This is a genomic window from Pseudomonas sp. ZY71 (genome assembly GCF_036542145.1).
GTDB classification, from domain to species: Bacteria; Pseudomonadota; Gammaproteobacteria; order Pseudomonadales; family Pseudomonadaceae; genus Aquipseudomonas; species Aquipseudomonas koreensis_A.
The window spans coordinates 2,235,561-2,293,231 of sequence record NZ_CP144274.1 but is presented as its reverse complement, the minus strand read 5'-3'; the positions used below and the strand labels follow the sequence as shown (position 1 = coordinate 2,293,231).

The following is a 57,671-nucleotide window of genomic DNA, read 5'->3' as shown; positions in this document are numbered from 1 at the left end:
GTTTCTCGGGGAGTGGTGGGTGATGACGGGATCGAACCGCCGACATTCTGCTTGTAAGGCAGACGCTCTCCCAGCTGAGCTAATCACCCGTTTGCATCTCCGAGGCCGCGAAATTTACGCAGGTAGCGAACCTAAGTCAATAGCAGGATTGAAGTTTTTCTAAAAAGACGAAATTGTTTCCATCCTGCAAGACCGCCTTCGCGAGCAAGCTCGCTCCCACAAGGGGTATGCATTCCAAATGTGGGAGCGAGCCTGCTCGCGAAAGCGTCAGTTCATTCAACGCAAACTCACAGAAAAAGGCGATCTACTCGCTATAGATCATCTTTTTCGTCATACCGCCATCGACGACGAATTCCTGCCCGGTGACAAACCCGGCATTCCTCGACAGCAACCACGCAACCATGGCCGCCACATCTTCAACCGTCCCTACCCTGCCCGCCGGATGCTGAGCATGATCGGCATCGGCCAAAGGCTCGGCCCGACGCGCAGAGGGATCCCGCGCATCGATCCAGCCCGGGCTGACTGCATTGACGCGAATCTCCGGCCCCAGACTGATTGCCAGCGCATGCGTCAGCGCCAACAAGCCGCCCTTGCTCGCCGCATACGCCTCGGAGTCCGCCTCCGACTGCCGTGCACGGGTCGAGGCCAGATTGACGATCGACCCGTTATGCGCGCGCAGGTACGGCGCACAGTGCTTGGCCAACAGCATCGGCCCACTGAGGTTTACCGCCAGCACGCGATTCCAGTAAGCCAGATCGAGGCTTTCCAGAGTGATGTTGTGCGGATCGGCGACCGCCGCGTTGCACACCAGCGCATCGAGGCGACCAAACTGCCCCAGCACTTCAGCAACACCGAGCGCTACCTGGCCCTCATCGGCAACATCCATGGCGATGAACCAGGCGTTTTCGCCCAGTACCTTCGCCACTTTCGAACCGCGCGCACGATCCAGATCCGTCAGCACCACTTGCCAGCCTTCGCTGATCAGCCACGCCGCGATCCCCAGACCGATACCACGCGCGGCACCCGTGACCAGCGCAACGCGGCCATGGGTACCGGCTTTCGGAGTGGACAACTCGATCACAGCGCTGCCAGACCGCGCGCCAGGTCGGCTTGCAGGTCAGCAACGTCCTCCAGACCGACGGCGATGCGGATCAGGCTGTCGCGAATACCCGCTGCCTCACGCTCCTGCGGCGCCAGACGGCCATGGGAAGTGGTGCTCGGATGGGTGATCGTGGTTTTGCTGTCACCGAGGTTGGCGGTGATCGAAATCAGGCGAGTCGCATCGATGAAGCGCCACGCGCCCTCTTTGCCACCCTTGACCTCAAAACTCACGACCGCACCGAAGCCCTTCTGCTGACGCTGGGCCAGTTCGTGCTGCGGATGGCTCTTGAGACCGGCGTAATGCACCTTCTCGATACCATCCTGCTGCTCCAGCCATTCAGCCAGTTCCTGGGCATTCGCGCAGTGCGCCTTCATCCGCAGGTTCAGGGTTTCCAGACCCTTGAGGAAGATCCACGCATTGAACGGGCTCAGGGTCGGGCCGGCGGTGCGCAGGAAGCCGACGATTTCTTTCATCTGCTCGCTGCGACCGGCTACCACACCGCCCATGCAACGCCCCTGGCCGTCGATGAACTTGGTCGCCGAATGCACGACGATGTCGGCACCCATTTTCAGCGGCTGTTGCAACGCCGGGGTGCAGAAGCAGTTGTCGACTACCAGCATCGCGCCTTTGGCGTGAGCGATTTCCGCCAGTGCGGCGATATCGACCAGCTCAGCCAGAGGGTTGGATGGCGATTCGACGAAAAGCAGTTTGGTGTTCGGCTTGATCGCCGCATCCCAGGCTGACAGGTCAGCCAATGGCACGTAATCAACTTCAACGCCAAAACGCTTGAAGTACTTTTCGAACAGGCTGATGGTCGAGCCGAATACGCTACGCGAAACCAGTACGTGATCACCGGCACTGCACAGGCTCATCACCACTGCCATGATCGCCGCCATGCCGGTTGCGGTGGCAACAGCTTGCTCAGCACTTTCCAGCGCGGCAATGCGCTCTTCGAACGCGCGCACGGTCGGGTTGGTGTAACGCGAGTAAACGTTGCCCGGCACTTCGCCAGCAAACCGCGCGGCCGCGTCGGCAGCGGTGCGGAACACGTAGCTGGAGGTGAAGAACATCGGATCACCGTGTTCGCCTTCCGGCGTACGGTGCTGACCGGCACGTACGGCCAGGGTGTCGAACGCTACGCCTTCGAGGTCACTGTCCAGCCGACCGGCATCCCATTCCTGACTCATGCTGTCACTCCTTGCCCTGTTCGCGAAAATTGAAAGTCAGATACAAAACCGGCCCCTCAGGGCCGGTGATAACTCAGTTGTTGTACAGATCGATGATCGCACTGACCGCTTGGGTCTTGATCTTCGAGGAGTCGTTACGCGCCTGTTCGATCTTGTTCAGGTACGCCTCGTCGACGTCGCCGGTGACGTACTTGCCGTCGAACACCGCACAATCGAAGTTCTCGATCTTGATCTTGCCGCCACCGACCGCTTCGATCAAGTCAGGCAAGTCCTGATAGATCAGCCAGTCAGCGCCGATCAGATCCGCCACGTCCTGAGTCGAACGGTTGTGCGCGATCAGTTCGTGGGCGCTCGGCATGTCGATGCCATACACGTTCGGGAAGCGTACCGCCGGAGCAGCCGAGCAGAAGTAGACGTTCTTCGCGCCGGCTTCACGGGCCATCTGGATGATCTGCTTGCACGTGGTACCGCGCACGATCGAGTCATCGACCAGCATCACGTTCTTGCCGCGGAATTCCAGCTCGATAGCGTTGAGTTTCTGGCGAACCGACTTCTTGCGAGCCGCCTGGCCCGGCATGATGAAGGTACGACCGATGTAACGGTTCTTGACGAAACCTTCGCGGAATTTCACGCCCAAGTGGTTGGCCAGCTCCAGTGCCGCAGTGCGACTGGTGTCCGGAATCGGGATAACCACGTCGATATCGTGCTCTGGACGCTCGCGCAGGATCTTCTCGGCGAGCTTCTCGCCCATGCGCAGACGGGCCTTATAGACCGACACGCCGTCGATGATCGAATCCGGACGCGCCAGGTAGACGTGTTCGAAAATGCACGGGGTCAGAGAGGGGTTGGTCGCGCACTGACGGGTGTGCAGCTTGCCGTCTTCAGTGATGTAGACCGCTTCACCCGGGGCCAGGTCGCGAATCAGGGTGAAACCGAGCACGTCCAGCGAAACGCTTTCCGAGGCGATCATGTACTCGACGCCTTCGTCTGTGTGACGCTGGCCGAACACGATCGGACGGATGCCGTGCGGGTCACGGAAACCGACGATGCCGTAACCGGTCACCATGGCGACTACTGCGTAACCGCCGACGCAACGGTTGTGCACGTCGGTCACGGCGGCAAACACGTCTTCTTCGGTCGGCTGCAGCTTGCCGCGCTGGGCCAGCTCGTGGGCGAACACGTTGAGCAGCACTTCCGAATCGGAACTGGTGTTGACGTGACGCAGATCGGATTCGTAGATCTCTTTGGCCAACTGTTCAACGTTGGTCAGGTTACCGTTGTGCGCCAGGGTGATGCCGTAAGGCGAGTTGACGTAAAACGGCTGGGCTTCGGCCGAAGTCGAGCTGCCCGCGGTCGGATAACGGACGTGGCCGATACCCATGTGGCCGACCAGACGCTGCATGTGACGCTGCTGAAACACGTCACGCACCAGGCCATTGTCCTTGCGCAGGAACAACCGGCCATCATGGCTGGTCACGATACCGGCAGCGTCCTGGCCGCGGTGCTGGAGCACGGTTAGCGCGTCATACAGCGCCTGATTGACGTTCGACTTACCGACGATACCGACGATGCCACACATGCGACGCAACCCCTACTTAATGGATCTGAACTGAACAACACTCACTGAGGCGTTTTCGCCGACGGCAAGAGTTGCTCCTTGAACGGAATATCAGCGGGTACGCTGATTCCGCTGGCAAGCCACTGACTGCTCCACCCGAGAATCAGGTTTTTGGACCAATCAGCGACCAATAGAAATTTTGGTACGAGCTGTGATTCTTTCCACCACCCGTCCTGCTGTACCGGCCCCAGGCTCAACAGCCCGACCGCCACGACCACCAGCAACACGCCACGCGCAGCGCCGAAGGCCATGCCGAGGAATCGATCGGTCCCGGACAACCCGGTGACGCGAACCAACTCGCCGATAAGATAATTGATCATTGCGCCCACGATCAGTGTGGCGACAAACATGATGGCACAGCCCGCGATCACGCGAGCCGATGGGGTTTCGATGTATCCGGCGAGGTACTCGGACAATGAACCACCGAACATCCAGGCGACGACTCCTGCGATGATCCAGGTCACCAGCGATAATGCTTCCTTGACGAAGCCGCGGCTCAAACTGATCAAAGCGGAGATGGCGATGATTGCAACGATCGCCCAGTCAACCCAGGTAAATGGCACAGTGCAGCCTACAGACGGATAAGGCGGCGCATTTTAGCAGAGCGCATGCCTCTCGGTAAGCTGCGATTGTCAGTGCATTTCAATCGAGGTGATAGTTTTTAGCCGCGCTCAGGCTGGAAGCGCACGACAAACCCTTTGAGGTTCTGCTGACGACCCAACAGATCGCGCAGACGATCAGCCTCGGCACGCTCGATCAGCGGGCCGACAAACACCCGATTTTTGCCGTCGGCAGAGCGGATGTAGGCGTTATAACCTTGGCTGCGCAGGGTTTTCTGCAGGCTTTCGGCGCTGGCGCGGCTCGACAGACTGGCCAGTTGCACCGACCAGCTCACCGAAAGGCCATTGGCATCGACGCGGCTTTGTGTGGTGTCCGGCTTACTCGATGCAGAGGTAATCGGCTGGGCAGGCGCAGGAATCGGCTTGGCCACCGCGGGCGGCGCCACAGGCTTGGTGATCATAATGGGCGCTGCCGGTGCCGGTGCCGGCGCAACGGGTGCAGCAGGCGCCGTCTCTTCTGCGACTTCTTCATCCGTCGGCACAGGTTCTTGCGGCAAGGTTTGCGGCTCAGGCACGGCCACCGTTTCCATTTGCACTTGCGGCACGACAGGCGCTTGCGGAGCGGCCGGAGCTTCGACAGTTACCTGACGCTGCTCGTCCTGACGGGAAAACAGCATCGGCAGGAAGATCACCGCCAGCGCAACCAGCACCAGAGCGCCAACCATGCGCTGCTTGTACGCTTTATCCAGCAAAGCCATTTGCCGCTTCCTCCGTGGAGCGCCGGGCCAGCCATTCAAGGGCCTCGGCGACACAATAAAATGATCCGAACAACAGAATCTCGTCGTCGCTTGTAGCCACCGCGCACTGCCCTTCCAGGGCGGCGGCGACACTGTCGTAAGACGTGACCGCAGCGCCAAGGTTCTGCAAGGCAGCGTTTAATTCAGCCACTGGACGTGCGCGCGGCGAATCCAGCGGCGCCACCGCCCAATGCTCGACACTAGCATTCAATTCGCTGACAACACCATCCAGATCCTTGTCGGCCAGCAGACCAAATACCGCCAGACGCTTGCCGACCGGTGGTCGCGAGGCCAGACGGCGGGCCAGATACTCGGCGGCATGCGGGTTATGTCCCACATCCAGCAACAGATTCAGGCGCTTGCCGTTCCACTCGAAGGAGCGACGATCCAGTCGCCCGACCACGCGAGTGGCCTGCAACGCAGCGACGATCTGCTGGGCATTCCACGGCAAACCGAGCAGCAGATACGCCTGCAACGCCAGCGCGGCGTTTTCCATCGGCAGATCGAGCAGCGGCAAGTCACGCAGCTCAACAGCCTGACCGCGCGCATCGGTGCCGCGCCATTGCCAGTGCTGATCAGTGATGCCGAGATCGAAGTCACGCCCACGCAAGAAAAACGGACAGGCCAGTTCACGCGCCTTGTCCAGCAACGGTTGCGGAGGATTCAGATCGCCGCACAAGGCAGGTTTGCCCTGACGGAAAATTCCGGCTTTCTCGAAAGCCACGGATTCGCGAGTGTCGCCCAGATAATCGGCGTGATCGACGCCAATGCTGGTGACCAGTGCGATGTCGGCATCGACCACGTTGACCGTGTCCAGACGCCCGCCCAGCCCGACTTCCAGCACCACCGCATCAAGCCCGGCCTGTTGAAACAGCCAGAACGCCGCGAGGGTGCCCATTTCGAAGTAAGTCAGGGAAGTGTCGCCGCGCCCGGCCTCGACTGCTGCAAAGGCTTCGCACAGCTGTGCGTCAGTGGCTTCGACGCCATTGAGCTGCACCCGCTCGTTGTAACGCAGCAGGTGCGGAGAATTGTAGACACCAACGCTCAGGCCCTGCGCGCGCAGCAATGAAGCCACGAAAGCGCAGGTCGAACCCTTGCCGTTGGTGCCGGTGACCGTGATCACCCGAGGCGCCGGCTGGCCCAGCCCCATGCGGGACGCTACCTGTTGCGAACGCTCCAGACCCATGTCGATGGCCGACGGATGCAACTGCTCAAGGTAGGCGAGCCATTCGCCAAGGGTGCGCTCGGTCATAGGCCAGCAGGGACCGGTGGAACCACGATCGGCTCGATTGGCGCGGCGACGAATTTCGGCGTCGGCTTGCCAGTCATTTGTGCCAACAGGTTACCCAGACGTGGGCGCAGTTCCTGACGGTGGATGATCATGTCGATCGCGCCGTGTTCCAGCAGGAATTCACTGCGCTGGAAGCCTTCCGGCAGTTTTTCACGCACGGTTTGCTCGATAACGCGCGGCCCAGCGAAGCCGATCAGGGCTTTAGGCTCACCGACGATCACGTCGCCGAGCATCGCCAGACTCGCCGACACACCGCCGTAGACCGGGTCGGTCAGTACGGAGATGAATGGAATGCCTTCTTCACGCAGACGCGCCAGCACGGCCGAAGTCTTGGCCATCTGCATCAGCGAGATCAGCGCTTCCTGCATGCGCGCACCACCGGAGGCGGCGAAGCAGATCATCGGGCAGCGGTTTTCCAGCGCGTAGTTGGCGGCGCGCACGAAGCGTTCACCAACGATGGCGCCCATGGAACCGCCCATGAAAGCGAATTCAAAGGCCGAAACCACTACGGGCATGCCCAGCAAGGTGCCGCTGACGGAGATCAGCGCATCTTTTTCGCCGGTCTGCTTCTGTGCAGCGGTCAGGCGATCCTTGTACTTCTTGCCGTCGCGGAATTTCAGACGGTCAACCGGCTCCAGATCGGCGCCCAGTTCGTTGCGACCTTCGGCATCGAGGAAGATGTCGATGCGCGCACGTGCGCCGATGCGCATGTGGTGGTTGCATTTAGGGCAAACGTCCAGGGTCTTTTCCAGCTCTGGACGATACAACACCGCCTCGCAAGACGGGCATTTGTGCCACAGACCTTCAGGGACCGAGCTCTTCTTGACCTCGGAACGCATGATCGAAGGGATCAGTTTGTCTACTAACCAGTTGCTCATGCTTTCTTTCTCCAGTACCGGCGGCCCGAACGCTCTGGTTCGCAGCCCCGCGTATGCCCTTCAGCTAAATTCATGTGTGTGGCGATGGTTGATGGACAGCCACGGTCAGCGCGAAACATGACCTGCGTACATTCCATAAACCCTCAGCCGCGCCTGCTTTGTGCAAGTGCATTGATGGACGGCGGCAGACTGCCAGCCGTCACATCAATATGGCGCTTTGCGTACCGCGTTGATGAACGCGTGAATCTTTGCGTGATCCTTGATGCCCTTGCTCGCCTCTACCCCACCGCTGACGTCTACCGCGTACGGTTTCACCCGAGCCACGGCGTCTGCTACGTTCTCCGGGGTCAAACCACCGGCCAGAATCAACGGCTTGCTCAAACCTTGCGGAATCAATGACCAGTCAAACGCCTCACCGGTTCCACCGGGCACGCCCTCAACGTAGGTGTCGAGCAGCACGCCACTGGCGCTCGGATAGGCATCAACCGCCGCCGCTATGTCATCGCCGGCCTTGACCCGCAACGCCTTGATGTACGGACGATGCCAGCCCTCACAATCTTCAACAGCTTCATCGCCATGGAACTGCAACAGATCCAGCGGCACGGCATCGAGGATTTCCCCCAACTCGCAGCGGCTGGCGTTGACGAACAGGCCCACGGTGGTCACGAACGGCGGCAATGCCTGAATAATCGCCCGCGCCTGCTGTACGGTGACAGCGCGTGGACTCTTGGCGTAGAACACGAACCCGATCGCATCCGCTCCGGCCTCAACGGCGGCCAGCGCATCTTCTATGCGGGTAATCCCGCAGATCTTGCTGCGAACGGCTGGCATATCGAGAAAAACTCCGAGGTAAAATCCGGGAAAGTCCCGGATGGTAACAAAAGCGTTCGAGGCCGTCAGCCGTCAAGTTCGGAGAAACCCGTAAGGAAATGTGGCCCGATAAAACGCTCGGGCAACGGGAATTCGTCGTGGTACTCGACCTGCACCAGATACAGACCGTACGGATGCGCCGTAACGCCACCGGAACGGCGCTCGCGACTTTCCAGCACTTCCTTCATCCACTCCACCGGACGCTCGCCGGCACCAATGGTCATCAGCACGCCGGCGATATTGCGCACCATGTGATGCAGGAACGCATTGGCGCGGATGTCGAGTACGATCATCTTGCCGTGACGGGTCACGCGCAGGTGATGCATCTTCTTGATCGGTGACTTGGCCTGGCACTGGCCGGCGCGGAAGGCACTGAAATCGTGGGTGCCGATCAGGTATTGCGCGGCCTCGGCCATGCGCTCGACGTCCAGCGGACGGTGGTTCCAGGTGATTTCTTCGTTGAGATGCGCCGGGCGGATCTGATCGTTGTAGATCACATAGCGATAACGCCGCGCGATGGCTTTGAACCGCGCGTGAAAATGCGCCGGCATCACCCGCGCCCAACTGACGCTGATGTCATGGGGCAGATTGATATTGGCGCCCATGACCCAGGCTTTGAGCGAACGATCGACGGTGGTATCGAAATGCACCACTTGTCCGCAAGCATGCACGCCGGCGTCGGTGCGCCCGGCGCACTGTAGCGAAACCGGCGAGTTGGCGACTTTCGACAGGGCTTTTTCGAGCTCTTCCTGCACCGTCGCCACACCCGTCAACTGACGCTGCCAGCCGCTGTAGCGCGAGCCTTTGTACTCAACGCCCAGCGCGACGCGGTAAAAACCGTCGGGGGCCATTTCGGCGACCGGGTTATCTATGTTTGCCAAGGTGGGACAGCCTGCTGTTTGTGCAAAGGCGGGCATTATAAGGCTGTGGTTCAGGGATGCCAGAACTCTCTATTGGCAGTTCTGGCCCTATCGCGAGCAGGCTCACTCCTACAGGGGAACGCATTCCAAATGTAGGAGTGAGCCTGCTCGCGATAGCAATCCTTCAGACACCACTGAATCCGGCACAAACAAAAACGGCAGCCTCACCGGGCTGCCGTTTTTGATTTACCGATGTGAACTTACGCCAGGTTCGAGAGCATTTCCTTGGCTTCACCACGTTGCTTCTCGTCACCCTCGGTCAACACTTCGTTGAGGATGTCGCGTGCACCGTCGCTGTCGCCCATGTCGATGTAGGCCTGGGCCAGATCGAGCTTGGTCGCGGCTTCATCAGTGCCGGCGAGGAAGTCGAAATCGTCTTCACCCAGATCACCACCGCTTGCCGCGTCAGCTTCGGTGAAGGTCGGCTCGGCAATGCTCTGCGACAGACGATCCAGCTCGGCGTTGACGTCATCCAGTTCGGCAGCGAACGTATCAGGTTCGGCCGCTGGGTTGCTGTCCATTTCATCGGCCAGCGACAGATCGAAATCAGCCGGCAGCTCCAGATCGTCTTGCGGCACGTCAGCCACGACTGGCGGCTCGACCGGCGACAGATCCTTCACGCCATCGTCCAGATCCAGCAGGAAGTCGTCTTCAGCCAAGGTGGCTGGCGACGGTTCGGCACCGAGGTCCAGATCCAGATCGAAGTCCGACAGATCATCCAGGTTCTCTTTGATCTCGGTCTGCTGCTGCAACACCGATTCAAAGCTCAGGTCGTCGTCCGCTGGAAACTCGTCCAGCTCGACCGGTGCTTCAGGCTCAACCACCGGCGCAGGCTCGACCGGGGTGATGTTGTCGAGATCGTCCAGGCTCAGGTCAAACGCGCTGTCCAGATCGTCTTCCGCTGGCGCCGGCGCAGGTGCTTCCGGCTCATCCAGCAGCAGATCCTTGACGTATTGCGCGTCCAGTTCGGCGGCCACGGCAGCAGCGGCCAGACCCGAAGCAGCGACCACGGCCATGGCCGGGAAGCGGCTTTTCAGCTCTTCGACCTTGGCGAAGTTGTCGCCATTGGCGACCAACTGACGCTCCTGACCGACGAAAGCATCGCGGTCGCCCTGCTGACCGTAGACTTCCATCAGCTTCAGACGCAGATCACTGCGCTGCGGCTCGAGGCTGACGCCCTCTTCGAGCAGCGCGGCAGCCTGATTCAAACGACCGGCATTGATATGCGACTGCGCCTTGTCGAGCACGTCATCGGAACGTTCGGCGGCCGGTGCCACCAGCGGCGCAGCAATCGGTTCAGCCATCACGATCGGCGCGACTACCGGAGCCACTACGGCTGCCGGAGCAGGTGCCGGGGTGTTGAGCTTGACGCTGGCCGCCGGGGTTTCCAGACCTTCGAAGCTGCTTTCCGGCAGATCCTGCTCGGCGGAGAACTCTTGTTCTTCCGACAGAGCGCGGGCCATGCGCAGATGTTTCTCGGCTTCCTGCTGGGCCTTGCGGCGACGTGCCAGTAGCAACAGCAGGAGCGCCAGAACCACAGCACCGCCACCGATCAGCCCCAGCAGGATCGGATTGGTCAGCAGCTCATTGAAGGTTTTCTCTTCATCGACAGGCGGCTTTGGTGCGACCACTGGCTCGACGACTGGTGTTTCAGCCGGCGGCGCAATGGCGGATTCTGGCGTCGGCGCTGCTTCAGCCGGGGTGGCCGGCGGTGTGGCAGCCAGTTCAGCCGTGATCGCAGGCACCGCCGGTGCAGCAGCGTTGGCGGCCGGCGCAGCGCCCGCCCCTTCAGCCTGCAGTTTCGCCAGCTGATTGTTTTTCAGCTCGATGAGTTTTTGCAGCTTGTCCATCTGGCTTTGCAGATCGGACATGCGGCTTTTCAATTCCTCATTGTCACGACGGGTCGTGTCGAGGCTTTCCTGAGTGACCGCAAGCTTGTTGCTCAGCGCTTTTGCGTCACCCGCCGGGCCCTTGCCGCGCGCCTTGGCGCTTTCGGCGGAGACCAGACTCAGATTGTCCTGGGCGTTCTGTGCTGCACCGGTATTGCCGCGACCACGGTTGGTCGCATCGAGCTGCTGTTGGCCAGTGCCCGGTTTGGCCACATAACGACGGCCCGTGCGCCAGGCTTCGTTCTGCGCCGCGACCTCGGCAATCGCTTTCGACTGCGGCAATGCAGTACTTTGTACCGAATCCGGCAGACGCAGCACCTGACCGGTTTTCAGACGGTTGATGTTGCCGCCAATGAACGCATCCGGGTTCAGCGCTTGGATGGCCAGCATGGTCTGCTGCACCGAGCCGCCGGTACGCGCCTTCGCGGCGATTTCCCACAGGGTGTCGCGCGGCGTGGTGGTGTATTGGGTCGGATGCGTAGCGCCAGTGGTCGGCGCAGCAATGGTCTGCGACGGCGCCGGTTGTGCGGCGGCGTCAGCGGTCTGTGGCGAGAACTTCGACGGATCGAGCAGCACACTGTAGTCGCGCAGCAGACGGCCGTTCGGCCACATCACCTGCACGAGGAACTTGACCATCGGTTCCGACAGCGGCTTGCTCGAGGTTACGCGCAGCACGCTTTTGCCGCTGGCGTTGAGTACCGGGGTAAATGTCAGATCATTGAGGAAGGCCTGGCGATCGACGCCGGCCTTGGCAAAATCTTCGGGTGAAGCCAGGCTCGGCACCACTTCGGCAGCGGTGAGATCCTTGACGTCGAGCAGCTCGATTTCAGCCACCAGCGGCTGGTTCAGGGTCGACTTCAGGGTCAGCTCCCCGAGCCCGAGGGCATGCGCCATACCGGAGGACAGCGCCGAGGCGGCCGCTATTGCTAACACCAGTTTGCGAACTTGAACCATAGCCTCATCCTTTGTTTGAACGTTCCTCGGCCAGCGAGAAGATGTTGAATACCGCTGCCGTAAGGCATTGCGCGCGACGACGACAGATGTCGCGCGCGATCATTTCTTTGATGCCCCGGAATGTCCCGGAGGGTGACACGTTATCAAGCAATCTGGGCAAGCATAGCGCTCACCTAGAATCAGTCGACAAATTGTTGCCAAGTATCTTTTACAGCAGGTCTTTTATCAACAATTCAGCCACCTGCACAGCGTTAAGGGCCGCGCCTTTGCGTACGTTATCTGACGTCAGCCACAGATTTAGTTCCGCCGGGTCGTCGACACCGCTGCGCACGCGACCGACATAGACAACGTCCTGCCCTACCGCGTCACCGACTGCGGTCGGGTAATCACCGGCCTCGACCAGCTCGATACCGGCCGCGTCTTCGAGGGCAGCGTTGACTTTTACCAGGTCGACAGCCGACGTTGACTGCAAGGTCACGCTAAGGCTATCGCCAAAAAACACCGGGGCTTGAACGCAAGTTGCGGAAATCTTTAATAAAGGCTTGGCCAGCACCTGACGCAACTCGCGTACCAGGCGTTTTTCCAGCAGCGTATGGCCCTGCGCATCGGGCGTGCCGACCTGGGCCAGCAGGTTGAAGGCCATCTGCCGGTCGAAGAAAGTCGGCTCCAATGGGCGCATGTTCAACAGCTCGGCGGTCTGCCGCGCCAGCTCGGTCACGGCTTCACGGCCTTGGGCGGACACGGCCAGATTGGCGGTGACGTTGACGTATTGCAGATCGATCAGATCAAGCAGCGGCGCCAGTACCACCGCCAGCGAAGTAGCCGACGGGCTTGGGCTGCTGACCTGGAACGGTGCTTTCAAAGCGGCGAGCACTTTGGCATTGGCTTCCGGCACCACTTGCGGCGCTTGATCGGCCGGCAAGGCACCGGACAGGTCGATCAGCGAGCAACCGGCGGCGTGGGCACGGGCGGCGTAACTCAGGGTAATGGCCGGGCCGGCGGCGAAGAACACCAGTTTGACCTTGCTGAAATCGAACTCGTCGACTTCGCGAACGCGCACGTTCTTGTTGCGGAACAGCACCGAGCTGCCAGCGGATTCGCTGCTCGCCAACAGGTGCAGGTTAGCAACCGGGAAGCTGCGCTCTTCGAGAATCTGTACGAGGGTTTCGCCGACAGTACCGGTGGCGCCGATCACGGCAATATCTAGGGTCTGGGTCATGGTGCGAGCCTCTGGCGAAACGGGGGGAGCGGCACTTTACCGGGTGACTGGCGCACAGGCAATTTCTGCCCACCAGGATCGTTCCCACGCTCTGCGTGGGAATGCCGCATCGGACGCTCTGCGTTCGGCTTGTAAAGGGACGCGGAGCGTCCCGGGATGCATTCCCACGCAGAGCGTGGGAACGATCGGCATAAAAAAACCCGCACCTCTTTCAAGGCACGGGCTCTTTCATTACTTCAAGCAATCAACGCTCAAGCAAAATCCGCAGCATGCGACGCAGCGGTTCGGCCGCGCCCCACAGCAGTTGGTCGCCGACGGTAAAGGCACCGACGAATTGCGAACCCATGTTCAGCTTGCGCAGACGACCCACCGGAACATTCAGGGTGCCGGTGACCTTGGTCGGGCTCAGCTCCTGCATGCTGATTTCGCGCTGGTTCGGCACCAGTTTGACCCAAGGGTTGTGCTGGCTGATCAGCCCCTCGATATCGGCGATCGGCACGTCTTTGTTCAGCTTGATGGTCAGCGCCTGGCTGTGGCAACGCATCGCGCCAATGCGCACGCAGATGCCGTCGACCGGGATCGGGCTCTTGAAGCGGCCGAGGATCTTGTTGGTCTCGGCCTGAGCTTTCCACTCTTCGCGGCTCTGGCCGTTCGGCAGTTCCTTGTCGATCCACGGGATCAGGCTGCCGGCCAAAGGTACGCCGAAGTTTTCGGTCGGATACGCTTCGCTGCGCATGGCGTCGGCCACACGACGGTCGATGTCGAGGATCGCGCTGGCCGGATCAGCCAGTTGATCGGCGACCGCGGCGTGGGTTGCGCCCATTTGCTTGATCAGTTCACGCATGTTCTGCGCGCCGGCACCGGAGGCCGCCTGATAGGTCATGGCGCTCATCCACTCGACCAGACCGGCTTCGAACAGACCGCCCAGGCCCATCAGCATCAGGCTGACGGTGCAGTTGCCGCCGATGTAGTTCTTGGTGCCCGCGTCGAGTTGCTGGTCGATGACCTTGCGGTTGACCGGATCGAGAATGATCACCGCGTCATCGTTCATGCGCAGGCTCGAGGCCGCGTCGATCCAGTAACCCTGCCAGCCGGCTTCGCGCAGCTTGGGGAACACTTCGCTGGTGTAGTCGCCGCCCTGGCAGGTCAGAATCACGTCGAGGGTCTTCAGCTCATCAATGCTGTAAGCATCCTTGAGCGGAGCAATGTCCTTGCCCACGGACGGGCCTTGGCCACCGACGTTGGACGTGGTGAAAAACACCGGCTCGATTAGATCGAAATCCTGCTCTTCCAGCATCCGCTGCATGAGCACGGAACCGACCATCCCGCGCCAACCGATCAGACCTACACGTTTCATCGCAACTACACCTTCTTGAAAAGTGGGCCGCTGCTTTGTATTGAATTTCGCAGCGGGCCCGAGAGATTACAGATTCCGCAGCGCGGCGACTACTGCGTCGCCCATTTCCTGCGTACCGACTTTGCTGCAACCGGCCGAATAGATGTCACCGGTGCGCAGGCCTTGATCCAGCACCACGCTCACGGCTTTCTCGATGGCATCGGCCGCGTCGTGCAGATTGAAGCTGTAACGCAGCATCATCGACACCGACAGAATGGTCGCCAACGGGTTGGCAATGCCTTTACCGGCGATGTCCGGAGCGGAACCGTGGCAAGGCTCGTACATGCCCTTGTTGTTGGAATCCAGCGAGGCCGACGGCAGCATGCCGATGGAACCGGTGAGCATCGACGCTTCGTCGGACAGAATGTCGCCGAACATATTGTCGGTGACGATCACGTCGAACTGCTTCGGTGCGCGCACCAGTTGCATGGCGGCGTTATCGACGTACATGTGGCTCAGTTCGACTTCCGGGTAATCCTTGGCCACTTGCTCGACCACTTCACGCCACAGTTGGCTGGACGCCAGCACGTTGGCCTTGTCCACCGAGCAGAGCTTCTTGCCGCGAACCATGGCCATGTCGAAACCGACACGGGCGATGCGGCGGATTTCGCTTTCGCTGTACGGCAGTGTGTCGTAGGACTGACGCTCGCCGTTCTCCAAAGTGCGGGTGCCACGCGGCGCGCCGAAATAGATGCCGCCGGTCAGCTCACGAACGATGAGGATGTCCAGACCGGCAACGATTTCCGGCTTCAGGCTCGAAGCGTCAGCCAGTTGCGGGTACAGGATCGCCGGACGCAGGTTGCCGAACAGGCCCAGTTGCGCACGGATTTTCAGCAGGCCGCGCTCGGGACGGATGTCACGCTCGATGGTGTCCCATTTCGGGCCGCCAACGGCGCCCAGCAGCACAGCGTCGGCAGCGCGGGCACGGTCGAGGGTTTCATCGGCCAGCGGCACGCCGTGCTTGTCGATGGCGGCGCCACCGATCACGTCATGGCTCAGCTCGAAGCCCAGGCTGTATTTGTCGTTGGCCAGCTCCAGCACCTTGACCGCTTCGGCCATGATTTCCGGACCAATACCGTCACCTGGGAGAATCAGAATCTGCTTGCTCATGCTTTCCTCGTGTCTTCAGTCGGTGCGCCATCTTAGACGCGCCCGGAAAAATTCTTATCGCTCGGCCATCAGCACGATGACATCTGTACTGAACGAGCCGTCGGCATCAATCTCAAAATATTCGCGCACTTCGTGGCCCATCGACTGCTGCAACTGGCGGATCGCGGCGCGCATCACTTCCGGTGTGCGCATGCGTTCAACCCAGCTGGTGTATTCCAGAAGCAGGCGCTGACGCGTGGTGCTGCGCACATGCAAACCGGCCTCGCTGACCTGACGTAACCATTCGGCGGCGGAATAATCGCGCACATGGCTGGTGTCGCGCAGCACTTCGACGCTTTGCAGGTAAGTGTCGAACAATGGGCTGCCCGGTGACAACACGTCAACGAACGCCGCCACACCGCCGGGCTTCAGCACCCGACGCACTTCGCGCAGAGCCACACCGAGATCGCTCCAGTGATGCGCCGAATAACGGCTGAACACGAAGTCGAACTCGCCATCGGCAAACGGCAGACGCTCGGCGGCGCCGTTGACCGTGGCAATGTTGCTCATCCCCCGATTAACGGCAGCGGCGGCGACCACGTCGAGCATTTGCTGCGACAGGTCGTAGGCAACCACTTCCCTGACCAGCGGTGCGACGTGGAAACTGACGTGACCGGCGCCGCAACCCAAGTCCAGCACCCGGGCCTCGCCCTGCCCGGCCAGCTCAGCCTGTAGCAGAGCGAATTCGGTGCCTTGAGCGTGAACGGCGCTGCTCAGGTAGGCGGCGGCCTGTTCACCGAATTGCTTTTGTACGACCTGGGTGTGTTGGGCGGTGCTGGTCATTGGGGACTTCCTTTTTAGGGTGAGTCTTGTGGTGCTTTTGAGGGCCTCATCGCGAGCAGGCTCACTCCTACAGGGGAACGCATTTCAAATGTAGGAGTGAGCCTGCTCGCGATGGCGCCATTCGCCATACGCAAATCACGCGTCGCGGAACAACCACGGCTGACTAACCCGGTGCTTGGCCTCAAACGTCGCAATCGCATCGCCGTCCTGCAAGGTCAGGCCAATATCGTCCAGACCGTTCAACAGGCAGTGCTTGCGGAACGCATCGATCTCGAAGCCGTACACCTTGCCATCCGGGCGGGTCACGGTCTGCGCCTGCAGATCGACCTGCAATTGATAGCCCGGCTCGGTCTCAACTTGCTTAAACAATTCATCGACTTCAGCGTCGCTCAAGATGATCGGCAGCAAACCGTTTTTGAAGCTGTTGTTGAAGAAGATGTCGGCGTAGCTTGGCGCGATGATGCTGCGGAAACCGTATTCTTCCAGCGCCCACGGCGCGTGTTCACGGCTGGAGCCGCAACCGAAGTTCTCGCGAGCCAGCAAAACGCTGGCGCCTTGGTAACGCTCGGCGTTGAGGACGAAGTCCTTGTTCAGCGGACGCTTGGAGTTGTCCTGATACGGCTGGCCGACATCGAGGTAGCGCCACTCGTCGAACAGGTTCGGGCCGAAACCGGTGCGCTTGATCGACTTCAAGAATTGCTTCGGAATGATCTGGTCGGTATCGACGTTGGCACGATCCAAAGGCGCGACAAGACCAGTGTGCTGGGTAAAAGCTTTCATGCTGCGCTCCTTTAAATCAATTCACGAACGTCGATGAAACGACCATTCACCGCTGCCGCCGCCGCCATGGCCGGGCTGACGAGGTGGGTACGGCCACCGGCGCCCTGACGGCCTTCGAAGTTACGGTTGGAGGTCGAGGCGCAATGCTCGCCGGACTCCAAACGGTCCGGGTTCATCGCCAGGCACATCGAGCAACCCGGCTCACGCCATTCGAAACCGGCTTCGAGGAAAATCTTGTCGAGACCTTCGGCTTCTGCCTGCGCCTTGACCAGACCCGAGCCCGGCACCACGATCGCTTGCTTGATGGTCGAAGCGACCTTGCGGCCCTTGGCGATCACCGCCGCAGCGCGCAAGTCTTCGATCCGCGAGTTGGTGCAGGAACCGATAAACACGCGATCCAGCTGAATGTCGGTGATCGCCTGATTGGCGGTCAAACCCATGTACTTCAAGGCACGGACGATCGAGTCGCGTTTGACCAGATCCATCTCTTGGGCCGGGTCCGGCACGTTCTGATCAACGGCCAAAACCATTTCCGGCGAAGTGCCCCAGCTGACTTGCGGTTTGATCTGCGCAGCGTCGAGCTCAACCACAGTGTCGAACTTGGCGTCGTCATCGGACACCAGGTCTTTCCAGGCTTCGACGGCCATGTCCCATTCCGCGCCTTTCGGGGCGAATGGACGGCCCTTCACGTAGTCGACGGTTTTCTGATCCGCTGCCACCAGGCCAACGCGGGCGCCGGCTTCGATGGACATGTTGCAGATGGTCATGCGGCCTTCGACGGACAAGTCGCGGATCGCGCTGCCAGCGAATTCGATGGCGTGGCCGTTACCGCCGGCAGTGCCGATCTTGCCGATTACCGCGAGGACGATGTCCTTGGCGGTCACGCCGAACGGCAATTGCCCTTCAACGCGCACCAGCATGTTTTTCATTTTCTTCGCGACCAGGCACTGGGTGGCGAGCACGTGCTCGACCTCGGAAGTGCCGATACCGTGCGCCAGAGCGCCGAACGCGCCGTGAGTCGAGGTGTGCGAATCGCCGCAGACCACGGTCATGCCCGGCAAGGTCGCGCCCTGCTCCGGGCTGATCACGTGGACGATGCCTTGGCGGACGTCATTCATCTTGAACTCGACAATGCCGTATTCATCGCAGTTGTCATCAAGGGTCTGAACCTGCAAACGCGAGACCTGATCGGCAATGGCTTCGATGCCGCCCTTGCGCTCCGGCGTGGTCGGTACGTTGTGGTCCGGGGTCGCGATGTTGGCATCGATGCGCCAAGGCTTGCGCCCGGCCAGACGCAGGCCTTCAAAGGCTTGCGGCGAGGTCACTTCGTGGATGATGTGACGATCGATGTAGATCAGCGCCGAGCCATCGTCGCGCTGCTTGACCAAATGCGAATCCCAGAGCTTGTCGTAGAGCGTTTTGCCGGCCATCAGACGGTTCCTCATCAGCTTGTTTCTATGCCCTGGGCTTATCAATAACCCTTTGGCTTGTGAGGCCGATCCTATGGGGTTAGATTAAATAACTCAAATTCATATTTTTTATGCTTTGGATAACCAACTGGAATACGAACATGGATCTGGCCAACCTCAACGCTTTTATCGCGATTGCCGAGACCGGCAGTTTCTCCGGCGCCGGCGAACGTCTGCACCTGACGCAGCCGGCGATCAGCAAACGCATCGCCGGGCTGGAGCAGCAATTGAAGGTGCGCCTGTTCGATCGACTGGGCCGTGAAGTCGGCCTGACCGAGGCTGGCCGCGCCCTGCTGCCACGGGCGTATCAGATTCTCAACGTGCTGGATGACACCCGCCGCGCCCTGACCAACCTCACCGGCGAAGTCAGCGGTCGCCTGACGCTGGCCACCAGTCACCACATTGGCCTGCACCGTTTGCCGCCTCTATTAAGGGAATTCACCCGCCGTTACCCGCAGGTGGCGCTGGATATTCAGTTCCTCGATTCGGAAGTGGCCTACGAAGAAATTCTCCACGGCCGCGCAGAATTAGCGGTCATCACCCTCGCGCCTGAGCCACACACACTGGTCAAAGCCACGCCCGTCTGGGACGACCCGCTGGATTTCGTGGTCGCCCCGGAGCATTCGCTGATCAGCAATGGCCCGGTCAATCTGGCGGACATCGCCGGTCATCCGGCGGTTTTCCCCGGTGGCAACACCTTCACCCACCACATTGTCCAACGCTTGTTCGAGGCCCAAGGGCTGACGCCGAACATCGCGATGAGCACCAACTACCTGGAAACCATCAAAATGATGGTCTCGATCGGTCTGGCCTGGAGCGTTTTGCCACGGACCATGCTCGATGAGCAGGTGGCAAGCATCGTATTGCCGGGCATACAACTCAGTCGCCAGCTAGGCTATATCCTGCACACCGAACGGACGCTCTCGAATGCGGCAAAAGCCTTCATGGCCTTGCTGGATGCACAAATCGATCTGCCAGGGAGTTGAGGCCAACTTGTGCTACTCCTATAGAGCCGCTGCTCCTGTGCCTAACGCCACCATCAGCTCAAGGCCTGTCCACAATGCCGAAATCTGTTGACCGAATTCCGCCGATGCCGCGTATTCAGGCGATTGACCCGCGTCATTCCGAGCAGAGCTGGGAAAGCGCGCCGCAATTGCTGGCGGCGCTCAACGGCGCGCGGCTCGGCGCCTGGTATTGGGACATCGAGCGCGGGCAGATCAGTTGGTCCCGTGGCACCCAGGCATTGTTCGGCTTCGATCCTCGGCAACCGCTGCCCAAAGATCTGGAATACCTCGACCTGCTGCCGCCGGAAGACCGCGCCAAAACCGTTCGCGCCTTCCACGCGGTGATTGCCGGGGCGCCGCTGGAACAGGCGATGCACCACCGCATTCGCTGGCCCGACGGCAGCCTGCACTGGCTGGAGATCAGCGGCAGCCTGCTGCCGGATAAACACGGCCGTCCCCGAATGATCGGGGTGATTCGTGAAATCACCCACCAGCGCCAACGCGAACAGGCCCTGAGCAGCTCGGAGAAACGTTTCGCGACACTTTTCCACCTGTGCCCGAACATGGTCTTGCTGACCCGCCAGGAAGACGGCTTGATCAGCGAGGCCAATCAATATTTCGAAAGCCTGTTCGGCTGGCCGGTACAAAGCGCTATTGGCCGCACCACGCTGGAACTGGGCCTGTGGGTGCACCCCGAACAGCGCGGCGAACTGGTCAAGAAGACCAACACCAAGGGCGAATTGATCAGCATGGAGGTGCAGTTTCGCGCCAGTAACGGGCAGATTCACGACGGCATTCTCAGTGCGCAGAAAGTCGAACTTGAAGGTCAGCCGTATCTGCTCAGCACCTTCCTCGACACCACTGAACGCAAAGCTGCCGAACACGCCTTGAAGGACAGCCAGGAACGCCTCGATCTGGCACTGGACTCGGCACAGCTCGGCACCTGGGACTGGCACATCCCCAGCGGCATGCTCTACGGCTCGGCGCGGGCCGCGCAATTGCACGGGCTCGAACCGATACCGTTTCATGAATCGTTTGAAGAGTTTTTCGAGGGCGTGCCCGGCGAAGAGCGCGACAGCATGCGCGACGCCTACCGCAGCCTGCGCGAAGGCCCGGCAGGCAACTATCAACTGACCTATCGCGTGCAATTGCCGGACGGCAGTTCGCGTTATCTGGAAAGCCGCGCCCGCCTTTACCGTGACGACAACGGCGCGCCGCTGCGTATGGCCGGCACGTTGCTCGACATCACCGATCAGGTCGAGCGCGAGCAACGACTGGTGGCCTCGGAAGAGAAATTCGCCACGCTGTTCCAGGTCAGCCCGGACCCGATCTGCGTGACCCGCCAGGACAGTGGCGAGTTCATCGAAATCAATAACAGTTTTACCCAGACTTTCGGCTGGAGCGCCGCCGACGTGATTGGCCACACCGCTGAAGAAATCGGCTTGTGGGATGCCTCGGCGAAAAGCCTGCAACGCATCGAACGGGTCATCCGCGAACAGGGCTTGAGCAATGTCGCGATCATCGTTCAGCACAAGGACGGCCAGTCGCTGACCTGTGTGATTTCCAGTCGGCAGATCAGCGTCGGCGACCAGCCGTGCATCGTCACCACCCTGCGCGACATCACCCAGCAGCAGCGCTCGGAAGCGGCGCTGAAAGCCAGTGAGGAGAAATTCGCCAAGGCGTTCCACTCCAGCCCCGACGCGATCACCATCACCGAGCGCGACACCGGGCGTTATCTGGAGGTCAACGACGGTTTTTGCCGTCTCACTGGCTATCGTGCCGAAGAGGTCGTGGGCAAAACGGTTTATCAGGTGGGGATATGGGCTGAAGAGAAACAGCGTTCGGCGTTACTCGCCGAGTTGCAGATCAAGGGCCGCGTGCACCATCAGGAAATGCTCGGGCGCAACAAACGCGGGGAGATGCTGACGGTGGAAGTCTCGGTCGAGCCGATCACTCTCAATGAAACCGCGTGCCTGCTGCTGACCGCGCGGGACGTCAGCCTGCTGAAAAACGCCGAAGCGCAGATTCGTCACCTGGCCTATCACGACCCACTGACCAACCTGCCCAACCGCGCCTTGCTGATGGATCGCCTGAGCCAGCAGATCGCCCTGCTCAAACGCCACAATCTGCGTGGCGCCTTGTTATTTCTCGACCTCGATCACTTCAAGCACATCAATGATTCACTCGGTCACCCGGTCGGCGACACCGTGCTGAAGATCATTACCGCGCGGCTCGAAGCCAGCGTGCGCATGGAAGACACGGTCGCGCGCCTCGGTGGCGATGAGTTTGTCGTACTGCTCAGCGGCCTCGAAGGCTCGCGCAACGAAGTCAGCACACAAGTGCGCAATCTGGCCGACACCCTGCGTGAATTGCTCTCGGAACCGATGTTCCTCGACGGCCAGCGCCTGCAAGTGACGCCGAGCATCGGCGTGGCGCTGATCCCCGATCACGGCTCGACGCCGACCGACCTGCTCAAGCGCGCCGACATCGCGCTGTACCGAGCCAAGGATTCCGGGCGCAACACCACGCAGATGTACCACAACACCATGCAGAAAGCGGCCAGCGAACGGCTGCGCATGGAGACCGACTTGCGCCTGGCGCTGTCGCGCGGGGAATTCAATGTGCACTTTCAGCCGCAGGTGGATGCCCGCGACAACCGCATCATCGGTGCCGAAGCCCTGGTGCGCTGGAATCACCCGGAACTGGGCGCGCAGTCACCTACCGAGTTCATCAAGGTGCTGGAAGACAGCGGCCTGATTCTCGAAGTCGGCACCTGGATCCTCGACGAGGCCTGCAATGCCTTCAAACAATTGATCGCGCTGAAGCTGGTCGATCCGCTGAATTTCAGCCTGTGCGTGAACATCAGTCCACGGCAGTTCCGCCAGAACGACTTCGTCGAGCGCATCGAGCACAGCATGAGCAGCCACGGCCTGCCCTGTTCGCTGCTGAAACTGGAAATCACCGAAGGCATCGTCATCCAGAACCTCGAAGACACCATCAGCAAAATGCGCCGGCTGAAAAAGCTCGGTGTGAGCTTTGCGATGGATGACTTCGGCACCGGTTATTCGTCGCTGACTTACCTCAAGCGCCTGCCGGTGGACACGCTGAAAATCGATCAATCGTTTATCCGCGATGCGACGACCGATCCGAACGATGCCGAGATCATCCGCGCGATCGTCGCCATGGCGCGCAGCCTCGAGCTGGAGGTGATTGCCGAGGGCGTGGAAACCCCGGAACAACTGGCGTTCCTGCAAGGTTTGGGCTGCCATTTGTATCAGGGTTATCTGCACAGTCGACCGGTTGCGCTGGAGGATCTGAAAAAGCTCCTGCCATAACCGGCGCACGTTGCAACAGACGAGCAATTGCCACGGTTTGCGGCAACCTGTAGGGTCGCGGTTTTTGCGCCGTTTCGAGATCTGTCATGCAGGATGCAACCCTCCCCCGCCCGGCTCTGCTGGGCATCGACCTTGGCACCACCAACAGTCTGATCGCCGTCTGGCAGGACGGTCAGGCCCGGCTGATTCCCAACGCTCTGGGCGATGTGCTGACGCCCTCGGTGGTCAGCCTCGATGAAGACGACACGATTCTGGTCGGCAAAGCTGCCCGCGCCCGCCTGACCACGCACCCGGAGCGAACCGCTGCAGCATTCAAGCGCTTCATGGGCAGCGATAAACAAGTCCAGCTCGGCACACGTCAGTTCAGCCCCGAAGAGTTGTCAGCGCTGGTCCTCGGCTCACTCAAGCAGGACGCCGAAGCCTTTCTCGGCCACGCCGTTTCGGAAGCGGTGATTTCCGTACCGGCGTATTTCAGCGATGAACAACGCAAACGCACGCTGTTTGCCGCCGAACTGGCCGGGCTCTCGGTGACGCGTCTGATCAACGAACCGACCGCCGCCGCCATGGCTTACGGACTGCATGAACAGAAGTTCGAACGCACGCTGATCTTCGATCTGGGCGGCGGCACCTTCGACGTTACGGTGCTGGAATACGCTTTGCCGCTGATCGAAGTGCACGCCTCCACCGGCGACAACTTTCTCGGCGGCGAAGACTTCACGGCCGCGCTGTTGCAGGCCTGCCTGAAACACTGGCAACTGACCCCGGCCATGGTCGATGCGCAAAGCATGGCCAGCCTCGGTGATGCGCTTGAACAGCTCAAATGCAAACTCGGCGAAGGCACTCAACACCTGAGCTGGCGCCACGCCGACAAGACCTTCGAATGGTCACTGGACGAAGCGGCGGCGGTAAAAATCTGGGAACCGCTACTGGCGCGTTTGCGCGCGCCGATCGAGCAAGCCCTGCGCGATGCCCGACTCAAACCTCGCGACCTCGACAGCCTGGTACTGGTCGGCGGCGCCACGCGCATGCCGGCCGTGCAGCAAATGGTCGCCACGCTGTTCGGGCGCCTGCCTTATCGGCATCTTGATCCGGATACCATTGTTGCGCTCGGGGCGGCGACACAAGCGGCGTGCAAGGCGCGCGACGGGGCGGTTGAAGAGTTGATTCTGACGGATGTCTGCCCGTATACGCTGGGGATTGCGACCATGCGTGGCGAAGACATCAAAGGTGCCTTCTCGCCCATCATCGAACGTAACACCATCATTCCGACGTCAAGGGTGGAGCGCTATTACACCACCCAACCTAAGCAAACAGTGCTGCGCATCGCCGTCTATCAGGGTGAACGGCCGTGGGTGTGCGACAACATTCTGATTGATGCTTTCGAAGTCACGTTGACGCCTACTCAACACATCCAGGAACTGGACGTGCGCTTCAGCTACGACATCAACGGTTTGCTCGAAGTCGACGTCACCCTGCTCGAAACCGGCGAGCGTCACAGTCACAGCATCGACCGCAGCCCCACCGGTCTGGACGAGCAAGCGCGCCGCGACAGCCATAACCGGCTGTCGACGCTGAAGGTCCATCCACGCGATGCACTGCCCAACCGCACATTGCTGGCTCGTCTGGAACGGGCATGGATGCAGAGTCTGGGCACGCAACGCGAGCACATTGCCGAATGGCTGCACAACTTCACCACCGTGCTCGGCGGCCAGCAACCCTCGGAGATTGCCAGCCATCGCACAGAGCTGAACAAGGCGCTGGATCAACTGCGTCTCTAGCCGTTGAGCCGCCGCAAGGCAGCCTGCAGGCCACCGGACAGCATCTCGCTATCGCCGCTGTCCGGCGGCACACCATAGCGGTTGGGCAACTTGTCACCGGCAAGCCCGAACAACACCAACGGCAAAAATGGCAGAACCGGCGTCAGCGCCATGAAGATCAGCAGCGTCGGAATGCCTCGGCCCATGTCGTGCAAACGACGAAGAATGGCGCCGAACACCAGCAGCACGCCCAATAACAGGATAAGAATGCCAGCGCCCGTGGTGCCACTGATCAACCCTGCCACCGGCGCAATCACCAAACACCCCAAGACCTGAGCGATAAAAGCCTTGCGCCCCAACCGCGATCCCAAGCGCCAGATCGCTGTCGCCGGTACCGGCTGCACATCGCTTTTCGCCAGCAGCAAACGCTCCGACCAGGACAATAACGCGCACAGGGCCAGGCGCAGCCCGACGCTGTTCTGCACATCGTCCTTGCCCTGTTGCAGTTGGCGCAGGACGCGCGTTTTCGGCACGCCGGCAGCGCCATAACGAATCAAGCCCTTGAGCGCATCCAGCGCTTCATACGCCAGCAGTTTGTCGACGCCAAAATCGGTCAGCACTTTGCGCGGCGGCCACACCGGTTCGCCTTTGATCAAACCGTCGCGGAAGCCTTCGAACCAGGCGTCTTCACAACTGATCGCCGCGATCGATTGCAACAATGCGCGATGCTGTTCGGCACTCAGGCTCGGGTCGTGATAGAGCACGCCCCAGAACATCATCAAACCCAGCAAATCGTCGCCGCATGCCGCACGATCACTTTCAAGGCAGGTGTAAAGCAGGGTATTGGCCGGCAACCGGACACTGTCGAGTGCCTGCTGTACGCTGAACAATTGCTGCACCAACAAGCCGTGCACCGGGTCATTGCCTTGCAGCCATCCGAGCAAACCGGTGCAGTGGCCTTGCTCACGCTGCAAGCGCCGCAACAACGGTTGCAGGCGACTCAAGGGATGGGCCGGATTGAAAGGCAGACGCTCCACGCACTGCGCGTCAATCAGTTGCAACCAGCGCTCGGGTTGTTCCAGCAACGCCAGCAAAAACAAGGTCTGCGCGTGCCACTCCCAAGTGGCCTCACCCAGCCCGACCGGTGGCAACTGAATCCCGCGCCGGCCCAACTGCAGAATCAAGTCGAGTTCGGACAAGTCGCAATCATCTTTGACCGCGGCCAGCGTGAACGCGTCTGCCAGTCGTTCCAGCGCAGCGTCGCTGTAAGGCCGCAAGCGACGCAACCACAGACGACAGACCTTGTGCGGCTCGCCGTCGGTCAGCACCTGCGGCAATGGCCGCGAACCTGAGTCCGTATCGCTGAACGCGCTCATGGCCAGCGCAATCGGTGCCCGGCCCAACCAGCGCAAGTGTTGCTCGGCCTGATATTTGAATCCGCTCATCACCAGGCTTTCGAGGGCATCAATCGGCAGCGGTGCATCCACAATCTGCTGCAACAACGCTGCCTCACCTCGATGAAGCGCCCAGGCGTGGCGGTACAGATGCAGCAATCGGCTGTCGGCATTTTCGCCCAGCAATTGCGCGAGCAACGGCAGTTCATCACCGCTCATGCGCCAATCGACAAAACTGTGCGCAAGGCTCTCAAGTTTTAACCGCCCGACACCCAGCCAACGGTTCAGCGTCTCGGGATGTTGTGACGGACAGCCATACACTTGGGCGTCATCGCCAAGATCCTCTGACCAGTCAGAGATGCCCTGCAGGCGATCGAATGCCTGAATCAGCAGGGGCAGAAAAGTCGGCTGGCGCTTGGCGCACATTTCCAGCAGACGACTTTCAGCCATCGGATGGCGGTGCTCGTTCCACAGCCGGATCCAGCACGGCAATGCCTGATCGTCCCGGCCCAGCAGACTGCTCTGACAGGCCAACAGGTAAAGCCAGTCGACATCATCCGGGGCAGCAAGCTGCTGTTCGACACAGCACTGCAAAAACGTCGGCCCGCCAATACCTGCCTGAGTGAACTGCACCAACAGACGCTTGAGGAACGCGGCATCCTCCGGCAACGGCAGGCACGTGTGCTGACTGGCGAAGTCGGCGAACTCAGGCAGTGGACGCTGGTTGAAGATGAAGTCGAGGCTGCGAGCGTACCACAGCGATTCAGTCTGGGCTGCCTCTGACCAGGTGCACATCAGATCCGTGTCGAACGGGTCCGGCGTTTCGATTCGCTGGAGAAAGAATCCCACCTGATGGGCGTCGTCGAAGCCCAGATCCAGCAACTGTTGATCCCAGGCCATACGCTTGGCCAACAGATTCGCGCAGCGGTACGACAACGGACCGGCGTCGGCCATCCGGTGGTACAGCGGCCAGCTGAGTTCATCGAGCACGTCCAGCGACAGCTCATCCAGTCCTCGGACAAAGGCCTGCCACGCGGCGAAATTGAACCGGCGCGCGGGATCATCCAGCAGCTCGCAAAAATCCCCGAACACCGGAGGGACCTCAACGACAGTCTGTTCTGAGGCTTGGGACTCGTCCTCGTCCTCGGGCTCTTCTTCGTCGTCTTCACGCGCCAGACGCAGGGCGTTTTCGTAGGCCATGCGCAGCGCCTGGAAGCCTTGTGGGTCGGTCTCCGGGTGATGGGCCGGCAAGCGTGCGCGGTAGGCATTGCGAATCAGGGTTTCGTCGTTAGTAGGCTCGATGCCCAGGCGGATCCAGCAACTCATGACCAGTCGAACTCCTTGAGCGATGCCGGGCGTGGCGGCAAATCGATTTCCATATGCCACGGCAAATCAGCAAGGAACCGAGGGATGTTTTCGGCAAGCCCACGGGCAATCCGCAGGTTAAGGGCGTTGGCGCCTTGTCGATCGAGTTCGCGCGCCAGCTCATCGTCGCTGGCACTCAGGCAGGACCAAAACGTCCGGCCCACGACAAAGCCATCGAAGTAAGCCATCCAGCTACCGTAGTGAAATTGCGCTCTGAGGGCCAAACGACTGTGCAGCCAGTTGCTTTCGTCCAGGTCGACCCACTGATTGCGCACCGCGCAGCGCAAGAGAAACCCCATACGGCCATAGTCCCAGGACAAAATCCCGCCCGGCCCACAACTGCCGAAGGTGCGGCTGGCAAACTCATGCAGGGTGCGTTCACGGGGACTCAGGTCGTCGAGCAGAGCCTGCCATTCACTTGGCAGACAACGCTGCCACGCCAAGTAGGCCGCGCTGAGGTGCTTGGCATGGCCGTCGTCGGTCATCCGTACGAGCATGTCGAACAGCTGGCCACGGTCATCGATCCCCCAACTGTCCTGCAGATCAATGTAGCGATCATTGCAGAACGCGGGGTCGTCGTAGCTGGCGCCGGTATTGATCGCCGCCATTGGCGCAGACAAAGCGCACAGCCAGCGCTGTTGAATCTCGTCCATGAAAAAAGGCTCCAGGCCGACCGGTGAGGAATGGGGGTCGGCAAACTGCGGCGGATTGTAGAGAAACCGCCGCCAGCGGCAAAGCCGTGCAGCGCTTTTCTTGCGCGCACAAAAAAGGCCCCGACGTATCGGGGCCTTCATTCAGCGGCTCATTGCCTGTTCAGACGATTGTGTTGCGGCACATGACTCAGTGCTGCAGCGCCGGCTTCTGCGTCCCGTTGATCGGGATGCGTTTGGCTTTCGCTTCTTCCGGGATCACCCGCAACAGGTCGATGCTCAGCAGACCGTTGCTCAGATCGGCAGCCTTGATCTCGATGTGATCGGCCAGACGGAAGGACAGCTTGAAAGCACGCTGGGCGATGCCCTGGTGCAGGAAGGTCACGCCTTCGTTGGCATCACGCTTGCCACCACTGATGGTCAGCACACCTTTCTCGACTTGCAGCTCCAGGTCTTCTTCCTGGAAACCGGCGGCGGCAACGACGATACGGTACTGGTCATCACCGTGCTTTTCGACGTTGTAAGGTGGGTAGCTGCTGCCTGGTTCGTTACGCAGGGCGGTTTCGAACAGGTCGTTGAAACGGTCGAAACCTACCGAGGAACGGAACAGTGGCGCGAGGGAAAATGCAGTACTCATGGTTCAAATCTCCTGAAAACAATCAGCAAGGTTTTTTGATTCCGCGACCCGAATTCGGCATCGCGTAACCCTTAGATAGGGACCGCTGAAATGATTTCAAGAGAGTATTTGCAGATTTTTTTCAGGCCGCTTCGGCGACCGGCAAACCGAGCAAACGCGAGACATGATCCGGCTCGGTCTCACGACGCAGGACGGTGAACAGCTCGGCAGCCTCAGGATAATTACGCGTCAGCATGGCCAGCCATTGCTTCAAACGGCCCGGCGATTGGCGTGCGGTCATCTGCGCTTTGGCTTGCAGCCAGAAGTCCTGGATCAGCGGCATCAGCTCAGCCCAGGTCATCTCGACCACTTCTTCGCCGGCGCGGGCGGCAGCGATCTGCTTGGCCAGATCCGGGCGCGACACCAGACCGCGACCGAGCATGATGTCTTCCACGCCACTGATTTCGCGGCAGCGGCGCCAGTCTTCGACGCTCCAGATATCGCCATTGGCGAACACCGGGACTTTGACCACATCCTGCACGCGCGGGATCCACTCCCAATGGGCCGGCGGTTTGTAGCCGTCCATTTTGGTTCGGGCGTGGACCACGATGTGCTCGGCGCCGCCTTCGGCCAGCGCCGTGGCGCAGACCAGCGAACCGTCGGGGCTGTCGAAACCGAGGCGCATTTTTGCGGTGACGGGAATGTGCGCGGGTACGGCGCGGCGCACGTGCTCGACGATCTGGTTGAGCAGTTCCGGCTCCTTGAGCAGAACCGCACCACCACGAGATTTGTTGACGGTCTTGGCCGGGCAGCCGAAGTTGAGGTCGATCACCTCGGAGCCGAGTTCGCAGGCCAGTGCAGCGTTTTCCGCCAGGCATACAGGGTCGGAACCGAGCAATTGCACGCGCAATGGCACACCGGACGCGGTGCGCGCACCGTTGAGCAGCTCCGGGCCGAACTTGTGGAAATAGGCCGGCGTGAGCAACTGGTCGTTGACGCGAATGAATTCGGTCACGCACCAGTCGATGCCGCCAACGCGGGTCAGCACGTCGCGGAGGATGTCGTCGACCAACCCCTCCATGGGCGCCAGAGCAATTTGCATGGGAAAACACTACTTGAAGAAAAACGTGCGGCAGTTTACTGGATATCGCGCAAATCCGCAGAACAACACATTTCCCTTGTAGGAGTGAGCCTGCTCGCGATAGCGGTGTGTCAGTAAAAAATAAGTGACTGACACACCGCTATCGCGAGCAGGCGAAGGCCTACATTAGATTTTCGCAGATTCTGAGATATGGATCGCCGGACCATAACCGTCAATGAATTCGGCCGGCATGCGCTTGGGCTTACCCGTGGACAGTTCAATGCAGACAAACGTGGTTTGCGCGCGCAACAGCGTGGTGTTGTCACTCGGGCGCTTGAGCTGGAAATGCCGGGTCATTTTCAGGCGCTGATCCCAATCGACGATCCAGGTCGCCAATTGCAGTTCGTCGCCTTCATAGGCGGCGGCCAGATAATCGATCTCGTGACGGACCACGGCCATCGCCCGATCCAGTCGCCGATACTCGACCAGATCCAGGCCCAGACGCTGCGAGTGGCGCCAGGCGCAACGCTCGAGCCAGGTCACGTACACCGCGTTGTTCGCATGGCCCAGCCCGTCGATGTCCTCGGCGCCTACTTGCAGATCAATGGTAAACGGCGTTGCCCGATCCCAGCCCATGCCCCACTCCCGGTCAATGTATTCAACCGGGGCAGTGTAACGGAGCTTACGCCGATTGGCGCGCCTGAAGGCTGCGGCCGGCCAGCAGTGATAACACGCCATCAACCACCCGCGGGTCGGCCAGCACGCGCTGATGACCACCGCCCTCAAGCCGCAGCAAGCGGCTGTCGAACCAGGATTCGTGGATCAGTTGCGATTCCCTGACCGAGACGAAGTTGTCGTCCTCGGCATGCACGATCAGACCGGGCATATCCAGTTGATAGTGGGCAACGTCGAGAGTCGCGGCGCGCATCCCGACATCCTGCTCGACCTGACGGATGAAAGCGGAACGGGCCCGGGGCGGCATGCCGACGTAGCGGGCAAATCCGCGCAGTACGCCAAGAATGCGTGCAGGCGCGGCGATGCTGACGAGGGTTTCGGTGCGCAAGCCCAATTGCACGGCGAGCATGGCGCTGGCGCCGCCCATGGAGTGACCGATCACCGCTTGCAGTGGCGGCAACTCGGCAGCGGCTTCGAGCATCGCCCGAGCGAACAACACCACGTTGGCTTCACGCCCCGGCGAACGCCCGTGGGCCGGACCATCGAGCGCGACGACGGTATAACCGGCATCGACCAGCGCGGTGATCAGCGCGGCGAACTGGGTTGGCCGCCCTTCCCAGCCGTGCATCAGCAGCACCGTCGGACCTTGGCCCCAGCGCAGCGCCGAGAGACCGAAGCGCAAAGTGATGCGTTCGGAACTGGCCAGCAGCGGCAGCTCCCAATCCCTTAGCGGCAGCGAACGTGGCGTCATGAACGCCAAACGCATTTTGCTCGCTACCCGTTGCGGTGCAATCCAGCCCAAGGTGCCATTAACGCCACGAACCCACTTCAACGTGTTCATCGCTCTCTCCTCAGGCGTGTTGCCTTCAGGTCAACGCACCGCCGACTTGGCAGCGCGCAGCAATCGATCGGATAAATCTCCCGGGCCCAGCGCCCTTGCCAGCGCCAGACCACCCACCATCAAGGCCACGTCGGCCAGGGCTTTGTCGGTGTCCTCAGGGCTGGACGCCAACTGTGCGATCATCAACTCCAGATGTTCATTCAGCGCGATGCGGAACGATTCCGGCAAACGACCCAATTCGCCGATGGACGCTGGAATCGGGCACGCGGCGTCGCTGGAATCACGATGCTTGCGCGACAGGTAGAACGCGGCGACCAAGGCGCGGCGCTCTTCGCCGGTCAATTCGGTATCCATGTCGGCAATCAGGTCGCGGCGGCGACCGAGCAATTGCTTGAACGCCTCGAGCATCATCGCGTCCTTGCTTTCGAAGTGCGCATAGAAGCCACCGACGGTGAGGCCGGCTGCGCCCATCACTTCGCCCACGCTAGGGTCAGCCGGGCCGCGCTGAATCAGTGCGGCGCTGGCAGCCTTGAGGATGCGTTCGCGGGTTTGAGCTTTTTTATCGTTCATCGTTGCCTCCGAATATTACGACTAGAATATTATTCGCATAATAATATTCTGCAAGTCAAGGATATGACCGCTGGTCTGAAGCACAGTGTAAGGAAAAAGGAGAATTGGCCAAACGCCAGACAAACAAAAGGGCCATTCAATAATTGAATGACCCTTATAAAATCCCGCAGAGCGGGTAATCGTGGCGTCCCCTAGGGGACTCGAACCCCTGTTACCGCCGTGAAAGGGCGGTGTCCTAGGCCACTAGACGAAGGGGACACAAACCTTCTATACAACTGATCAGCGCTGAGAACTGATCGATTCAAGGCCGGTGTGGCCAGACCTTGAACGTGTAAAATTGGTGGAGCTTAGCGGGATCGAACCGCTGACCTCCTGCATGCCATGCAGGCGCTCTCCCAGCTGAGCTAAAGCCCCGGATTTTTCGCCTCGCGGCGGAGCGACATTTTGCAACATCGCTTCTGTAAAACTGGCGTCCCCTAGGGGACTCGAACCCCTGTTACCGCCGTGAAAGGGCGGTGTCCTAGGCCACTAGACGAAGGGGACGCAAACCCTTCTATACAACTGATCAACGCTGAGTGTTGATCGCTTCGGAGCCGGTGTGGCCAGGCTTCGAAGTGTAAATTGGTGGAGCTAAACGGGATCGAACCGTTGACCTCCTGCATGCCATGCAGGCGCTCTCCCAGCTGAGCTATAGCCCCTCATCGTTGATGTCATCGCTGAGGACGGGGCGAATCTTAAGGGCGTATCGAAAGCCTGTCAAACTTATTTTTGAAAAATTTCAAAGTTTTTCGTCGGCATAACAATCACTTACCGCCCTCCCCCGTAAATTCGGGGGGAAAAACGCCGAAGGCCGGAATCAAAAGATCCCGGCCTTCGGTGGTTCCTGCAGAGTCAGGCGTGCTTAAGCGATAGCGCCCAGCAGCTTTTCCCACTCTTTGTTTTCTTTCTTCGACACGCCGCCCAGCAGGTCGATCGCCTGGCGCAGACGATAACGGGTCAGATCCGGGCCGATGATTTCCATGGCATCAAGCACCGACACCGAACTCGCCTGCCCCGTGATTGCGGCAAACATCAGCGGCATCGCATCACGCAGTTTCAATTCCAGCGATTCGACCACTGCCTGAATCGTCGCGGTGATGTTGTCCTTCTCCCACTGACGCAGGCTTTCCAGCTTCCACAGGATCAACTGCATCAACTGCCGAACCTGATCACCCGAAAGCTTCTTCGATTCGAACAGTTTGGCATCCGGATTGACGCCACCGGCGAAGAAGAACCCGCCCAGCGGTGCAACCTGGCTGAAGGTTTCAACGCGGCCCTGCACCAGCGGTGCGATCTTCATCATGTATTCCGGGTTCAGCGCCCAGGTCTGCAAGCGACTGGCGAACTCTTCCACCGGCAGGTCGCGCAGCCATTGGCCGTTGAGCCACGACAGCTTCTCGATGTCGAAGATTGGCCCGCCCAGCGAGACACGCTTGAGGTCGAAGTTGTCGACCATTTCCTGCAGCGAGAACTTCTCGCGCTCGTCCGGCATCGACCAGCCCATGCGGCCGAGGTAGTTGAGCATCGCTTCCGGCATGAAGCCCATGCGCTCGTAGAATGTCACCGAGGTAGGGTTCTTGCGCTTGGACAGCTTGCTCTTGTCCGGGTTACGCAGCAGCGGCATGTAGCACAGCTCTGGCTGCTCCCAGCCGAAGTATTCGTAAAGCAGGATCAGTTTTGGCGCCGACGGCAGCCACTCTTCGCCGCGCAGGACGTGAGTGATGCCCATCAAATGGTCGTCGACGACGTTGGCGAGGAAGTACGTCGGTAGGCCGTCGGTCTTCATCAACACTTGCATGTCCATGCGATCCCACGGGATCTCGACATCACCACGGAGCATGTCCGGCACCACGCAAACGCCTTCGCTCGGCACTTTCATGCGGATCACGTGGGGTTCGCCAGCGGCCAGACGGGCCGCGACTTCTTCCTTCGACAGCAGCAATGCGCGACCGTCGTAACGCGGGGTTTCGCCGCGGGCCATCTGCTCGGCGCGCATCTGGTCGAGTTCTTCAGCGGTGCAGAAGCATGGGAACGCATGACCCATGTCGACCAGTTGCTGGCAGTACTTCTGGTAGATGTCGCCGCGCTCGCTCTGGCGATACGGGCCGTGCGGGCCGCCGACGTCCGGGCCTTCGCTCCAGTCGATACCCAACCAGCGCAGGGCGTCGAAGATCTGCTGTTCGGACTCGCGGGTCGAACGCAACTGGTCGGTGTCTTCGATCCGCAGGATGAACTCACCGCCATGCTGCTTGGCAAAGCAGTAGTTGAACAATGCGATGTAAGCGGTACCTACGTGGGGATCCCCGGTAGGCGATGGCGCGATGCGAGTGCGGACGGTGGTCATGGCATGTCTCGAAAAGAATGAAAAGCAAAACAATCAAGCGGCGAATGGTAACAGGCGACACCCGCCCCGCTCCAGCAGACAGGGCATTTAAGCCAAGTTTGCCTCTGGAACGCCGGTAAGTCGTGGTGAATGGGCAAATATCAACGGATGGCATTTACCGTTGATCGGCTGTATGCCAGATTCGCCTGCTGATAACTTTCCTTACAATTCCTCGACTACAGTTTGCCCATGCCTGCCCAACTCAAGCGTCGCCTGTTGATATTCCTGCTGCTCGTCCTGCTGATCGCCGGGGGCTTTTTCGCCCATTGGTTTTTCAAGGGACGCTTTTATGAAAGCACCGACAATGCTTATGTCCAGGGTGAGATCACCCGTGTCTCGAGCCAATTGGGCGCGCGCATCGACGAAGTGCTGGTGCAGGACAATCAGCACGTGGAAAAAGGCCAGTTATTGGTGCGCCTCGAACCGAATGATTTCCGTCTGGCCATCGACCGCGCCAATGCCGCCCTCGCCACCCGCGAAGCCGAACGCCTGCAGGCGCAGAGCAAACTGACCCAGCAATCGAGTCTGATCGCCGCCAGCGACGCGCAAGTGGCGACCACCCAAGCGACACTCGGCCGCTCGCAGATGGATTTGTCGCGCGCCGAAACTCTGCGCAAACCCGGCTATGTTTCCGAAGAACGCGTGACCACCCTCTCCGCCGACGCTCATATCGCCCGTTCGCAAGTGGCCAAGGCGCAAGCCGACGCACAGGGCCAGCGCCAACAGGTCAACGCCCTGAACGCGGAAATCAAACGCCTCGACGCGCAGATCGCCAACGCCCGCGCCGATCTCGCGCAAGCCGAACTCAACCTGACCCGCAGCGAAATCCACGCGCCGATCAGCGGTCTGGTCGGCCAACGCGCCGCGCGCAATGGTCAAGTGGTGCAGGCTGGCGCCTACCTGCTGTCGATCGTCCCGGACGAAGACATCTGGGTGCAGGCCAACTTCAAGGAAACCCAGATCGGTCATATGCAACCTGGACAAAAAGCCGAACTGACGTTCGACGCGTATGGCGACACACCGATCGAAGCGCGAGTCGATAGTCTGTTCGCCGCGTCCGGCGCGCAGTTCAGCCTGCTGCCGCCGGACAACGCCACCGGCAACTTCACCAAAGTCGTACAGCGGATTCCGGTGAAACTGACCTTCAAGGCCGACAACCCGCTGCACGGCAAGATCCGTCCGGGCATGTCCGTAACAGCCACCGTGAACATCAAAGACGCCCCGGACAATGGCCGGTGATTCGCTGATCCGCCCGGTAGGCGAACCGACCCGGCGCGATTGGATTGCGGTGATGAGCGTGATGCTCGGCGCCTTTATGGCCGTGCTCGACATCCAGATCACCAACTCGTCGCTGAAAGATATTCAGGGCGCCTTGTCAGCGACGCTGGAAGAAGGCTCGTGGATTTCCACGTCGTATCTGGTCGCGGAAATCATCATGATCCCGCTGACCGCGTGGCTGGTGCAGTTGCTCTCGGCGCGGCGTCTGGCGGTGTGGGTGTCGCTGGGCTTTCTGGTTTCTTCGCTGCTGTGCTCGATGGCCTGGAGCCTGGAGAGCATGATCGTCTTTCGCGCCATGCAGGGCTTTACCGGCGGCGCGCTGATCCCGCTGGCATTCACCCTGACCCTGATCAAACTCCCCGAACACCACCGCGCCAAAGGCATGGCGATGTTCGCCATGACCGCGACCTTCGCCCCGTCGATCGGCCCGACGCTGGGCGGCTGGCTCACGGAAAACTGGGGCTGGGAATACATCTTCTATATCAACATCCCGCCGGGCCTGATCATGATCGCCGGCCTGATGTACGGACTGGAGAAGAAAGAAGCGCACTGGGAACTACTGAAAAGCACCGACTACACCGGCATTCTCACGCTCGGCATTGGTCTTGGTTGCTTGCAGGTTTTTCTTGAGGAAGGCCATCGCAAGGACTGGCTCGAATCGAGCCTGATCGTGACGCTGGGCAGCATTGCCCTGGTGAGTTTGATCACCTTTGTGATCGTGCAGATCTCCAAACCGAATCCGCTGATCAACCTCGGCATCCTGCGCAATCGCAACTTTGGGTTGTCGAGTATTTCCAGCCTGGGCATGGGTGTCGGGTTGTACGGCTCGATTTATCTGTTGCCGCTGTACCTGGCGCAGATTCAGAACTACAACGCCCTGCAGATCGGCGAAGTGATCATGTGGATGGGCGTGCCGCAGCTGTTTCTGATTCCGCTGGTGCCGAAACTGATGAAGATTATTTCGCCGAAGTGGCTGTGCACGCTGGGGTTTGGCTTGTTTGGTCTGGCGAGTTTTTCGTCCGGGGTGCTCAACCCGGATTTCGCCGGGCCGCAATTCAATCAGATTCAGATTATTCGCGCGCTGGGGCAGCCGTTGATCATGGTGACCATTTCGCTGATCGCCACGGCGTACATCCTGCCGCAGGACGCAGGGTCAGCGTCGAGTCTGTTCAATATCCTGCGAAATCTGGGCGGCGCGATTGGTATTGCTCTGCTGGCGACGCTGCTGGATGCGCGCACCAAAACTTACTTCGATTATTTGCGTGAGGCGGTGGTGCCGACCAATCCGCAGGTGGCGGAACGGCTGGCGTCGATGACCGATCGGTTTGGCAGTGACACGGCGGCGTTGGGCAAGCTGAGTGAAATCGTCCATCAGCAGGCGGCGATCATGGCGTACAACGATGCGTTTCACTTTGTCGGGATTGCGTTGGGGATCAGCATGCTGGCGATTTTGTTGACCAAGAAATTGCCGGAGGGGCTGAAGGCTGGGGAGTCTCATTAAGACCGCGTTGCCGCCATTCGCGAGCAGGCTCGCTCCCACAGGGGATTTGTGAACGACATAGATCCAAGGTGGGAGCGAGCCTGCTCGCGAAGAGGCCCGCCCAGGCAATGAAGATCAAACTGCCAAAAGCCGCTCGCGCAGTTTGGCAATCTCATCGCGCATCTGTGCCGCCGCTTCAAACTCCAGATCCCGCGCCAGCTGATACATCTTCTCTTCCAGCGCACGAATACGCTTGGTGATCTCACTCGGCGAGCGCAGTTCGGCTTCGTACTTGGCGTTCTCTTCGGCGGCCTTGGCCATGCCTTTGCGCTTCTTGCTGCGCGAGCCCGGCACGGTGGCGCCTTCCATGATGTCGGCGACGTCCTTGATCACCCCGCGCGGAGTGATACCGTTTTCCAGGTTGAACGCTATTTGCTTGTCGCGCCGACGCTCGGTCTCGCCAATCGCCCGCTCCATCGAACCGGTCATGCGATCGGCATACAGAATCGCCCGACCATTAAGGTTACGCGCCGCACGGCCGATGGTCTGGATCAGCGAGCGCTCGGAACGCAGGAAGCCTTCCTTGTCCGCGTCGAGAATCGCCACCAACGACACTTCCGGCATGTCGAGGCCTTCACGCAGCAGGTTGATCCCGACCAGCACATCAAAGGTGCCAAGGCGCAGGTCGCGGATGATCTCGACCCGCTCGACGGTGTCGATGTCCGAGTGCAGATAACGCACACGCACGCCGTGGTCGGCGAGGTAATCGGTGAGGTCTTCGGCCATGCGTTTGGTCAGCGTGGTGACCAGCACCCGCTCCTCGACCGCCACGCGTTTGCTGATTTCCGAGAGCAGATCGTCGACCTGAGTCAGCGCCGGGCGCACTTCTACCTGCGGGTCGACCAGACCGGTCGGCCGTACCACTTGCTCGACCACCCGCCCGGCGTGCTCGGCTTCGTAATTGCCCGGGGTCGCCGAGACAAAAATGGTCTGCGGGCTGACCCCTTCCCACTCGTCAAACCGCATTGGCCGGTTGTCCAGCGCTGACGGCAGACGGAAGCCATATTCAACGAGGGTTTCCTTACGCGAACGGTCGCCCTTATACATCGCGCCGACCTGCGGCACGCTGACGTGGGATTCGTCGATCACCAGCAAGGCATCCGCCGGCAGGTAATCGTAAAGGGTTGGCGGCGCGGCACCGGCCGGACGTCCAGACAGGTAGCGCGAGTAGTTTTCGATGCCGTTGCAGTAACCCAGCTCGAGGATCATTTCCAGGTCGAAACGGGTGCGCTGCTCCAGCCGCTGGGCTTCGACCAGTTTATTGTTGCTGCGCAGGTATTCGAGGCGTTCCTGCAATTCGACTTTGATGTGTTCGATGGCGTCGAGCAGGGTTTCCCGTGGCGTCACATAGTGGCTCTTCGGGTAGAAGGTGAAGCGCGGCATCTTGCGGATGACTTCGCCGGTCAGCGGGTCGAACGCGGAAATACTTTCAACTTCGTCATCGAACAATTCGATGCGGATCGCTTCCAGATCGGATTCTGCCGGGTAAATGTCGATCACATCGCCGCGCACACGGAAGGTCGCACGGGCAAAATCCATGTCGTTGCGGGTGTATTGCAGGTCAGCCAAACGCCGCAGCAGTGCGCGCTGATCGAGCTTGTCGCCGCGATCAACGTGCAAGACCATTTTCAAATAGGTCTCCGGGCTACCCAGACCGTAGATGCACGACACCGTGGTGACGATGATCGCGTCCTTGCGCTCCAGCAACGCTTTGGTCGCGGACAGGCGCATCTGCTCGATGTGGTCGTTGATCGACGCATCCTTCTCGATGAAGGTGTCGGACGACGGCACATAGGCTTCGGGCTGATAGTAGTCGTAGTAGGAAACGAAGTATTCGACGGCGTTATTCGGGAAGAACGCCTTGAACTCACCGTACAACTGCGCGGCGAGGGTTTTGTTCGGCGCCAGCACCAGCGTCGGCCGTTGAATCTGCGAGATGACATTGGCGATGCTGAAGGTCTTGCCCGAGCCGGTCACACCGAGCAGCGTCTGGTGCGCCAGCCCGGCTTCGATGCCCTCCACCAATTGGCGGATGGCTTCCGGCTGATCGCCGGCGGGCTCAAAGCGGGTGACGAGCTGGAATTCGGACATATACACCTCTGGGATCGCGGCATTCCGAGCAAAGCGGAGTACCACGGGGACGACCGCAAACGACCGGTGTCGCGCAAGAAAAAACCTGGATTGTGCTCAATGTGGTGGCGATTGCCTCACCTTTCAAGGCAAACGTCCTACATCCGGTAAAGACTCTGACACGCGCAGTCGACTAACGGTCAAGAAATAATCGGAAAAACTTACCCGAAAAGCCGAATCGCCTGTCGCCATTGTTCAGTAATGGCCTCTATACTAGCTCCCCGTTTGTGCACCGCTCTAGTGCATCCGGCTGGAGCGCGACACGTCCCTCCATTCTCCATTCAGAGCCGCCGCAATAATGAGCCTGTTCTCCGCTGTCGAAATGGCACCCCGCGATCCAATCCTGGGCCTCAACGAAGCATTCAACGCCGATACCCGGACCACCAAGGTCAACCTGGGCGTGGGTGTGTACTGCAACGAAGAGGGGCGAATTCCACTTCTGCGCGCCGTGATCGAAGCCGAAACCGTTCGCGCCGCTCAACACGCTTCGCGCGGTTACCTGCCAATCGATGGCATCGCTGCCTACGACCAGGCCGTGCAAAAGCTGCTGTTCGGCAACGACTCACCGCTGATCAGCGCCGGTCGCGTCATCACCACTCAGGCTGTCGGCGGTACCGGCGCACTGAAAATCGGTGCCGACTTCCTCAAGCAGCTGCTGCCTAACGCCGTTGTGGCAATCAGCGACCCGAGCTGGGAAAACCACCGCGCGCTGTTCGAAACCGCCGGTTTCCCGGTGCAGAACTACCGTTACTACGACGCCGCCACCCACGACGTTAACCGTGCCGGCATGCTCGAAGACCTCAACGCCCTGCCGAACGGCTCGATCGTTATCCTCCACGCGTGCTGCCACAACCCGACCGGCGTCGACCTGACCCCGGCGGACTGGAACAACGTGCTGGAAGTGGTCAAGGCCAAAGGTCACGTGCCGTTCCTCGACATGGCTTACCAGGGTTTTGGCGACGGCATCGATGAAGACGCCGCTGCCGTGCGCCTGTTCGCTGAGTCCGGCCTGACCTTCTTCGTCTCGAGCTCGTTCTCCAAATCGTTCTCGCTGTACGGCGAGCGCGTTGGCGCCCTGTCGATCATCAGCGAGTCGAAAGAAGAAAGCGCGCGCGTACTGTCGCAAGTCAAACGCGTGATCCGCACCAACTACTCCAACCCGCCGACCCACGGTGCAAGCATCGTCGCCGCTGTGCTGAACAGCCCGGAACTGCGCGCGCAGTGGGAAGCCGAGCTGGCCGAAATGCGTCTGCGCATTCGCGGCATGCGTGAGCAGATGGTTGCCCTGCTGGCCGAGAAAGCCCCGGGCCGCGACTTCAGCTTCGTCGGTCGTCAGCGCGGCATGTTCTCCTACTCTGGCCTGACCACTGAGCAAGTGCATCGCCTGCGTAACGAGTTCGGCATCTATGCCCTGGACACCGGCCGCATCTGCGTGGCCGCGCTGAACCAGAGCAACATCAAGGCTGTAACGGATGCGATTGTTCAGGTCATCTGATTTCGCTGCGTGATGAAAAACGGGAAGCCTTGGGGCTTCCCGTTTTTATTTGTCCCGGATAACGCCCCACACCCTCTAGACTGCACACAAATCAAACTGTAGGAGTGAGCCTGCTCGCGATAGCGGCGTGTCAGGTAATGAAGCTTCGGCTGACACGACGCTATCGCGAGCAGGCGAAGGCCTACAGGTTTTGTGTACACCCGAGATTTCTGAAGAGACCCTATATGAAAAACGACAACCTGCGCGCCGACCGTGACGATCTGGATGATTTCATCCCTCGCGCCTCGGCCAAACGCGAAAAAAGCCTGGTGCTGCAAGTCGCCGCCGGCGTCTTCCTGGGTGGCCTGGTGCTGTGGCTGGTGCAACTGGCAGCCACCGCGGCCTACGCCAAACTGATGCTGGGCACTATCACCTTCGGCAGTTAAGCCAGTTCCGTCGCGCGCTGAGTCGCGGCATCGTCATAGACGACGTACAGCGATTCGGCGATCTGGCTTTTGATCGCCTTGGTGCTTTCCAGGCCGAGGACAAAACCTTCGGCCTTGCCGCCGGCGCGGTTCAATTCTTCAGCGGTGCCAGCCTGAGTGATTGCGTCGAAGAGTTTTTCGGCGTGTGGGCCGACGCCTTTGGGCAGGCTGATTTGCGCGATGCTCATGCGAACACCTCGTTGTTGCGGATTGAATGCTTCATGGCGCGTACCTTTTCGGCGAATGGCCGGCAGCGCGTGTCACCACTTCCGGGCGGCCATGGTAGACCTCTGCTACGGTTCTGGTAACCGCCAATCGCTGACAAACAGCCGTCCGTCCCGAAGATTTACTTAATTTTGCCACCTTCGCTTGACTTCTCTTTTTGAATCAGTAACATACGCACCAATTCCGCAATAGCTCAGTTGGTAGAGCAAATGACTGTTAATCATTGGGTCCCTGGTTCGAGTCCAGGTTGTGGAGCCAAATAGCAAAGCCCCTGAATCGAAAGATTCAGGGGCTTTTTTGTGGGCGCTCGAAAAGCTCAAACAAAAAGGGCCGATCTGTGTTTAACAGATCGGCCCTTTTCTATTCAGTTAAAGCGCTCAGACATGCTCGCTGCTTTTTGCATGCGCCTTCGGCGCGCCATGGCCATGATCATCAGGCTCGATCACCGGCACTTCCTTGCCATCGCAATCATGCAGCTTGCCGTCGCTGAAGTAATCGCCTTCACGCAGCGCCGCCAGATCGCGATAACGCAGAGTCCGCTCTTCCGCCGCCGCAAACACCGATTGCTGATCCGAGTTGCCCGCCGTGAAGTGGTTAAATGCCAGGTTGAGCAGGATCGCCATGATCGCCGACGAGCTGATGCCCGAGTGGAAAATGGTCGCGAACCAGCTCGGGAAATGATCGTAGAAGTTCGGCGCAGCAATCGGGATCATGCCGAAACCGATCGAGGTGGCGACGATGATCAGGTTGACGTTGTTGCGGTAATCAACCTTGGACAGTGTGCGGATACCACTCGCCGCCACGGTGCCGAACAGCACGATACCGGCGCCGCCGAGTACCGAGGTCGGCACCGCCGCGATGACCCGGCCCATGAACGGCAGCAGGCCGAGGATCACCAGGAAGATACCGCCCGTAGCGACCACGTAACGGCTCTTGATCCCGGTGACCGCCACCAGCCCGACGTTCTGGGCGAAAGCGCTCTGGGTGAACGAACCGAAGATCGGCGCAAACATGCTCGACAGCATGTCCGCCCGCAGGCCGTTGCCCAGACGCTTGGAATCGACCTTGGTGCCGATGATTTCACCGACCGCGAGAATGTCTGCCGACGTTTCTACCAGCGTCACCATGACCACGATGCACATCGACAGGATCGCGGCGAAGTGGAAGGTTGGCATACCGAAGTGGAACGGCGTCGGGAAGCCGAACATCGGCCCGGTGGTGACGCTGGAGAAGTCCGCCATGCCGAGGAACACCGCCAGCACCGTGCCGATCACCATGGCCAACAGGATCGACAGACGCGAGATGGTCGAGCTGCCGACCTTGCTCAGCAACAACACCAGCACCAGCGTGACTGCCGCCAGACCGATGTTCTGCATGCTGCCGAAGTCCGGCGCGTGGCTGTTGCCGCCCATGGCCCAGCGTGCGGCCACCGGCATCAGCGTCAGGCCGATGGTGGTGATCACGATGCCGGTGACCAGCGGCGGGAAGAACTTGGTGATGCGCGAGAACACCGGTGTGATCAATAAGCCTATCAAGGACGCCGCAATCACTGCGCCGAGCACCGACTGGAAGCCGCCCTCCCCGCCACTGCTGACGATTGCGACCATGGTCGCCACACCGGAGAACGACACACCCTGTACCAGCGGCAACTGACAGCCAAAAAACGGTAGACCCAGGGTTTGCAGCAGTGTCGCCAGCCCCCCCGCAAACAATGAAGCAGCAATCAGCAAACCGATGTCCGCCGGCGACAGGCCGGCCGCCTGGCCGATGATCAGTGGCACCGCAACGATACCGCCGTACATGGTCAGAACATGTTGCAGGCCGTAAGCCATATTCGCGCCGACCCCGAGATTTTCGTCCTCGGGCCGTTGGTGTGAAACATGGGGCGTTTTCATGGTGGGGGGTTCCCTGGTTTTTGTTATGCGCACACTGTATTCAATACTCACGACAAATGTCCATAGAGTTGTATACAACTTATCAGTCACAAAATGGATAGGTAGCCACCCAAGCTTCTAGCCCGCCGCTCCCATCCCCCACAAATCCGGCAACACATGCGCTTCTGTGTCTGCGCCAACGCCCACTAGGCTGAAGTGTTCATGGCGACCAGCGGCGCGGTCGCACTCTTTTTTATACATATAAAGTATGCATAATGAAGTCATTCACTATTCAGTACGACAAAAGCAAGAACGCAGCCAACAAACTCAAGCACAAAGGCGTCAGCCTCGCCGAAACTGAACCGGTCTTGCACGACGAACGAGCACTGACGGTCGAGGACAACGACCATGACGAACAGCGCTGGATCACTATTGGCCTCAACGGCAAAGGGCGCTTGTTGGTCGTTGCTTACAGTTACCGGGATGCGAATGTCGTTCGAATCATTTCTGCACGTGTCGCCACACCCAGCGAACGTTGCGCTTATTTTCTGGAGGCTTGACCGATGAAAGACGAATATGACTTCTCTCAGGGCAAACGCGGTGCAGTGGCGCCCAACAAGGGTAAAACGCGCATTACCATCATGCTGGATGACGCCGTCATCGAAGCGGCGCGTACGGCCGCGGAGAGCGAAGGGTTCGGTTATCAGACGGTAATCAATAACACCCTGCGTCATGCCCTGCTCGATGCGATTGCAAAACCGGAGCAAGTCGAATCGAGCGGCCAATTCAAGAAAGGTATCACCGCCGCCGATCTCAAAAGCCTCGAGAAAAAACTGTCGGCAGCGGTCGGGGAAATCCGCCGAGTGCTGGAGCCAGACGCCAAGCCCTAGCCAGACACGGGCTCGATCATCCGCGCCAGAGACTGCCGAGTGTGGGGTAGATCCGGCAGGTGCAGAGCAAACTCGCGCGCCAGCAACTCAATCAGCTCATCGACCTGCGTCACTTCGCGCCGCTCACTATTGGCACCCATGCGATGGACGGCGAAGCTGCCGTTGTTCAGCGTCTTGCGCCAGCCCTCCCCGGTGCGCGCGACCATCAGGCGCTGACTGAACGGTGACTCAGGATGCGTCGAGACGTACCAGTTGCCAATGGTGTAATCGATGTCTTCCTGGCGTTGCAGATCGAACAGGTACATCGATCGCCATTCCCCCGCCACGTTGGCAAGCAGCATGTAGCCGTCGGGCTGTTTTTCAATGCGATAAGGTTCGTGAGGGGTCGCTTGCTCCGCTTCGGTGTCGAGCAGCAGCGGTGCAGTCGGCACCATGCCACCAAAACCGACATCGGTGATGTAGCGCACATCGTCGATGGTCACCAGACTCAAGCGGTGCGTGCGCGCCGTCCAGCTGCCTTCCGGCTGATTCATCACTACACGCCCGCTGATAGCGCGTGCGTCGAAGCCCAGTTCAAGCAACAAGGCAAAGAACAGGTTGTTGAGTTCGTAGCAGTAACCACCACGGCCACCGACGAGGATTTTTTCTTCGATGGACGGCAGGTCGATCAACACCGGCGCCCCGCTAATCGTCGCCAGGTTCTCGAAAGGAAACACGCCGGTGTGGCGCAATTGCAGCAGTCGCAGGGTGTCCAGTGTCGGCTCCGGTGGCGCTTCAAAACCGAGACGTTGCAGGTACAACTTCAGATTCGTCAGGCGAGGCTCACTCATTGCTCGGTCCTTATGCATGGGGCCGCAGTTCACTGCGTTGATGGTCGCCATGTATACGGGATCGGGCACTGGTTCCGACAATTGATTTCGCCAATCGCCCGCTAGCGTTTTTTCCGTGAACCGATACGGATCCACGTCGGCGCATGGTCACTGGCGTGGGGTTCGTTGCGCACCCAGGCATCTACCCCGGCCTCGTGCAAATACGGACTCAGCGCCGGATTGAGCAGTAGATGATCGATGCGCAAACCGGAATTGGTTTGCCAGTGCTGGCGGAAGTAATCCCAGAACGTATAGAGCCGATCCTCGGGATACAGATGGCGCAGCGAATCGGTCCAGCCTTGATCGAGCAAGCGTTGATAACACTCGCGGCTTTCGGGTTGCAGCAGCGCATCCTTGAGCCACGAGCGGGTGTTGTAGATGTCCATGTCAGTGGGCACAACGTTGTAGTCACCCGCCAGCACCACCGGGTGATCGCTGCTTTGCAGGTCCTTCGCGTAGCTGATCAGCCTTTCGAACCACGCCAGTTTGTAATCGAACTTCGGTCCGGGCTGCGGGTTGCCATTCGGCAGGTACAGACACCCGACCAACACCCCATGCACCGCCGCTTCCAGATAACGACTGTGCTTGTCGTCGGGATCGCCGGGCAAACCGCGCCGACTCTCCAGCGGTTGCGCGTCACGGGCAAGAATCGCCACGCCGTTCCACGCGGCTTGTCCCTGCCAGATTGCGCCGTAACCGGCGGCTTCCAGTTCGGCGGCGGGGAACGCCGTGTCGACAGATTTGAGTTCTTGCAGGCAGGCGATGTCCGGTTGCTCGCGCTTGAGCCAATCCAGCAGATTCGGCAAACGAGCGCGTAAACCGTTGACGTTGTAGGTGGCGATCCGCAGGTTTTTCATCAACTGAGGCTCCTGCCCATGGGCTGTGAAAACTGTGACCTCGTGAACATCGTGGCGGTTGCATCGGATCCACCCGATGCGGCGTAATAGGCCCTCGCCATTCGCCCGCTCCGCCGAGACCTGATCCCCATGAAAACCACGCTGCAAGGTCAGCGCATTCTCCTGCGCCCGCTTGAGTATTCAGATGCCGCCGCCCTGCTCCATGCGGCCGCTGACGGCGAATTGTGGAACCTCACCGTCACCGTGGTGCCTTCAGCAAGCACCGTCGACAGCTACCTGAAAAAAGCCCTCGATGGCCGTGATGCCGGCACGGTGATGCCGTTCGTGATCGTGTTGAAAGATAGCGGCCAAGTCATCGGCTCCACGCGCTTCTGGAAGATCGACCCGCTCAATCGCAAGCTGGAAATCGGCAGCAGCTGGATCGCGGCGAGCTGGCAGAAATCCTTCGTCAACACCGAAGCCAAGTACCTGATGCTGCGTCACGCCTTCGAAGTCCTCGGTTGCGTGCGCGTGCAGTTCACCACCGACGAGAACAACCAGAAGTCGCGCAACGCGATTCTGCGTCTCGGCGCACAGCAGGAAGGCATCGTCCGCCACGAACGAATAATGCCGGACGGGCGCAAGCGCAACTCGGTGCGTTTCAGCATCATCGACGACGAGTGGCCGCAGGTGCGCTTGCATCTGGAGCAGAAACTCGCCGCCTACGCGTAAAACATTCAGGTACGATTGCGCAGCCATTGCAGAAAGCCTTTTTTCGGTGCGACCACCGGCGTTTCCTCGGTCAGCGATTGCGCCTTGTGCAGGCGATAATCGAGCAAGGCTTGCATCGCATCGTTGATGTCGTGGCGGGCGTCGAGGCACGGCTTGAGGTAGGACTTTTCGATGCGGTACAGCACGCAAAAGGTTTTCGCCGAAAAGTCCGCCGGCAACGCGGTATCGGACAAGATCCCAGCCTCGCCAATCACCTCCCCCGGTCCCATACGCCCGGACTCGAACGGCGTACCGTGACGTTTCAACGTCACCGACACCACACCGGACTCAATAATGAACAGATGATCGCTGACCTCGCCGCCCGCGAGAATGACTTCGCCGGCACGGAAGGTTTGCAGGTTCATGTTCTGGCTGAAAGTGTCTTTCTCTTCCTGGCGCAGGGTCGAGAAAATCGGTGAACTGTCGAGCAGTGCCCGTGGCCGCGACAGGTTAGTCGGCGCGCTGCTTTCATCACTCGACAGCAGATTGACCCCGGACGCCTGCAAATGCCGATACGCCAGGTCGAACAGCTGATTGCGCACCACGCGCTTCTCGCCCATGGATGCAACGAATCCACTGATTTCGTATTCCGCACCGCTGCTGCCGGAGCTTTTCAGCGCCACGCTCGGCGCAGGCGTGTCGAGCAATTGACGACAGCCCTGCATCGCCCGCTCCAGCGCATCGATCACCGAATTGGGCCGCGCATGCGGGCTGACCTGCACGCTGACTGCGACGCCGAACATATTGCTCGGCCGACTGAAGTTGATGATCTTGGCCTTGGCCGCCAGCGAGTTGGGAATCACCGCCATGCTGCCCTGACTGGTCTGCAGGCGCGTGGCGCGCCAGTCGATGTCGGTGACCCGGCCTTCGGTGCCGTCGATGGAAATCCAGTCATCCAGTTGATACGGCTTGGTGGTGTTGAGGACGATCCCGGAGAACACATCGCTGAGCGTGCTCTGCAAGGCCAGACCGACGATGATCGCCAACGCGCCAGACGTCGCCAGCACGCCTTTGACCGGCAGATCCAGCACATAGGCCAGCGCCGCGATGATCGCGATAAGGAAAATCACCGCGCCGAGCAGATCCTGCAACAGCCGCCCGGTGTGGCCGACTCGCTGCATCATCACCGCGCCGATCAACACCGTCAGAGTGCGCGCACCGAACAGCCACCAGCCAATCTGCAACCCGGTCGCCGCCAAATGCAGCGGCACGTTGTCGGCCCACGGTGCGGGCTCCATCGGGTTGAGGCCTTCGTTGAACAGCAGCACGCTGAACAGAGTGAAAATCAGCACCCGCACCAGCAGTTTCCACTCGCTGCCATGGGAGGAGATCAGACGCCACAGGCCCAGATCGAGGAGGATCAGGATCAACGCGCAGAACAACGGATGTTCGGTGAGCAGCGACAGCATCAAACAACTCCGACGGGGGCCAATCGCGAGAAGATCGCACAGATTGAGCAAGTGTAGGAGCAATTGATTTCAGAGCATGAACGCCCACGCAAAAACACCGCAAAACCCATGTAGGAGTGAGCCTGCTCGCGATGGCGGGGTATCAGTCGAAATCTCTTTGACTGACCCACCGCTATCGCGAGCAGGCTCACTCCTACAGGTATTGCGTAAGGCCTGGGTTATTTACCGTTAGTCAGGGTGCTGTAGCTGGTCATCAGGTTGCGGTAGTCGGGGATATGGTTGGAGAACAGCGTGCCCAGCCCTTCAATGTCGTTGCGCCAGTCGCGATGCAGCTCGCAGGCCAGACCGAACCAGGTCATCAATTGCGCGCCGGCCGTGGACATGCGATTCCACGCCGACTCGCGGGTCAGTTCGTTGAACGTGCCCGAGGCATCGGTAACCACGAACACATCAAAACCTTCCTCTATCGCCGACAGTGCCGGGAATGCCACGCAGACCTCGGTCACCACGCCAGCAATGATCAGTTGCTTCTTGCCCGTCGCCTTGATCGCCTTGACGAAATCTTCGTTGTCCCAAGCGTTGATCTGCCCAGGACGGGCGATGTACGGCGCATCCGGAAACAGCGCTTTCAGTTCCGGCACCAGCGGACCATTGGGGCCGGTTTCAAAACTGGTGGTGAGGATCGTCGGCAGTTTGAAGTACTTGGCCAGATCGGCCAGCGCCAGCACGTTATTCTTGAATTTGTCCGGCTCAATGTCACGGACCAGCGACAGCAGCCCGGCCTGATGGTCGACCAGCAGCACCGCAGCGTTGTTCTTGTCCAGACGTTTGTATTGAGTGGTCATTGCAGTAATCCTCGCGGGTGGTAGAGGCCGACCGTTGGTCGGCCTCAGGAGACTCGATCAGCGCTGGGAATCCAGCACTTCGTGTTCGTTCGCGACTTGCTGAGCCTTGAGGTAGCTCTCGATCAGCAATTGATAATGCGGCATGGCCTGGGCATAAACGGCCGCCCACTGCTCGGCATCGGGACGGTTCCACGAGCCTTGCAGCTCGGAAAGCGTAGCCATGATGTCGATCGGCACCACCCCGGCCTGGGCCAAACGGGCAACGGTCAGATCAGTGGCGAGTTTCGAGTGATTACCGGACGCGTCGACCACGGCAAACACCTTGTAGCCTTCGTGCACGGCGGCGATGGACGGGAACGCCAGGCAAACGCTGGTCAGGGTGCCGGCGATCACCAACGTCTTCTTGCCGGTAGCTTTGACCGCTGCGTGAAATTCCGGATTGTCCCAGGCATTGATTTCGCCTTTGCGCGCCACGTATTGCGCATGCGGCGCCGCTTCGTGGATCTCCGGGATCAACGGCCCGTTCGGCCCTTGCGGCACGGAGGCGGTGGTGATTACCGGCATCTTCAACAGGGTCGCGGCTTTGGCCAGTGCGATGGCATTGGCGCGCAGTTGCGGCACGTCCATGTCCTTGACGATCTGGAACAGACCGCTCTGGTGGTCGATCAGCAGCATCGCTGCGTCGCTGGCATCGATGGTCGGTTTCTGGCCGTCGAAGTTCGCTGCATTGACAATGTTCATGTGCGTTTCCTCTTTTCTATAGGCAACAGCCATCCCTGGCCTGCGAACCGGCCTACGCGTCCTGTGTAGAGCGGAGTGGTGGTGCGTTAAGCGTGCATCTGGCCGAAGCGGCCGGACTGGAAGTCGGCGAAGGCCTGGTGGATTTCCTGCTCGGTGTTCATCACGAACGGGCCGTGGCCGACGATCGGTTCGTCGATCGGCTCGCCGCTGAGCAGCAACACCACGGCGTCCTGGCTGGCTTCGAGCGTCATCTGCTGGCCGTCACGTTCGAACAGCGCCAATTGCCCTTCACGCACCGCTTCCACTGCGTTGACCTGCACCGAGCCTTTCAGCACCACCAGCGCGGTATTGCGGCCTTCATGCAAATCGAGCGTCAGCAACTTGCCGGCGTTCAGACGCAGATCCCACACATCGATCGGCGTGAAAGTCCGCGACGGGCCGGTGTGGCCATCGAACTCACCGGCGATCAGGCGCAGGCTGCCGGCGTTGTCCTTGAGCGCGATGCTCGGGATGTCGCTGTCGAGAATGGTCTGGTAACCCGGCGCGGCCATTTTGTCCTTGGCCGGCAGGTTGACCCACAACTGGACCATTTCCAGTTTGCCGCCGGTTTTGGCGAAGTTTTCCGAATGGAATTCCTCGTGGAGGATCCCGGAAGCGGCCGTCATCCATTGCACATCGCCCGGGCCGATCACTCCGCCGCTGCCGGTCGAGTCGCGGTGCTGTACTTCGCCTTCATAAACGATAGTCACGGTTTCGAAACCACGGTGCGGATGCTGACCAACGCCACGCCGTTCGCTGGTCGGGGTGAAATCGGCCGGGCCGGCGTGATCGAGCAGCAGAAACGGGCTGATGTGTTTGCCCAGGTTGTCGTAGGAAAACAGCGTGCGAACCGGGAAACCATCGCCGACCCAATGGCCGCGCGGGCTGGTGTAGATACCGATGATGTTTTTCATGGTTGTCTCCAATTTGGGTGAGTGACGCGATGGATTAAGCTTAAATCCATGGGCATTAATGCACTAGACTGCAAAAATCAGCCTTAGCGTTCTATCTGGAGAACGATGGTGGAAGACCTCAACACCCTCTACTACTTCACCCAAGTGGTCGAACACCACGGTTTCGCCGCCGCCGGGCGCGCACTGGACATGCCCAAATCGAAGCTCAGCCGGCGGATTTCCGAACTGGAAGAGCGCCTCGGCGTACGCCTGCTGCATCGCACCAGCCGCCATTGCTCGTTGACGGAAATCGGCCAGGCCTATTACCAGCGCTGCCTGGCCATGCGCGTCGAAGCCGAAAGCGCCGCCGAGCTGATCGAGCGCAATCGCTCGGAACCGCAAGGGCTGGTGCGCCTGAGTTGCCCGACGGCGCTGCTCAACTCCTGGGTCGGGCCGATGCTCACGCGCTACATGCTCAAGTACCCGTTGGTGGAGTTATTTATCGAGAGCACCAACCGCCGTGTCGATCTGCTGCACGAAGGCTTCGACATCGCCCTGCGCGTGCGCTTTCCGCCGCTGGAAAACACCGACATGGTCATGAAAGTGCTCGGCAACAGCATGCAATCGGTGGTCGGCAGCCCACAGTTTGTCGAACGTCTGTCGTCACCGCCCTCGCCTGCTGACCTTAATGGCCTGCCGAGCCTGCATTGGGGCGCGGCGCAGCGTGAATATCAGTGGGAACTGCTTGGGCCGAATGACAACACGGCGCTGATTCGGCATACGCCGCGGATGGTCACCGATGACTTGATTGCCTTGCGTCAGGCGGTGATTGCCGGCGTTGGCGTGGCGCATCTGCCAAGCGTAGTCGTGCGAGAGGACATTGCCGCCGGACGAGTCGTGGAGTTGATTCCAGGCTGGGCACCGAAGTGCGGGGTGGTGCACGCGATCTTTCCGTCGCGGCGCGGGCTGTTGCCGTCGGTGCGCACGTTGATTGATTTTTTGGGCGAGGAATTTGCGCGTAGCGACATAGCCTGAATCGGTGGTGCGCCCTTCGCGAGCAAGCTCGCTCCCAGATGAGCACGCATTCCAATGTGGGAGCGAGCCTGCTCGCGAAGAGGCCAGCCCCGACAACATAAGTCCTGAAAATGATTCATGACTTCTGATCAACAGTGCTTTGTCCCGCCAGCGGTTTTTCTCAACCATCCGGATGCGGATACTCCTGCTCATTCCCACTGCAACCCCTGGAGTCCCTCATGTCTGTTCCCGCTTTCGGCCTTGGCACGTTTCGCCTGCAAGGCCAGGTCGTCATTGACTCAGTGAGCACCGCCCTTGAACTCGGCTACCGGGTCATCGACACCGCGCAGATCTACGAAAACGAAGCCGATGTCGGCGCGGCCATTGCGGCCAGCGGCATCCCGCGCGACGAGCTGTTCATCACCAGCAAGATCTGGGTCGCCAACTTCGCCAAGGATCGCCTGATCGATAGCCTCAAGGACAGCCTGCAGAAATTGCAGACCGACTACCTCGACCTGACCTTGATTCACTGGCCATCGCCGGAAAACCAGGTCCCGGTCGAAGAGTTCATGGGCGCCCTGCTCGAAGCCAAACGCTTGGGCCTGACCCGGCAGATCGGTGTGTCCAACTTCACCATCGATTTGATGAAGCAGGCAATTGCGGCGGTCGGTGCCGACCACATCGCGACCAACCAGATCGAACTGCACCCGTACCTGCAAAACCGTAAAGTCGTCGAGTTTGCCCAGAGCCAAGGCATCCACATCACTTCGTACATGACCCTGGCTTACGGTGAAGTGCTGAAAGATCCGCTGATCCAGCAAATCGCCGAACGCCTGCAGGCCACCCCGGCGCAAGTCACCCTGGCCTGGGCGATGCAGTCGGGCTATGCCGTGATTCCGTCGTCGACCAAACGTGACAACCTGCAAAGCAACCTAGCCGCCACCGCACTGACGCTAAGCGACGCCGACATGGCGCTGATTGCCACACTGGATCGCGGCCATCGCCTGACCAGCCCGAAAGGCATCGCGCCAGACTGGGACTGATCCGGCGATATTGCCCGTTCAGGCCTGCAGACGTTGCGCGAGACCGGTCATGGCCTTGCGCAACGTCTCGACCGCGATGCCCAGCGTTGCCGCTTGCGCCTGTTGACTCGCCAGCTCCAGATCAACACACGCCGCCACTACCCGCGCCGCGCCCACCATCTGCGCCCCGCCCTTGATGTGATGAGTCAGTTCACGCAGCCCTGCGCGATCCTGCTCAGGTTGCAAATCAGCAAGACGTTGCAGATCGAGTTGCAAACTGTTCAACACTTCCCTGCGCAATTGTTCGATCAAGCCACGATCATCCCCGGCCATTTGCTCCAGGGTGCTCAGATCGATTTCCGCCAGCGCCAGCACCTCAACGGGGTCAACCGCGATGTCGCAATGACTGGCCGCCGCCAACGCCTGCGCCAGGTCATGCAAGCGGATCGGTTTGAACAGACATTCGTCCATGCCGGCATGCAGGCAACGCGTCCGCTCCTCGGCCTGCGCGTTGGCGGTAAAACCAAGAATCAGACAGGGTTGGCGGCCGGCAAGCGCTTCCTCATCACGGATCGCCCGCGCCAGTTGATATCCGTTGCGCCGCGGCATGTTGCAATCGGTGATTACCACATCAAACGCTTGCGCCCGCCAGCGCTCCAGCCCTTCATCGCCGTTCTCGGTGTCGACCGTACGATGGCCGAGTTCACTCAACTGCCAGCACAACAGCAAGCGGTTCACCGGATGATCGTCCACCACCAGAACATTCAGTGAACACGTCGCGGTGAGCGCAGTGTCGGAGGGCTCCGGGGCCTGTGCGAGGGCTTCCAACAGCGGCAGTTCGAGGCTGACTTCGACTTGCGTTCCTGCGCCCGGTGTACTGTCGAGTCGCAGCGTGCCGCCCATCATTTCGCAGAGACTGCGACTGATCACCAGACCCAGTCCGGAGCCGCTGCGTGCGGTTTTCGAATCATGGCTCGCCTGTACGAACGGGCTGAACAGCCGTCGCCGATCGTCTTGGCTGATCCCCACACCGCTGTCTTCAATGAGGACTTTCACCGCCAGGTGCTCGGCGGCCATTGTGGTCACCACCAGTCGCAGGCTGACCTCGCCCTCTTCGGTGAACTTGATCGCATTGCTCAGCAGATTCGACAGCACTTGCTTGAAGCGCGTCGGATCAATCAGCACATCCACATTGCTGCGCGCATCGAGTTCGATGTGCCACAGCAAACGCTTCTGCCGCGCCAGCCCTTCGAACACCCGGCACACCGACACCACCAGTTCGCGCAGGTTGGCGCGTTCGGGGGCGAGGGACAAATGCCCGGCCTCGATCCGCGCGATGTCGAGAATATCGCCGATCAGCGCCAGCAATTGTTGCCCGGCATTGGACGCCACCTGAATCGCCAGACGGTCGGTCACGCCTTCCTCGGCGCGCTTCAAGGCCAGTTCGAGCATGCCGATCAAGGCGTTCATCGGCGTACGGATTTCATGGCTCATGGTCGCCAGAAACGTGGTCTTGGCCCGATTGGCGTCGTCCGCCGCGTCCTTGGCTTCCTGCAATTGCTGCAGCCACTGCTGTCGCCGGCGAATCTGTTGCCGCTGAAAAACGATCCAGGCCAACGCCAGCGCCAACAACACCGCCGCACCGGCAAAACCAAGGAGAATCTCGCGGCGATGCTGTAACCAATAACTGCCTTCCACCACCACATCGTGGCTCCAGCGCTCCACCAGTTCGTCCATCTGTTGCGGGGCGATGCTCAACAGCGCCTTGTTCAGGATCGAATGCAGTGCCGGCATCTGCGGGGCCGTCGCCAACGCAATGCGCGCCGGTTGATCGCCGATGGTCCCCGTAATACGCAGGCGCTCGCGGTAGTGACGTGCGATCAGAAAGCGTGCCACCAGCAACGAACTCACCGTGGCGTCGACCTGGCCTTTGGCAATCAATGCCATGCCTTCAGCGGGGCTTTTGACGTCGACCAGACGGATCTGCGGCACGCGCCCCAAGAGATAACTGCGCAACGGATGACCGCGATAAATGGCCAGCCGCTTGCCTGCCAGATCATCAAGATTGAGCGGCCCTTGCGCAGTAATTGCACTGACCAGCACAAACGGATTGTTCAGATAGGCGCGGGTAAATTGCAGTTCGGTTTCGCGCTCGCTGCTCGGCGTCACCACCGGCAACACATCCAGTTCACCGGCCTTGAGCTGTTCGATCTGACGATCCAGCGACGTTCCGCGCACAATCTCGAAGTTCAACCCGCTGCGCTGGCTGATCAAACTCAGCAGTTGCGCCGTCAGCCCACTGAAACGGCCATCGGCATCGAAAAACGTCAGCGGTGCGAAATCTTCGATGGCACCGACCCGGACCACGGGATGCTGGTCCAGCCACTCCTGTTCATTGGCACTGAGTTGCACCCGGCTCTGCTCAGCCATCTCGGCCTGGCCTACGCTCCAGCGTTGCTCGATGCGCTGGCGACGCTCCATGGGAATGGCCGCCAGTGCCTTGTCAACGATGCGTTTGAGGCGCGCATCGCTGCGCAACAGGGCAAAGCTGAACGAAAGGGCATCCAGCCCCGCAGGACCGGCCAGTTGCAGGTCGTTGCGATAATTGGTGTTGATCAGGTAGTTGCCACTGGTTAAGTCGCCCAGATAACCGTCTTTCGCGCCAAAGGCCACCGCACCCAGCGCATCCATCGCCGAAGGGTAAAGCTGCACGTTTGCCAAGGGATAAAACGCTTGCACGCTCGCCAGCGGCAGATAGTCCTCGACCATGGCCAGACGCTTGCCGGCCAGATCGCTCGGCAATTGTTCTTCGAGCCGGGTCACCAGCATCGGCTGATCTTCAGCGTAGGCACGGGACAGGATGAAGGCGGGGTCGGCGGCTTCAAAACTGTTGGACGTGCCCAGCAGATCGAGATCGCCGCGTTTAAGTGCCGCCATCACCGCGTCACGGTTGGCAAAACGCTGGACTTCGATGCGCACGCCGAGCAATTGCGCCAGCAGATCTGCGTAATCGGCAGTCAGCCCCTCGAGTTCCTGTTGATTGCGGGTAATTTCGAACGGCGGGTAATCCGGCCCGGAAATCCCCATGCGCAGCACCGGGTGCTGACGCAGCCATTGGCGATCCTGTTCGTCGAGGCGCAGCTGGACGTTTTCCAGTCCGGTGCGGCTCAGCAATTGCAGCACCTGCGGCGTGTCACTGGCCCAGCAGGTGGCCATCAGGCTCAAGCCCAAACACATAATCCAGCGGCCCGGCCTCATGTGCGGTCGCTCAGATCACATGATTGCGCTTGGCGAAATCGCGCAAGTGCACCGCTGAACTGACCCCGAGTTTTTTCATCAGACGGGTCTTGTAGGTACTCACGGTCTTGTGGCTCAGGTGCATGTCCTCGGCAATCGCCTTGTTGGACTTGCCCTGTCCCAATTGCTGAAAAATGCTCAACTCACGGTCGGAAAGCTGATCGATCATCTGTTTTTCCGTGGTTTGCACGGCATTCAGCGTGCTGAAGCTGTCCGGGAGTGAGGAAAAATAGGTGTGGCCCGACATCACCGCTCGAATGGCGTTGCGCAGTTGCTCCAGTTGATTGGTTTTGGTCACGTAGGCCATGGCTCCGGCCCGTACGCAGCGATCCTGATAGAACATGGGTTCGTGTGTACTGAACACCAGCACTCGGCAAGCAAAATCATTGGCCTTGATCCTGGCAAGAACTTGCAGCCCGTTGCTTCCCGGCAAATTCAGATCGAGTATCACCAATCGAGGCTGGTATTCCCGAATGAGCGACACCACCTCATTGCCTTGGGACGCCTCGTGGATCTGCTTGAATCCTGCAGCTTGCAACACGATCCGGATGGCGGCGCGCACCACCGGATGATCGTCGACGATCAGCGCTGACTTCATGGCCACTCCCGGTGCAAAGTCTGACGAACAGGCCACCGATGGGGGCTGATCCAGACTCAGTGGCTGCGCCGGGACTGTTACATGGAACGGCGAGCAAATCACCTGTCAGACCTGACAGTTGCGGCCAGTGAGTTTTTATGCATGAGCAACGATTTTCACCGACGAGTACGGCTGGCTGGCTGACAACACTTGCCGCCTCGCAGGTGTATCGACCAACGCCATCAGCTGACTGATCGACTGTTTTGAGGGCAGTGCCAAATGGCTGACTTGCACATTTTCCCGGGCGAAACCCGAGGCCTGTTGTAACGGCGCCGTGGCTTCGTTGTAGATCAGCACCTGACGAACCTGCGGGTTATCCAGGAAAAAACCCAGCAGATCCAGCGAGCCCTTGGCGAGTTCGGCATTGATGACCACCGCATCGAACGGCTCGCACCCGAAGTCCACCAACGTCAGCAGTTCGGTCAGGCTCTGTGCCGGAGCCACACGGTAATAATCGAGGCTGTTGAACAGACGCTCGATTTTCATCCGGTGGAAATGCTGCGTGTCGGCGATCAGGATGCGCAGGGCTTTATTGATCATGGTCAATCTCCCGGGGTCACGGTTTCTGGGTGCGGCAAGACTACGCAAGCCCCGGGGCCGGTTCTGTAGGAATATTCCGAAAAACACGGTTATTCATCGCAGGCTCAACGAGCCTGACCATCACTCGACGCTTTGGTGACCGTCTCAACCCCCTGGAAGATGGAGAGCGGTTTATTCGGTAGTACTTTTATTCAGTAGTGCTAGGACTCCAGAACGCCTGCACGACCAGCGCCGATGTGGAAATCCGCGCCACCAGAGCGTCGAGTTCATCACCATCGACCGACGTCGTC

Annotated in this window: 49 protein-coding genes and 6 tRNA genes (1 of these 55 only partly in view); 13 read left to right on the top strand and 42 right to left on the bottom strand. The window is 60.1% G+C overall.

Annotated elements, in window-relative coordinates; genetic code table 11:
* Window positions 1–13 precede the first annotated feature (13 nt).
* The 17 genes from VY732_RS10130 to leuC all read right to left on the bottom strand — a co-directional run bounded on the left by VY732_RS10130 (window position 14) and on the right by leuC (window position 18,823).
* Window positions 14–89, bottom strand: a tRNA-Val gene (locus VY732_RS10130).
* A gap of 215 nt (window positions 90–304) precedes the next feature.
* A complete protein-coding gene (locus VY732_RS10125; RefSeq protein ID WP_077571931.1) occupies window positions 305–1,081 on the bottom strand; it encodes an SDR family oxidoreductase in 777 nt (258 codons plus the stop codon).
* On the bottom strand, window positions 1,078–2,289 hold the full coding sequence (locus VY732_RS10120) for an O-succinylhomoserine sulfhydrylase (RefSeq protein ID WP_122609029.1): 1,212 nt from the start codon (window positions 2,287–2,289) through the stop codon (window positions 1,078–1,080). The genes VY732_RS10125 and VY732_RS10120 overlap by 4 nt, the downstream gene beginning before the upstream one ends.
* Window positions 2,290–2,362: 73 nt before the next feature.
* Window positions 2,363–3,868 (bottom strand): amidophosphoribosyltransferase, encoded by a 1,506-nt coding sequence (purF, locus tag VY732_RS10115; RefSeq protein ID WP_007913462.1) that lies wholly within the window; start codon window positions 3,866–3,868, stop codon window positions 2,363–2,365.
* Between the two features lie 41 nt (window positions 3,869–3,909).
* Window positions 3,910–4,470 (bottom strand): CvpA family protein, encoded by a 561-nt coding sequence (locus VY732_RS10110; RefSeq protein WP_007913461.1) that lies wholly within the window; start codon window positions 4,468–4,470, stop codon window positions 3,910–3,912.
* A gap of 98 nt (window positions 4,471–4,568) precedes the next feature.
* Complete coding sequence (locus VY732_RS10105) at window positions 4,569–5,225, bottom strand: SPOR domain-containing protein (RefSeq protein ID WP_331695307.1); 657 nt, start codon at window positions 5,223–5,225, stop codon at window positions 4,569–4,571.
* Window positions 5,209–6,516, bottom strand: a complete 1,308-nt coding sequence (gene folC / locus VY732_RS10100) for a bifunctional tetrahydrofolate synthase/dihydrofolate synthase (protein WP_212622553.1) — start codon at window positions 6,514–6,516, stop codon at window positions 5,209–5,211. The genes VY732_RS10105 and folC overlap by 17 nt, the downstream gene beginning before the upstream one ends.
* Window positions 6,513–7,433, bottom strand: a complete 921-nt coding sequence (gene accD / locus VY732_RS10095) for an acetyl-CoA carboxylase, carboxyltransferase subunit beta (protein WP_007913458.1) — start codon at window positions 7,431–7,433, stop codon at window positions 6,513–6,515. Before accD ends, folC begins: the two co-directional genes overlap by 4 nt.
* A 204-nt stretch (window positions 7,434–7,637) precedes the next feature.
* The gene (locus tag VY732_RS10090; RefSeq protein WP_331695306.1) at window positions 7,638–8,264 is read right to left on the bottom strand and encodes a phosphoribosylanthranilate isomerase; all 627 of its coding nucleotides are present in this window, start codon (window positions 8,262–8,264) and stop codon (window positions 7,638–7,640) included.
* Window positions 8,265–8,329: 65 nt separating this feature from the next.
* Window positions 8,330–9,154, bottom strand: a complete 825-nt coding sequence (gene truA / locus VY732_RS10085) for a tRNA pseudouridine(38-40) synthase TruA (RefSeq protein ID WP_034152768.1) — start codon at window positions 9,152–9,154, stop codon at window positions 8,330–8,332.
* A 269-nt stretch (window positions 9,155–9,423) separates the two neighbouring features.
* Window positions 9,424–12,066, bottom strand: coding sequence for a FimV/HubP family polar landmark protein (locus tag VY732_RS10080; RefSeq protein ID WP_331695305.1), 2,643 nt, complete (start codon window positions 12,064–12,066; stop codon window positions 9,424–9,426).
* 208 nt (window positions 12,067–12,274) lie between these two features.
* Window positions 12,275–13,285, bottom strand: coding sequence for an aspartate-semialdehyde dehydrogenase (locus VY732_RS10075; protein ID WP_331695304.1), 1,011 nt, complete (start codon window positions 13,283–13,285; stop codon window positions 12,275–12,277).
* Between the two features lie 244 nt (window positions 13,286–13,529).
* Window positions 13,530–14,642 carry an aspartate-semialdehyde dehydrogenase gene (gene asd, locus VY732_RS10070; protein WP_007913448.1) on the bottom strand — a complete coding sequence of 371 codons (1,113 nt, stop codon included), beginning with the start codon at window positions 14,640–14,642 and terminating at the stop codon, window positions 13,530–13,532.
* A 66-nt stretch (window positions 14,643–14,708) separates the two neighbouring features.
* The gene (gene leuB, locus VY732_RS10065; RefSeq protein ID WP_038363640.1) at window positions 14,709–15,791 is read right to left on the bottom strand and encodes a 3-isopropylmalate dehydrogenase; all 1,083 of its coding nucleotides are present in this window, start codon (window positions 15,789–15,791) and stop codon (window positions 14,709–14,711) included.
* A 54-nt stretch (window positions 15,792–15,845) separates the two neighbouring features.
* Window positions 15,846–16,613, bottom strand: a complete 768-nt coding sequence (locus tag VY732_RS10060; RefSeq protein WP_331695303.1) for a class I SAM-dependent methyltransferase — start codon at window positions 16,611–16,613, stop codon at window positions 15,846–15,848.
* Between the two features lie 135 nt (window positions 16,614–16,748).
* A complete protein-coding gene (leuD, locus tag VY732_RS10055; RefSeq protein ID WP_331695302.1) occupies window positions 16,749–17,393 on the bottom strand; it encodes a 3-isopropylmalate dehydratase small subunit in 645 nt (214 codons plus the stop codon).
* Window positions 17,394–17,404: 11 nt separating this feature from the next.
* On the bottom strand, window positions 17,405–18,823 hold the full coding sequence (gene leuC, locus VY732_RS10050) for a 3-isopropylmalate dehydratase large subunit (protein ID WP_186624656.1): 1,419 nt from the start codon (window positions 18,821–18,823) through the stop codon (window positions 17,405–17,407).
* Between the two features lie 140 nt (window positions 18,824–18,963).
* Here leuC and VY732_RS10045 point away from each other — a divergent pair, with 140 nt between their 5' ends.
* From VY732_RS10045 to VY732_RS10035, 3 genes are all read left to right on the top strand, one after another.
* Window positions 18,964–19,848 carry a LysR family transcriptional regulator gene (locus tag VY732_RS10045; RefSeq protein ID WP_331695301.1) on the top strand — a complete coding sequence of 295 codons (885 nt, stop codon included), beginning with the start codon at window positions 18,964–18,966 and terminating at the stop codon, window positions 19,846–19,848.
* 74 nt (window positions 19,849–19,922) lie between these two features.
* Window positions 19,923–23,201, top strand: coding sequence for a sensor domain-containing protein (locus tag VY732_RS10040; RefSeq protein ID WP_212622558.1), 3,279 nt, complete (start codon window positions 19,923–19,925; stop codon window positions 23,199–23,201).
* Window positions 23,202–23,287: 86 nt separating this feature from the next.
* Window positions 23,288–24,979: a molecular chaperone HscC gene (locus VY732_RS10035; RefSeq protein WP_077571919.1), complete on the top strand. Its 1,692-nt coding sequence runs from the start codon at window positions 23,288–23,290 to the stop codon at window positions 24,977–24,979.
* Here VY732_RS10035 and VY732_RS10030 read toward each other — a convergent pair.
* The 12 genes from VY732_RS10030 to gltX form a co-directional block, all read right to left on the bottom strand.
* Window positions 24,976–27,678 (bottom strand): DUF805 domain-containing protein, encoded by a 2,703-nt coding sequence (locus tag VY732_RS10030; protein WP_331695300.1) that lies wholly within the window; start codon window positions 27,676–27,678, stop codon window positions 24,976–24,978. The two genes, VY732_RS10035 and VY732_RS10030, sit on opposite strands and share 4 nt — an antisense overlap.
* Window positions 27,675–28,370, bottom strand: a complete 696-nt coding sequence (locus VY732_RS10025; RefSeq protein WP_137218003.1) for a DUF1266 domain-containing protein — start codon at window positions 28,368–28,370, stop codon at window positions 27,675–27,677. The genes VY732_RS10030 and VY732_RS10025 overlap by 4 nt, the downstream gene beginning before the upstream one ends.
* A 187-nt stretch (window positions 28,371–28,557) precedes the next feature.
* Window positions 28,558–29,004, bottom strand: coding sequence for an Hsp20 family protein (locus VY732_RS10020; RefSeq protein WP_007913433.1), 447 nt, complete (start codon window positions 29,002–29,004; stop codon window positions 28,558–28,560).
* A 121-nt stretch (window positions 29,005–29,125) separates the two neighbouring features.
* The gene (locus VY732_RS10015; protein ID WP_137218004.1) at window positions 29,126–30,085 is read right to left on the bottom strand and encodes a tRNA dihydrouridine synthase; all 960 of its coding nucleotides are present in this window, start codon (window positions 30,083–30,085) and stop codon (window positions 29,126–29,128) included.
* 165 nt (window positions 30,086–30,250) lie between these two features.
* Complete coding sequence (locus VY732_RS10010; protein WP_160057138.1) at window positions 30,251–30,700, bottom strand: acyl-CoA thioesterase; 450 nt, start codon at window positions 30,698–30,700, stop codon at window positions 30,251–30,253.
* A 46-nt stretch (window positions 30,701–30,746) separates the two neighbouring features.
* Window positions 30,747–31,580, bottom strand: coding sequence for an alpha/beta fold hydrolase (locus VY732_RS10005; RefSeq protein ID WP_331695299.1), 834 nt, complete (start codon window positions 31,578–31,580; stop codon window positions 30,747–30,749).
* A 30-nt stretch (window positions 31,581–31,610) separates the two neighbouring features.
* Window positions 31,611–32,150 carry a TetR/AcrR family transcriptional regulator gene (locus VY732_RS10000; RefSeq protein WP_077571915.1) on the bottom strand — a complete coding sequence of 180 codons (540 nt, stop codon included), beginning with the start codon at window positions 32,148–32,150 and terminating at the stop codon, window positions 31,611–31,613.
* 182 nt (window positions 32,151–32,332) lie between these two features.
* A tRNA-Glu gene (locus VY732_RS09995) sits at window positions 32,333–32,408 on the bottom strand.
* An 80-nt stretch (window positions 32,409–32,488) separates the two neighbouring features.
* Window positions 32,489–32,564, bottom strand: a tRNA-Ala gene (locus tag VY732_RS09990).
* A 53-nt stretch (window positions 32,565–32,617) separates the two neighbouring features.
* A tRNA-Glu gene (locus tag VY732_RS09985) sits at window positions 32,618–32,693 on the bottom strand.
* Between the two features lie 79 nt (window positions 32,694–32,772).
* A tRNA-Ala gene (locus VY732_RS09980) sits at window positions 32,773–32,848 on the bottom strand.
* Window positions 32,849–33,051: 203 nt separating this feature from the next.
* Window positions 33,052–34,533, bottom strand: a complete 1,482-nt coding sequence (gene gltX, locus VY732_RS09975; protein WP_016983544.1) for a glutamate--tRNA ligase — start codon at window positions 34,531–34,533, stop codon at window positions 33,052–33,054.
* A 228-nt stretch (window positions 34,534–34,761) separates the two neighbouring features.
* Between gltX and VY732_RS09970 the strand changes: the two genes are divergently transcribed.
* Entirely contained in the window at window positions 34,762–35,811 is a 1,050-nt protein-coding gene (locus VY732_RS09970) for an HlyD family secretion protein (RefSeq protein WP_186613608.1), read from the top strand.
* 49 nt (window positions 35,812–35,860) lie between these two features.
* A complete protein-coding gene (locus VY732_RS09965; protein WP_185057818.1) occupies window positions 35,861–37,351 on the top strand; it encodes an MDR family MFS transporter in 1,491 nt (496 codons plus the stop codon).
* Window positions 37,352–37,465: 114 nt separating this feature from the next.
* On the opposite strand, the gene uvrB is transcribed toward VY732_RS09965, so the two are convergent.
* The gene (gene uvrB, locus VY732_RS09960; protein WP_007913411.1) at window positions 37,466–39,481 is read right to left on the bottom strand and encodes an excinuclease ABC subunit UvrB; all 2,016 of its coding nucleotides are present in this window, start codon (window positions 39,479–39,481) and stop codon (window positions 37,466–37,468) included.
* A gap of 337 nt (window positions 39,482–39,818) precedes the next feature.
* Between uvrB and VY732_RS09955 the strand changes: the two genes are divergently transcribed.
* Together VY732_RS09955 and VY732_RS09950 are read left to right on the top strand one after the other, a co-directional pair.
* Window positions 39,819–41,015, top strand: coding sequence for an amino acid aminotransferase (locus tag VY732_RS09955; RefSeq protein ID WP_077571911.1), 1,197 nt, complete (start codon window positions 39,819–39,821; stop codon window positions 41,013–41,015).
* 224 nt (window positions 41,016–41,239) lie between these two features.
* Window positions 41,240–41,440, top strand: coding sequence for a hypothetical protein (locus tag VY732_RS09950; protein WP_053118898.1), 201 nt, complete (start codon window positions 41,240–41,242; stop codon window positions 41,438–41,440).
* Here the strand turns inward: VY732_RS09950 and VY732_RS09945 are convergent.
* Complete coding sequence (locus VY732_RS09945) at window positions 41,437–41,667, bottom strand: hypothetical protein (protein ID WP_331695298.1); 231 nt, start codon at window positions 41,665–41,667, stop codon at window positions 41,437–41,439. The two genes, VY732_RS09950 and VY732_RS09945, sit on opposite strands and share 4 nt — an antisense overlap.
* A 219-nt stretch (window positions 41,668–41,886) precedes the next feature.
* On the opposite strand from VY732_RS09945, the gene VY732_RS09940 reads away from it, so the two are divergent.
* Window positions 41,887–41,962 (top strand) — tRNA-Asn (locus VY732_RS09940).
* A 119-nt stretch (window positions 41,963–42,081) separates the two neighbouring features.
* Here the strand turns inward: VY732_RS09940 and VY732_RS09935 are convergent.
* Window positions 42,082–43,599 (bottom strand): nucleobase:cation symporter-2 family protein, encoded by a 1,518-nt coding sequence (locus VY732_RS09935; protein WP_331695297.1) that lies wholly within the window; start codon window positions 43,597–43,599, stop codon window positions 42,082–42,084.
* 254 nt (window positions 43,600–43,853) lie between these two features.
* On the opposite strand from VY732_RS09935, the gene VY732_RS09930 reads away from it, so the two are divergent.
* Both VY732_RS09930 and VY732_RS09925 read left to right on the top strand, forming a co-directional pair.
* Entirely contained in the window at window positions 43,854–44,138 is a 285-nt protein-coding gene (locus tag VY732_RS09930) for a BrnT family toxin (RefSeq protein ID WP_077571908.1), read from the top strand.
* Window positions 44,139–44,141: 3 nt separating this feature from the next.
* Window positions 44,142–44,468: a BrnA antitoxin family protein gene (locus VY732_RS09925; protein ID WP_137218010.1), complete on the top strand. Its 327-nt coding sequence runs from the start codon at window positions 44,142–44,144 to the stop codon at window positions 44,466–44,468.
* Here the strand turns inward: VY732_RS09925 and VY732_RS09920 are convergent.
* Window positions 44,465–45,298: an arylamine N-acetyltransferase family protein gene (locus VY732_RS09920; RefSeq protein WP_331695296.1), complete on the bottom strand. Its 834-nt coding sequence runs from the start codon at window positions 45,296–45,298 to the stop codon at window positions 44,465–44,467. The genes VY732_RS09925 and VY732_RS09920 overlap by 4 nt on opposite strands.
* 101 nt (window positions 45,299–45,399) lie before the next feature.
* Window positions 45,400–46,194, bottom strand: coding sequence for an exodeoxyribonuclease III (gene xth / locus VY732_RS09915; protein ID WP_038363581.1), 795 nt, complete (start codon window positions 46,192–46,194; stop codon window positions 45,400–45,402).
* A 129-nt stretch (window positions 46,195–46,323) separates the two neighbouring features.
* On the opposite strand from xth, the gene VY732_RS09910 reads away from it, so the two are divergent.
* On the top strand, window positions 46,324–46,905 hold the full coding sequence (locus VY732_RS09910) for a GNAT family N-acetyltransferase (protein WP_077571905.1): 582 nt from the start codon (window positions 46,324–46,326) through the stop codon (window positions 46,903–46,905).
* Window positions 46,906–46,910: 5 nt separating this feature from the next.
* Here VY732_RS09910 and VY732_RS09905 read toward each other — a convergent pair whose 3' ends face one another.
* The 4 genes from VY732_RS09905 to VY732_RS09890 all read right to left on the bottom strand — a co-directional run bounded on the left by VY732_RS09905 (window position 46,911) and on the right by VY732_RS09890 (window position 50,892).
* Complete coding sequence (locus VY732_RS09905; RefSeq protein ID WP_212622566.1) at window positions 46,911–48,353, bottom strand: mechanosensitive ion channel family protein; 1,443 nt, start codon at window positions 48,351–48,353, stop codon at window positions 46,911–46,913.
* Between the two features lie 218 nt (window positions 48,354–48,571).
* A complete protein-coding gene (gene ycaC / locus VY732_RS09900) occupies window positions 48,572–49,198 on the bottom strand; it encodes an isochorismate family cysteine hydrolase YcaC (protein ID WP_331695295.1) in 627 nt (208 codons plus the stop codon).
* A 57-nt stretch (window positions 49,199–49,255) separates the two neighbouring features.
* Entirely contained in the window at window positions 49,256–49,939 is a 684-nt protein-coding gene (locus VY732_RS09895) for an isochorismatase family protein (protein ID WP_331695294.1), read from the bottom strand.
* Between the two features lie 86 nt (window positions 49,940–50,025).
* On the bottom strand, window positions 50,026–50,892 hold the full coding sequence (locus tag VY732_RS09890; protein WP_331695293.1) for a pirin family protein: 867 nt from the start codon (window positions 50,890–50,892) through the stop codon (window positions 50,026–50,028).
* Between the two features lie 105 nt (window positions 50,893–50,997).
* Between VY732_RS09890 and VY732_RS09885 the strand changes: the two genes are divergently transcribed.
* Both VY732_RS09885 and dkgB read left to right on the top strand, forming a co-directional pair.
* The gene (locus VY732_RS09885) at window positions 50,998–51,906 is read left to right on the top strand and encodes a LysR substrate-binding domain-containing protein (protein WP_331695292.1); all 909 of its coding nucleotides are present in this window, start codon (window positions 50,998–51,000) and stop codon (window positions 51,904–51,906) included.
* A gap of 218 nt (window positions 51,907–52,124) precedes the next feature.
* Complete coding sequence (gene dkgB / locus VY732_RS09880; RefSeq protein WP_331695291.1) at window positions 52,125–52,928, top strand: 2,5-didehydrogluconate reductase DkgB; 804 nt, start codon at window positions 52,125–52,127, stop codon at window positions 52,926–52,928.
* Between the two features lie 18 nt (window positions 52,929–52,946).
* Here the strand turns inward: dkgB and VY732_RS09875 are convergent, their stop codons facing one another.
* The 4 genes from VY732_RS09875 to VY732_RS09860 form a co-directional block, all read right to left on the bottom strand.
* Complete coding sequence (locus VY732_RS09875) at window positions 52,947–56,123, bottom strand: transporter substrate-binding domain-containing protein (protein ID WP_442968566.1); 3,177 nt, start codon at window positions 56,121–56,123, stop codon at window positions 52,947–52,949.
* A 52-nt stretch (window positions 56,124–56,175) separates the two neighbouring features.
* Entirely contained in the window at window positions 56,176–56,802 is a 627-nt protein-coding gene (locus VY732_RS09870; RefSeq protein ID WP_077571898.1) for a response regulator transcription factor, read from the bottom strand.
* Window positions 56,803–56,937: 135 nt separating this feature from the next.
* On the bottom strand, window positions 56,938–57,381 hold the full coding sequence (locus tag VY732_RS09865; protein WP_077571897.1) for a chemotaxis protein CheY: 444 nt from the start codon (window positions 57,379–57,381) through the stop codon (window positions 56,938–56,940).
* Between the two features lie 187 nt (window positions 57,382–57,568).
* Window positions 57,569–57,671: the 3' end of an MgtC/SapB family protein gene (locus tag VY732_RS09860; RefSeq protein ID WP_007913384.1), read on the bottom strand. The gene runs 614 nt beyond the window's last position; 103 of the gene's 717 nt are visible here — the last part of the coding sequence; the start codon falls outside the window, past its right edge; it ends in the stop codon at window positions 57,569–57,571.

Bases quoted from the DNA above. Each gene is read 5' to 3' on its own strand.
- VY732_RS10120 (WP_122609029.1), bottom strand. From the start codon at position 2,289: ATGAGTCAGGAATGGGATGCCGGTCGGCTGGACAGTGACCTCGAAGGC.
- purF (WP_007913462.1), bottom strand. From the start codon at position 3,868: ATGTGTGGCATCGTCGGTATCGTCGGTAAGTCGAACGTCAATCAGGCG.
- VY732_RS10105 (WP_331695307.1), bottom strand. From the start codon at position 5,225: ATGGCTTTGCTGGATAAAGCGTACAAGCAGCGCATGGTTGGCGCTCTG.
- folC (WP_212622553.1), bottom strand. From the start codon at position 6,516: ATGACCGAGCGCACCCTTGGCGAATGGCTCGCCTACCTTGAGCAGTTG.
- accD (WP_007913458.1), bottom strand. From the start codon at position 7,433: ATGAGCAACTGGTTAGTAGACAAACTGATCCCTTCGATCATGCGTTCC.
- VY732_RS10090 (WP_331695306.1), bottom strand. From the start codon at position 8,264: ATGCCAGCCGTTCGCAGCAAGATCTGCGGGATTACCCGCATAGAAGAT.
- truA (WP_034152768.1), bottom strand. From the start codon at position 9,154: ATGGCCCCCGACGGTTTTTACCGCGTCGCGCTGGGCGTTGAGTACAAA.
- VY732_RS10080 (WP_331695305.1), bottom strand. From the start codon at position 12,066: ATGGTTCAAGTTCGCAAACTGGTGTTAGCAATAGCGGCCGCCTCGGCG.
- VY732_RS10075 (WP_331695304.1), bottom strand. From the start codon at position 13,285: ATGACCCAGACCCTAGATATTGCCGTGATCGGCGCCACCGGTACTGTC.
- asd (WP_007913448.1), bottom strand. From the start codon at position 14,642: ATGAAACGTGTAGGTCTGATCGGTTGGCGCGGGATGGTCGGTTCCGTG.
- leuB (WP_038363640.1), bottom strand. From the start codon at position 15,791: ATGAGCAAGCAGATTCTGATTCTCCCAGGTGACGGTATTGGTCCGGAA.
- VY732_RS10060 (WP_331695303.1), bottom strand. From the start codon at position 16,613: ATGACCAGCACCGCCCAACACACCCAGGTCGTACAAAAGCAATTCGGT.
- leuD (WP_331695302.1), bottom strand. From the start codon at position 17,393: ATGAAAGCTTTTACCCAGCACACTGGTCTTGTCGCGCCTTTGGATCGT.
- leuC (WP_186624656.1), bottom strand. From the start codon at position 18,823: ATGGCCGGCAAAACGCTCTACGACAAGCTCTGGGATTCGCATTTGGTC.
- VY732_RS10045 (WP_331695301.1), top strand. From the start codon at position 18,964: ATGGATCTGGCCAACCTCAACGCTTTTATCGCGATTGCCGAGACCGGC.
- VY732_RS10040 (WP_212622558.1), top strand. From the start codon at position 19,923: ATGCCGAAATCTGTTGACCGAATTCCGCCGATGCCGCGTATTCAGGCG.
- VY732_RS10035 (WP_077571919.1), top strand. From the start codon at position 23,288: ATGCAGGATGCAACCCTCCCCCGCCCGGCTCTGCTGGGCATCGACCTT.
- VY732_RS10030 (WP_331695300.1), bottom strand. From the start codon at position 27,678: ATGAGTTGCTGGATCCGCCTGGGCATCGAGCCTACTAACGACGAAACC.
- VY732_RS10025 (WP_137218003.1), bottom strand. From the start codon at position 28,370: ATGGACGAGATTCAACAGCGCTGGCTGTGCGCTTTGTCTGCGCCAATG.
- VY732_RS10020 (WP_007913433.1), bottom strand. From the start codon at position 29,004: ATGAGTACTGCATTTTCCCTCGCGCCACTGTTCCGTTCCTCGGTAGGT.
- VY732_RS10015 (WP_137218004.1), bottom strand. From the start codon at position 30,085: ATGCAAATTGCTCTGGCGCCCATGGAGGGGTTGGTCGACGACATCCTC.
- VY732_RS10010 (WP_160057138.1), bottom strand. From the start codon at position 30,700: ATGGGCTGGGATCGGGCAACGCCGTTTACCATTGATCTGCAAGTAGGC.
- VY732_RS10005 (WP_331695299.1), bottom strand. From the start codon at position 31,580: ATGAACACGTTGAAGTGGGTTCGTGGCGTTAATGGCACCTTGGGCTGG.
- VY732_RS10000 (WP_077571915.1), bottom strand. From the start codon at position 32,150: ATGAACGATAAAAAAGCTCAAACCCGCGAACGCATCCTCAAGGCTGCC.
- gltX (WP_016983544.1), bottom strand. From the start codon at position 34,533: ATGACCACCGTCCGCACTCGCATCGCGCCATCGCCTACCGGGGATCCC.
- VY732_RS09970 (WP_186613608.1), top strand. From the start codon at position 34,762: ATGCCTGCCCAACTCAAGCGTCGCCTGTTGATATTCCTGCTGCTCGTC.
- uvrB (WP_007913411.1), bottom strand. From the start codon at position 39,481: ATGTCCGAATTCCAGCTCGTCACCCGCTTTGAGCCCGCCGGCGATCAG.
- VY732_RS09955 (WP_077571911.1), top strand. From the start codon at position 39,819: ATGAGCCTGTTCTCCGCTGTCGAAATGGCACCCCGCGATCCAATCCTG.
- VY732_RS09950 (WP_053118898.1), top strand. From the start codon at position 41,240: ATGAAAAACGACAACCTGCGCGCCGACCGTGACGATCTGGATGATTTC.
- VY732_RS09945 (WP_331695298.1), bottom strand. From the start codon at position 41,667: ATGAGCATCGCGCAAATCAGCCTGCCCAAAGGCGTCGGCCCACACGCC.
- VY732_RS09935 (WP_331695297.1), bottom strand. From the start codon at position 43,599: ATGAAAACGCCCCATGTTTCACACCAACGGCCCGAGGACGAAAATCTC.
- VY732_RS09930 (WP_077571908.1), top strand. From the start codon at position 43,854: ATGAAGTCATTCACTATTCAGTACGACAAAAGCAAGAACGCAGCCAAC.
- VY732_RS09925 (WP_137218010.1), top strand. From the start codon at position 44,142: ATGAAAGACGAATATGACTTCTCTCAGGGCAAACGCGGTGCAGTGGCG.
- VY732_RS09920 (WP_331695296.1), bottom strand. From the start codon at position 45,298: ATGAGTGAGCCTCGCCTGACGAATCTGAAGTTGTACCTGCAACGTCTC.
- xth (WP_038363581.1), bottom strand. From the start codon at position 46,194: ATGAAAAACCTGCGGATCGCCACCTACAACGTCAACGGTTTACGCGCT.
- VY732_RS09910 (WP_077571905.1), top strand. From the start codon at position 46,324: ATGAAAACCACGCTGCAAGGTCAGCGCATTCTCCTGCGCCCGCTTGAG.
- VY732_RS09905 (WP_212622566.1), bottom strand. From the start codon at position 48,353: ATGCTGTCGCTGCTCACCGAACATCCGTTGTTCTGCGCGTTGATCCTG.
- ycaC (WP_331695295.1), bottom strand. From the start codon at position 49,198: ATGACCACTCAATACAAACGTCTGGACAAGAACAACGCTGCGGTGCTG.
- VY732_RS09895 (WP_331695294.1), bottom strand. From the start codon at position 49,939: ATGAACATTGTCAATGCAGCGAACTTCGACGGCCAGAAACCGACCATC.
- VY732_RS09890 (WP_331695293.1), bottom strand. From the start codon at position 50,892: ATGAAAAACATCATCGGTATCTACACCAGCCCGCGCGGCCATTGGGTC.
- VY732_RS09885 (WP_331695292.1), top strand. From the start codon at position 50,998: ATGGTGGAAGACCTCAACACCCTCTACTACTTCACCCAAGTGGTCGAA.
- dkgB (WP_331695291.1), top strand. From the start codon at position 52,125: ATGTCTGTTCCCGCTTTCGGCCTTGGCACGTTTCGCCTGCAAGGCCAG.
- VY732_RS09875 (WP_442968566.1), bottom strand. From the start codon at position 56,123: ATGGCCACCTGCTGGGCCAGTGACACGCCGCAGGTGCTGCAATTGCTG.
- VY732_RS09870 (WP_077571898.1), bottom strand. From the start codon at position 56,802: ATGAAGTCAGCGCTGATCGTCGACGATCATCCGGTGGTGCGCGCCGCC.
- VY732_RS09865 (WP_077571897.1), bottom strand. From the start codon at position 57,381: ATGATCAATAAAGCCCTGCGCATCCTGATCGCCGACACGCAGCATTTC.